We start from the raw sequence: 57,671 nt of genomic DNA, 5'->3' as shown, positions 1-57,671 counted from the left end.
ACCCGCCGCCCGTCGAACCCGCGCATCCACCGATAAAGGCAGAGCACAGCAGTAAAACAGGCAGGAATAGCGGCCAGGCGGCAAAGCTGCTGGTGGTAAACCCCGCAGTAGTCGCCATCGATACCACCTGGAAAAACGCCTGATTCAACGTCTGGATACCGCTGTCGTAAACATTATGGAACCACAGCACCAGCGTGCACACCGCCACCAGCGACATCTGAACAAAGATGAACATGCGAAATTCCGTATCGCGCCCGTACACTTTGAGGCTTCTGCCGCTCAACATGGCAAAGTGCAAGCCGTAATTACAGCCGGAAATCAGCAGAAACACCGCGATGATGGTATTGATGGTGGCGTTGTTGAAATAACCGATGCTGGCATCATGGGTCGAAAAGCCGCCGATGGCAATGGTGGAAAAGCTGTGTCCGATAGCATCAAACAGTGACATTCCCGCCAACCAGAGTGCTAGCGCACAGGCCACGGTAAGCAGCACATAGATCATCCATAACGTTTTCGCGGTCTCCGCGATACGAGGCCGCATTTTATTATCTTTCAACGGCCCCGGCATCTCAGCGCGGTAGAGCTGCATGCCCCCAACGCCGAGGATAGGCAGAATCGCTACCGCCAATACGATGATCCCCATCCCGCCGAACCACTGCAACATCTGCCGGTAAAACAGAATGGCTTTTGGCAAATAATCCAACCCGACCAGCGTGGTCGCGCCCGTGGTGGTTAAGCCGGAGAACGATTCGAAAAAGGCGTCGGTCACGCTGAGGTTTGGATGTTCAGAGAAGATAAAGGGCAATGCCCCTACGCTACCCAGTACGGTCCAAAACAGCACCACAATCAAGAAACCTTCGCGCGAGGCCAACTCATGCTTGTATTTACGATTGGGGAACCAGAGCGCGCTGCCGATAAACAGGGCCACCAGAAAGGTTTGCGTGAATGCCCGCCCTGCGCCGTCACGATAAATCAGAGCAACCAGGCCAGGGATAAACATGGTCCCAGAAAACAGAATAACCAGTAACCCTACAATGCGGGTAATGGCGCGCAGGTGCATGGAGAAACATCCTTAACGAGTCATCAAACAGCGCTGAATTATTATCATATAATGGATATTTGCAACGTTCCCCTGCTTATATCGCGCAAACGGCGCACCGTCTCGTGATAAGCACTATCAGGGATCGCCACCTGCAACGTCACTTCTGCACCATAATCGCAGTGATTCACTTCACCGCCCATTTGCCGAATCAACGCGCTAGCGGGCGCATGTAAGGTATAGTCGCATTGTAGTCGATACGCCGTGCGCAGCACTTTTTCCAGCGTTTCCACGTGCTTCAATGCTTGCTGGACACCACCGCCATACGCCTTGACCAATCCCCCGGTACCTAACGGAATGTCGCCATAGTAACGCACCGAGACAGCGGTTATCTCACCGATTCCGCTCCCCATCAACTGCGCCAGCATGGGTTTTCCCGCCGTTCCAGAGGGCTCACCATCATCCGAAAAGCCAAGCTGTTGCGAATCATCCTGAGCCCCGGCAACAAAGGCCCAGCAGTGGTGCCCGGCATCGGAATACCGCTCGCGCACCTGTTGCACATAGGCCTTGGCCGCCGCCACGCCGTCAGTCGGTGCCAACAGCGTGATAAAGCGGCTCTTCTTAATCTCTTCGCTGACGCTGACTTCACTCGCAGGAATCTTATAGCGTTGCATCAGGCGAGATTCAGATCCCGCGTCATGTTTTCAACGCGTTTCTCATGGAACACAATATTGTCTTCGATGCGAATCCCACCAAACAGTTTCAACATGTCGATCTTTTTCCAATCAATATGCTGGCTGTATTGCCCACTGCGCCACGGCGCAAGCAACGATTCGATAAAATAGAAACCCGGCTCAATGGTCAGCACCATACGGGGTTGCATAACACGCGTGCAGCGCAGGTAGGGATGGGCGTCTGGCGCTGCCAGATGCGTGCCGCGTTCGTCCTGCATGAAACCGCCCACATCGTGCACCTGCAAACCCAGCGGATGGCCCAATCCGTGTGGCAAAAAGACCCCGGTCAACCCGATCGCTACCATCGCTTCTTCACTTATCCCCTGCACCAGGTGATGACGGTGCAGCAGTTTTGCCACGCGCTGATGCATCTGGATATGGTAGTCGGTATAACGCACGCCAACTCGCATAGACTCAATCAGCGCCTGCTGCTCCTGATTCAAATCCTTGATGAGATGCGCAAACAGGTGATCGCTTTGCGCGGCGTAGGTACGGGTCAAATCGGCAACATAGCCATGATATTCCGCACCGGCGTCAATCAGGAAACTGCGGACCTCTGACGGTACCCGCTTTTCAAGCTGGGTATAGTGCAGCACCGCGGAGTGCTCATTGAGCGCGACGATATTGTCATACGGCACATCGGTATCCCGATTACCTGTCGCGGTCAAATAGGCCTGATTGATATCAAATTCGCTCATGCCGGACAGAAAAGCTTCATGCGCGGCACGGTGCCCGACCACCGCCGTTTTCTGCGCCTCACGCATACAGAACAGTTCATAGTCGGTTTTATAGGCCCGATGGTAGTGCAGATAATCGAGCACGGCTTTCGGGTTGATATGCTGCGGGGCAATACCCAGAGACAGCGCACGCGCAGGCACATAGCCAATATAAGCCACACGCTCGCGCGCCGCTGGCAGCAGCGCACCAATCTCGTCCGCGTTACGCAGCACATTCACATCGATGTCTTTGGTCCAGAAGCTCTCCGGCAAGGGCGCAACGTTATGCCAGTAATCAACCGGAGAATAGAACCACAGTCGGGGTTTGTTAACCCCATCCACCCACAGCCAACAATGGGCCACGTGGGTCACCGGAACCCAGGCTTTGAACTGGGGGTTAACCTTGAAGGGATATTCCTGATCGTCCAGAAAACGCGTCAGGGGCTCCCCGGAATGAATTAACACCGCATCAAGCTGATGCTGCGTCAGTACGTTTTGCGCGTGCTGTTGCATCGTCGCCAGATGCTGGTGGAACAAAGATGCCAGCTTTTCCATGAAGATCCTCATTAACCACAGCAATGATAGGCTCAGTGTATCACAGTGATCGCAGGAGGGTAGCGGCGAGCGCTTTGTGATCGAAATGGCAAACAATTAATCTTTTATTTGCATTTATTTAACATTTAACCACACTCCACCAATTTTATCTTACCAGATCAGTTTGCACTGGTCAAGTAAATCAGGACACTTTTTTCTCAGCCATTTGTTCATAACGCACCGGAGACAGATCCCCGTTAGCGGCATGATGCCTGTCTAGGTTGTAGTAGCGGATATATAGCCAAGCGACTTAATTTTGATTACACCATATGGACTGAGAACAAACTCTCTGTATCGCAACCCATCTCTCTTTTTTTGCTTTTTGCTTGTGCCCATTTATGCTCAATTGGGTTAAGATCTGGCGAATATGTAGGCAAATACTCCACCATATACCCTGCATCGATGATGACTTGTTGAATATTATGTTTTTTGTGAAAAGTGGCATTGTCCATCATGATTACACTGTTTTTAGGGAGTACTGGGATAAGGACTTGTGTGACCCAGGCATAGAAAACATCGCTGTTAATATTGATATCAAATAATCCGATAGCAAACAGCGTTGTGCCTAATAAAGCGCCGATAACATTTGTTCTTCCCCTAGCTCCCCAGTTCTTCAGGCCAAAACACCGTTGACCTTTTGGGGAATAGCCGTGAGTCCGTGGGGCATCGTGTGAAAAACCACTTTCATCAATAAAAACAATAGGTTTACCTTCTTTTTCATACTGTTGTTTTTTTTGTTGAAATCCCTGCCGGGCGTTTTCGTCGGCTTTCGGATGACGTAGAGTTTTTTTTATAGGTCAATCCCAGCTTTTTAAGCGCTTGCCAAATGGCCTTCTGACAAACGCCAAAACGCTCTGCACGTTCTTTTTGGTAAGCATCTGGATATTGTTCAACATCTTTTATCAACTCGGATTTATCGATCTTTCGCTGACGCGTGGTCGATGCTTTTGACTCTATTTGATTAATCCAACGCGATACAGAGGCAGGGCCAATCCGAAATTGCTTCGCTGTTTCTCGGATACTCAACCCTTCGTTTTTCCGTGTAGATATCACTTTACGTCTAAAATCAATTGAATAGCTCATTTAAATAATGTAATCAAAATTAAGTCGTTTAGCTATACGTCGCCACATCATGCTCCATGTAAGCCCGTGTTGGCTGGGGTACCAGCAGCAACCATTCATGTTTCAGACTGCCCCAGAAGCGCTCCATCACCGCATTATCCCAGCAGGCACCCACGTCTCCCATACTGCTCCTCAGCCTGTAGCTGCTCAGCAGCGCCTGAAAGCGTTGTCCCGTGTACTGCGCCCCCCTGTCCGTATGCACCACCAGGCCCGGCGGGGGAGTTCGCAGGGTATATGCCTTCATCAGGGCCCCGCAGACCAGCGATGAGGTCATCCGTCTGTCCACCTGCCAGCCCACTATCTGCCGGGAGTACAAATCCATAATAGCCGCCAGATACAGCCAGCCTTCACCGGTCTTCAGATACGTGATGTCACTCGCCCACACCTGATTTGGCCCCGGCGGGTTAAAATTCTGGTTCAGCAGGTTTGGGGCCACCTCTGCACCCGGGCGGGGTTTTGTCGTGACCTTATAAGTCCGGCGCTGTCGGCAGACCAGCCCCTCTTCCTGCATGAGTTTCCTCACCCGCCAGCGGCTGATTATGATGCCTTCTCCACGAAGCCTTTTGACCAGCGTCCGGCTTCCTGCTCCCTGCCTGCTGGCGGCGAACAGCGCCTTTAACCTGACACGGACCTCCACGTCTTTTTGCAGCGGTTCGGCGGGCTTTTTTCGCCATGCATACCAGGCAGAGGCCGTCACACGCATGACCCGACAGAGTGTACGAACGCTGAAGTCAGTGGCATTGTCGAGAATGAACCGGTATCTCACCACATATGTTTCGCGAAGAAGGCACTCGCCTTTTTTAGTATCTCCTTCTCTGTACGTAACTCTTTGTTTTCCTTTTGTAACCGTTTTAACTCTGCACGTTCATCATCGCTGAGTACGCCGTTGCTCTGCTCGCGTGCCAGCGAGACCCATGTATGCAGGGTTTTGTTGCTTATGCCCAGCGATGCTGCTGCCCTGGCTATCGTATAGCCCTGCTCTGTTACCAGGGCAACGGCTTCCTTTTTAAACTCAGGGGTAAATTGTCGTTTATGGTTCACTAAACACCTCCGTTTTGGATGTAAGTTTAGTGTCCTGATTATTCAACCACTACAGTTTTCTGGCTAACCGCGTAGTGGGAAAACTGTTGCCTCTGGTGAGAAAAGCCCTGGGGCAGGATAATGTGAAAAAAGCAGCGCCAGTGGCATACACAACGCTGAGTCAGGGATTACTAAACTAGTTGCTGAATAGAGACTTGCATTTTTTGTCAGGCTATTGAGAATAAAAAGAGGTTTAACTTAGAGAATAAAGGTTTGAAATGATCAACAAAGAGCGGTTGTTACGAGATAATCGTTTATGTAAAGCAATCATTGGATTATCAGTCGAAGAATTGAAAAATTTAGCCGCTGAATTTTCAGCTTGTTATTTGATTTATCGGAAAAAGAATCGAAAAGATCACGAGCGGCAGATGGGTGCAGGGCAGAAAGGATTTATCCCGAGAGTGTAAAAAGATCTGTATAAATGGCATTTTGAGGAAAACCTTCAGAGGACAAAAAATGCCTATCAGCAACGAACTTATTGACCAACTGCTTCAGGATTGCCACTCCCCTCAGGAGCTTCTGGGTGAATCAGGCCTACTCAAGGAGCTGACTAAAAGACTGGCGGAACGGGTTCTTCAAGCTGAGATGGAGATACACCTTGGGTATGCTAAGCATGACCCGGCTGGTAATAAGAGTCTGTAAAGAATTTCGTGTAAATGGCTCCATCGCTTAACCGGAAATCCGATCTCCATACATCAACATGAATTGGCTCATAGCCGGTTTCCAGTCTCTGATTGGTAGGGTCCATTTAGCCGAGATATTATGCAAGGCTAGATAGAATAATTTTAGCACCGAGTCATCCGTTGGAAATATTCGTCGCGTTTTCGTTATCTTGCGCAATGAAGCATTTAACGACTCTATCGCGTTGGTGGTGTAGATAACCTTGCGAATCTCCGGCGGAAAATCAAAAATGACGATGAGACGTTCCCAATTATTTCTCCACGATGGGCTGATCGTCGGGAACTGTTCATCCCATTTGGCCGCGAAGGCATCCAGGGCCTCTTCAGCGCCCTCTAGCGTTGCGGAACTATAGATAGTGCGGAGGTCAGCAGCAACGGCTTTACGCTCTTTCCAGCCGACGTAGCGCAGCGAGTTCCGCACCTGATGCACGATGCAGAGCTGTACCCGCGTATGCGGGTAAACAGCTTCAATGGCATCAGGAAAGCCCTTCAGGCCATCGCAGCAGGCGATGAAGATGTCCTGTAGCCCACGATTTTGCAGTTCTGTCATTACAGATATATAGCTAAACGACTTAATTTTGATTACATTATTTAAATGAGCTATTCAATTGATTTTAGACGTAAAGTGATATCTACACGGAAAAACGAAGGGTTGAGTATCCGAGAAACAGCGAAGCAATTTCGGATTGGCCCTGCCTCTGTATCGCGTTGGATTAATCAAATAGAGTCAAAAGCATCGACCACGCGTCAGCGAAAGATCGATAAATCCGAGTTGATAAAAGATGTTGAACAATATCCAGATGCTTACCAAAAAGAACGTGCAGAGCGTTTTGGCGTTTGTCAGAAGGCCATTTGGCAAGCGCTTAAAAAGCTGGGATTGACCTATAAAAAAAACTCTACGTCATCCGAAAGCCGACGAAAACGCCCGGCAGGGATTTCAACAAAAAAAACAACAGTATGAAAAAGAAGGTAAACCTATTGTTTTTATTGATGAAAGTGGTTTTTCACACGATGCCCCACGGACTCACGGCTATTCCCCAAAAGGTCAACGGTGTTTTGGCCTGAAGAACTGGGGAGCTAGGGGAAGAACAAATGTTATCGGCGCTTTATTAGGTACAACGCTGTTTGCTATCGGATTATTTGATATCAATATTAACAGCGATGTTTTCTATGCCTGGGTCACACAAGTCCTTATCCCAGTACTCCCTAAAAACAGTGTAATCATGATGGACAATGCCACTTTTCACAAAAAACATAATATTCAACAAGTCATCATCGATGCAGGGTATATGGTGGAGTATTTGCCTACATATTCGCCAGATCTTAACCCAATTGAGCATAAATGGGCACAAGCAAAAAGCAAAAAAAGAGAGATGGGTTGCGATACAGAGAGTTTGTTCTCAGTCCATATGGTGTAATCAAAATTAAGTCGCTTGGCTATACCGGTCTGAAGGTCTTTGGCGAAGCTGAATGGAAAGTCAGGCAGCATGGGGCTGACAGACGAAGAGTGTGGCGCAAGCTTCATCTGGCAGCAGACAGTGCGACGCATGAGATTATCTGTGCCGACTTATCGCTCAGCGGAACGACAGATGCGCAGGCACTGCCGGGCCTGATTAACCAAACCCACCGAAAAATCAGGGAAGTGTCAGCAGACGGTGCTTATGACGCCCGTTACTGCCACGATGCGTTGCTAAGAAAGAAAATCAGGCCCCTTATCCCGCCGCGAAGCGGAGCCAAATACTGGCCGGACAAGTACCATGAACGTGGCTTTGTTGAATAATTTAAGATACTGATTTATATAATCATTATAAAATTTCAACGACTAATTTTTCCTCTCGGAATGCTTTTTATTGTGCTAACTATTTGATTTGTCGTTCTAACAAAATACATTCTCTGTAAATGCATTCTAACTAAAGAAGATGTAAATCAAACGGTTAAATTATTCAACAAAGCCCATGAACGTAACCATGCGGTGGCGAATCAGCGTCTGAGCGGGAGTAATGATATGTGGAAAAAGAAAGTGGGTTATCACCGGCGTTCAGTGGCAGAAACAGCGATGTTCCGCATAAAAACTTTGCTGGGTGGCCATCTGAGCCTGCGTGACTATGAGGCTCAAGTAGGTGAAGCCATAGCGATGGTCAAAGCGCTGAACCGTATGACGTTGTTGGGTATGCCACACAGCGTCAGGATAGGATATAGCCAAGCGACATTATTTTGATAACAGCCAGCTATGCTTCTTTGCCGCATATCAGGGCATAGGATGTAATCATTTTTAAGTCGGTTGGCTATAACAGGTGTAGCAGAGGGAGTCATCCTGTCGGCTAATTCTGATTTATTCAACAAAGCCGTGAGTCGGACATTAAGAGCGCAGTAGCCTTTTTTAAGATGGCATTCTCCATTTCCAGTCGGTGGATTTTTTTCTTCATTTCTCTGAACTCAATTTGTTCAGGTGTTAATGGCAGACCAGGCGATGTTTTCCCTTGACGTTCTAAACGAAGGGCTCTTACCCACCGGCTAATCGCTGAAAGACTGACGTTCATGGCTTTCGCGGCTTCCTGGTAGGTATAATTTTGGTCAAGGACTAATTTGGCGGTTTCACATTTAAATTCAGCAGTAATTATTTTACTCATTTTGGCACCTATAAAAATTATGAGGTAAGCATATCACCTCTACTTAGGTGGCCAAATTCAGTATGCCACTACAACAGTACCTTCGAGCCGACACTGATCGGTAAGCACGAAAAGCAGCTTAACGGCTTCGATGACCGCATTATTTCTCTCTATTCCAGAGGGCTATCAACCCGTGATATTCAGGCTCACTTTAAAGAAGTCTACGGGGTCGATGTTTCCGCTGGCTTCATTTCTCAAGTGACCAATGCCGTGATGGATGACGTTAAGCGCTGGCAGCAACGGCCGCTGGATGCGTTTTATCCCATTGTTTACCTTGACTGTATTGTGGTCAAAAGCCAGGACGGCGGAGCCGTGACCAACAAGTCTGTTTACTTGGCTCTAGGCATCAACGGCCAGGGCGAAAAAGAGCTGCTGGGGCTATGGATAGCCAAAACCGAGGGGGCCAAGTTCTGGTTATCTGTAATGACAGAACTGAAAAATCGTGGGCTACAGGACATCTTCATCGCCTGCTGCGATGGCCTGAAGGGCTTTCATGATGCCATTGAAGCTGTTTACCCGCATACGCGGGTACAGCTCTGCATCGTGCATCAGGTGCGGAACTCGCTGCGCTACGTCGGCTGGAAAGAGCGTAAAGCCGTTGCTGCTGACCTCCGCACTATCTATAGTTCCGCAACGCTAGAGGGCGCTGAAGAGGCCCTGGATGCCTTCGCGGCCAAATGGGATGAACAGTTCCCGACGATCAGCCCATCGTGGAGAAATAATTGGGAACGTCTCATCGTCATTTTTGATTTTCCGCCGGAGATCCGCAAGGTTATCTACACCACCAACGCGATAGAGTCGTTAAATGCTTCATTGCGCAAGATAACGAAAACGCGACGAATATTTCCAACGGATGACTCGGTGCTAAAATTATTCTATCTAGCCTTGCATAATATCTCGGCTAAATGGACCCTACCAATCAGAGACTGGAAACCGGCTATGAGCCAATTCATGTTGATGTATGGAGATCGGATTTCCGGTTAAGCGATGGAGCCATTTACACGAAATTCTTTACAGACTCTTTATCCCAACCCCATTAGATAAACTGCTTTTTATTTTATTGTATTTAAAATGTTATCCGATCTATGATTTGCAAGGACTTCTTTTTGGTTTATATAGAACACGGGTATGTTGCTGGGTAAAAATATTATTGCCGGTTTTAGAGATGACCTTGGGGCGAGAATGTGTTTTGCCCGCTCGTCAAATTCGCTCTGCTGAGGAATTTTTTCGCGCCTTTCCTGGAGTTAAAGACGTCTTTATTGATGGGACAGAGCGACCTGTCCAAAAGCCTAAGAATCTGCGTCGGCGAAAAAAAATGTATTCGGGAAAGAAAAGACAGACCACTCGAAAAGGGCTTATTATGACTGACGAAACAAGGCAAATTGGATTTATCCCCATGAGCAAAAATGGGCGCCGTCACGATAAACGCTTACTCGATAAAGTCGATATAATTCGCCATATTCCTCCTGAGGTAACCATCTGGGCAGATACCGGTTTTCAAGGTATAGATAAACAGCATCCTAATACACAAATCCCAAAAAAAGGAACTCGAAAAAGACCTTTATCGCCTGAACAAAAACAAGAAAATAAAATAATCTCGGGCATCCGTATTACAGTTGAACACGCCATCGCGGGTATCAAGCGCCTCGGTTGCATGACCCAAATTTTACGGAATCGTAGACCCTTTATTGATGATACCTTCTTACTCCTTAGCGCCGGTCTTTGGAATTTCCATCTCAGAACAGCGTAAAATTTACTTCAATCACCGAAACACCCTTATTTCACTATTAAGCAACACGCTTATTGAACAGGTGAAGATCTCCTTAGCCTTTCTACCACTGGCAACGCCCGTGAGCGATGCCAAGGTGTTGACGGGGCGCCAAAAGCCATTGACGGAAGTCGCGATAATATTCGCTGAAATCCGCACGCGGGATGGCTTCGAGGGCGTAGGGTTCAGCTACTCCAAACGCGCGGGAGGTCAGGGGATTTATGCACACGCCAAAGAGATTGCCGATAATCTGCTCGGCGAAGACCCTAACGATATCGACAAGATTTATACCAAACTGCTGTGGGCCGGTGCTTCCGTCGGGCGCAGCGGTATGGCAGTACAAGCAATTTCCCCGATTGATATGGCGCTGTGGGACATGAAGGCCAAGCGCGCCAGATTACCACTGGCCAAGCTACTGGGTGCACACCGCGATTCGGTGCAATGCTATAACACCTCTCGTGGTTTCCTGCATACGCCGCTTGAGCAGGTGCTGAAAAACGTGGTGATTTCCCGCGAAAATGGCATTGGTGGCATTAAAATCAAAGTCGGCCAGCCGAATACCGCAGAGGATATTCGTCGCCTCACCGCCGTGCGTCAGGCGCTGGGCGATGACTTCCCGTTAATGGTCGATGCCAACCAGCAATGGGATCGTGAAACTGCAATCCGTATGGGCAGAAAAATGGAGGCGTTCAATCTGGTGTGGATTGAAGAACCGCTGGATGCCTATGATGTCGAGGGCCATGCGGCGCTGGCAACGGCGCTGGACACTCCGATTGCTACCGGCGAAATGCTGACCAAGTTTCCGAGAACACGAGCAGTTAATCCTCGGCAACGCCTGCGATTTCGTTCAACCAGATGCTCCGCGCGTTGGCGGCGTGACGCCGTTTCTGAAAATTATGGATCTGGCAGCTAAGCACGGTAAGAAACTGGCACCGCACTTCGCAATGGAAGTGCACCTGCACCTCGCCGCAGCCTACCCCATCGAACCCTGGCTGGAACACTTTGAATGGCTGAACCCGCTGTTTAACGAGCAGCTTGAACTGCGCGATGGTCGGATGTGGGTCTCTGACCGCCCGGGATTGGGCTTCACCATCAACGAGCAGGCACGGCGCTGGACGGTACAAGGCTGTGAATTTAAGTAATCGGTAGCGCATCCCGTTGCGACTGGTGCGGGTCTGCCTGGTCACAACGTAAGATGCTTTGGTGCACCTTTAGCACACGTGCTGTTTCCATCCGTTGATGAACTCCGCCGGGAACAGCACGTTTTTTAAGGCACTCAAATGAAGGAGAAGGCGTCGCTATAGAGGTGGTCAACCAATGCACCACGCTCGTTACAGAAGCGCTCGCGGGCAATTTTTGCCATTTCAAAGCGGCCGGCAATGTAGATATCGTGGCCTGATAATGTGCCGTAATCCTGCAATACCGCGCTGAGCACCGTACCCGTTCTGCCATTCCACTCTTGTTCCGGTTGCTCAACCACAGGTATAACCTGCAAATTCGTGTATTGGCTTGCCAGAGCCTGTAGCTCGGTCAAATCATACAGGTGCTTGATCTCCCGCCCACCCCAGTAGATTGCCACCTCGCGCTCAGGTTGATGCACTAGCGCCGTCAGCAAGATAGAACGCGCATAAGAGAACCCCGTGCCGCCGGCAATCAGGATCAGCGGACGATCGCTTTCTTCGCGCAGCCAGGCCTCACCGTGGGGGATATCCACCGTCAGAGCGCGCTCTTTCAGAATACGATCCATCACCGCCATCGCATACAAGTTCAGCTCTGAGGCCCCTACGTGCAGTTCGATAAACTGCTGTTCCATCGGCGTTGAGGCCATCGAGAACGGGCGCTTATCACGCTCATCCATTACCACCATCAAATACTGACCGGCACGGAAAGAGAAAGGTGCTTCCGGCAACAAACGTACCCGATAAACCGTATCCGTTATCGCCTCTACGGATGTCACTTTACAGCTCAATGTTGTCATGCATTCCCTCTAAGGGTGATAAAAGCAAAACGAATAACAGCGGTACACCCTACATCAAGCACGCGGTGGGCTGTCGTTAAAAATGGCAAGCTCATCCCATATGGCATCGATACGGGCACACACCGCGGGATCTTTCTTGATGGGATGCCCCCACTCGCGCTGTGTTTCACCGTGCCACTTATTGGTGGCATCAAGTCCCATTTTGGAGCCCAGCCCCGACACCGGCGATGCGAAATCCAGATAGTCAATTGGGGTATTTTCCATCAATACCGTATCTCGTGCCGGATCCATACGGGTGGTAATCGCCCAGATAACATCTTTCCAGTCACGCGCATTGATATCGTCATCGCAGACAATCACAAACTTGGTATACATAAACTGGCGCAGGAAAGACCATACGCCCATCATCACCCGTTTGGCATGACCCGCGTACTGTTTTTTCATGGTGACTACCGCCAGACGATAGGAACACCCTTCCGGCGGCAGGTAAAAATCGACAATTTCGGGGAATTGCTTTTGCAAAATCGGCACGAACACTTCATTTAGCGCCACCCCTAATACGGCAGGTTCATCGGGTGGGCGTCCGGTGTAGGTGGAGTGGTAAATGGCGTCCTGACGCTGCGTCACATGCGTAACGGTAAACACCGGGAAATTATCGACCTCATTGTAATAACCGGTGTGATCGCCATACGGGCCTTCCGCCGCCATTTCTCCCGGTTCAATGTACCCTTCCAGCACAATTTCCGCGCTGGCGGGCACTTCCAGATCATTGGAGAGGCATTTCACCACTTCGGTTTTATAACCGCGCAGCAGCCCGGCAAAGGCGTATTCGGAAAGCGTATCTGGCACCGGCGTTACCGCACCAAGGATAGTCGCCGGATCGGCACCGAGCGCCACAGACACCGGGAAGCGTTGACCGCGATTTTCCTGACACCACTCCTGAAAATCCAACGCGCCGCCACGATGAGATAACCACCGCATGATCAGTTTGTTTTTACCGAGCACCTGCTGGCGATAAATACCGATATTCTGACGTGCCTTGTGCGGCCCGCGCGTCACCGTTAAGCCCCAGGTGATCAAGGGCGCAGCATCTTCCGGCCAGCACTGCATCACAGGAATACGGGTCAGATCGACGTCGTCCCCTGACCAGACCTGCTCCTGACAAGGCGCCGATGAGAGCCGTTTGGTTGGCATATTGAGCACCTGACGGAATTTGGGCATGTTTTCCATCAAGTCTCGGAATCCTTTGGGCGACTCAGGCTCTTTCAAAAAGGCCAGTAGCTTGCCCACATCACGCAACGCCGTCACGCTATCCTGCCCCATGCCCATCGCCACCCGCTCCGGGGTGCCGAACAGGTTGCACAACACAGGCATGGTATAACCGGTGGGATTTTCAAACAGCAACGCCGGACCGCCCGCACGCAGCGTTCTGTCGGCAATCTCCGTCATTTCCAAATGGGTGCTGACAGGGTGGCGAATGCGTTTCAGTTCTTCCTTCTGTTCAAGAAGCGCGAGAAATTCACGTAAATCACGATATTTCATGCTGATTGTCAATGCAGTCTGTGAAAACGACATTATAAGGTTTCTTGCCAATTCTGTCGCTTCTTCATGCTGCTATTTATCCGCACAGGGTTTTGTTATGCTTCCCGGCAATGCTCATCGACTGACAGACCCTCGACACAAAACATTATGGAAGCCTGGTATTTATTGTATTGCAAACGTGGGCAGCTGCTGCGCGCCAAGGAACACCTTGAACGCCAGGCCGTTAACTGCCTGAGCCCGATGATTCAAATGGAAAAGATCGTGCGGGGAAAACGCGCGGAAGTCAGCGAGCCTCTGTTTCCCAACTACCTGTTTATTGAGTTCGATCCCGAACGCATCCATACCACCACGATTGCCGCAACACGGGGCGTCAGCCATTTTATCCGTTTCGGCGCGCTGCCTGCCATCATCCCCGTGAACGTCATTACCGAACTGGCGCAACACCAGGTGCAGATGATTCACGATCCACAAACCCCGTATCCCGGCGACACCGTGCTGATCACCGAAGGGGTGTTTACCGGACTACAGGCGATTTACAGTGAACCTGATGGTGAAGCCCGCTCCATGCTGCTGCTCAATTTTCTCAACAAGCAGGTGCCACAAAGCCTCGATAATCGTCAGTTCAAAAAGCTATAGTCAGCCGTACCTGATAAAAGAAACGCCGCCGGTGAGAACACTCACAGGCGGCGAACGGACAGGGTTGAGCGGATAGGACGATTAGCGGGAAAGCTGTTCGTCACGCAGCCATTGTGCTACCTGCTTGGCAAAATAGGTCAGCACGCCGTCTGCCCCTGCGCGCTTGAAGCACAGCAGTGATTCCATCACCAGCGGCTGCTCCTGAAGCCAGCCATTGCGAATGGCCGCCATGTGCATGGCATACTCGCCGGAGACCTGATAGGCAAAGGTCGGCACGCCAAACGTTTCTTTAACACGATGCAGCACATCCAAATAAGGCATACCGGGTTTCACCATCACCATGTCAGCGCCTTCCTGCAAATCCTGAGCGACTTCCTGCAAGGCTTCATCCCCGTTGGCCGGGTCCATCTGATAGGTTTTTTTGTTACCGCCTTTCAGATTGCTTGCCGAGCCGACCGCGTCGCGGAAAGGCCCATAGTAGCAAGAGGCATATTTTGCCGAGTACGCCATGATCTGGGTGTTCACCAAATTCTGGGTTTCCAGTTCGGTGCGAATGGCACCAATGCGCCCATCCATCATGTCACTTGGTGCAATGATTTCCGCGCCCGCTTGCGCATGACACAGTGCCTGACGCACCAGAACGGATTTGGTGATGTCATTTATCACATAGCCATCTTGGTCAATAATGCCGTCTTGCCCATGAGTGGTATAAGGATCCAGGGCAACGTCTGTCAGCAGCCCCAACTCCGGCACCGCATCTTTGAGCGTGCGGATCACACGCGGCACCAGCCCCTCGGGGTTGTAGGCCTCTTCGGCATTCAGCGACTTCTTATCCGTATCGATCACCGGAAACAGTGAGAACACCGGGATACCCAGCTTGGCCAGTTCTTCCGCCTCTTTCACCAGCAGATCCAGCGTCATGCGGTATACACCCGGCATCGAAGGCACTTCCTGACGCTGATTTTTGCCTTCCACCACAAACACGGGATAAATCAGGTCATTGACCGTCAACTGGTTTTCAGCAACGAGGCGACGGCTGAAATCATGACGGCGTAAACGGCGAAGGCGACGGCCGGGAAAAGCGCCGGGAAATACATTGCTCATAATTATTCTCCAGAATCATGGCAGCCGGAAAATCCGGCGTGCGTTTTCATCCACTTTTTGCCCCAACATGCTGGCGTCTTCATCGAGCCAGACAGCAACCTGCTGAACGATATGCGGCAAAAAGCAGGGTTCATTACGCCGGGATGCAGGTTTTGGTGATAAATCCCGGGGTAACAAATAGGGCGCGTCTGTTTCCAATAACAGACGGTCGATGGGAATCTGTTTTATAGCCAAACGACATTATTTTGATAACAGCCAGCTATGATTCTTTGCCGCATATCAGGGCATAGGATGTAATCATTTTTAAGTCGGTTGGCTATAGCAGATGGCGAAGTGCAATTCCGCGTCGCTCATCGCACACCCAGCCGGTGATGCCTATCGAAAGACCAAGACGTAAGCACTCATCCAGTTCTTATTCGCTCCCCGTGAAACAGTGCAGCACCGCTCCCGGTAACTTATCCAACCAAGGGAAAAGTAGCGCGATAAAACGCTCATGGGCATCACGGCAATGCAAGAAGACGGGTAACGCCAGCTCTGCGGCCAACGCTAACTGCGCGGAAAAGGCGTGTTCCTGCTCATCAGGCGTTGAATAATTGCGATTAAAGTCCAATCCACACTCGCCCAGTGCCACAACGGCAGGCTGTTGCGCCAACTGAGAAATCCGCTCCGCCACCGCCGTAGACCAACTGCTGGCATCATGGGGGTGCACGCCCGCCGTCGACCAGCAATAGTCTGGATATTCCTGTGCCAGCGCCAGCGCCTGCTCACTTTCATGCACGTTGGTGCCGGTTATGATCATTCCGCTCACTGCAAGCGCCTGAGCACGCTCAATCACCAGAGCACGATCGTGAGAAAATTGGCTATTGGTCAGATTGACGCCGATATCAAACATGGACATTCCTGAAGGGTAATAACATTCCCGCTGCGACGCGCGTGTCTTGAGGGGAAGCAAATGCAGGCTGGAGGAAATCCCCGCCTAAGCGGGGATAATAACAGGATTCAGGACGATGGACCTTCCTTGCTTTCTTCTGCTTCGCGCTCTTGTTCCTCATACTGACGGCGCCCCTTCCCCACGTAAAAACGTGAGCAGAACAGGCCAACTTCAAACAACAGATACATCGGAATCGCTAGCAGCGTCTGTGAAAACACGTCCGGCGGCGTCAACAACATACCGACAACGAACGCGCCGACCAGCACATAAGGCCGCTTTTTCTTCAAATCTTCCGTGTTGGTCACACCGCTCCAGCACAGCAGCACAATAGCAATAGGTACCTGGAAAGAGACACCAAAGGCCATAAACAGCGCCATCACGAAATCGAGGTAGTTATTGATGTCGGTGGCGATTTGCACACCCTGCGGTGCTGTCTTGGCAAAAAAACCAAACGCCAGTGGGAACACCACAAAGTAGGCAAATGCCATACCCGCATAGAACAGCAGGCTGCTGGAAAACAGCAATGGCATCATCAGGCGACGTTCATGCTTGTACAGCGCCGGAGCGATAAACGCCCAGACTTGATACAACACCAACGGTGCAGCGACAAACACCGACACGATCATCGTGAGTTTAATCGGCGTAAAGAACGGGGAGGCCACATCAGTGGCAATCATACTGGCCCCGGCAGGCAGTTGCTCAATAAGCGGTGCCGAGACAATCTGATAGATGTCGTTAGCAAAAAAAACCAGCACGATAAATACGCCCAGCACACAAATAATGCTGTTTAATAGGCGCTTGCGAAGCTCAATCAGGTGACTGATTAACGGTTGTGTATCTTCAACGGCCATAGACTAGCGTTCATCAGCAGAGGGTTGGTAAGGCGCGACAGCCGGGGCAGGCGCTGCGCGCTTATTAGGTACATCATCGGTCGGAGCCACGACAGCGACGGTTGGTGTATTTTCAGGCACCACCGTTGCAGAAGGCGCTTCTGGTAAGCTATTCACTGCCGCAGGCGGTGCCAGATCGACAAAGGATGAGGATGGCGCAGCGGCAGGTTGGTCGACAGAGGGTAACGCTGCTGGCGAAGAGGCCTGCTCAGCGCTGATAACCCCATCATGAGCTGCCTCAGCATCCGCCAGCGGTTTATGTGGCACCTCACCCAACTGCGCCGTAGCGCTGTCACCGGGTTTCACATAACCGCGTCGCATCTCATCCGCCGCGTCTTTGAGTTCGTCCATAGAGGCTTTCAGCTCTGGAGAAAGGTTTTTCAGGCTAGCCTGCTCCACCTTCTTCAAACTGTCCTGCAACTCTTGCAACTTCAACTCTTGGGTCAGCTCATTTTGCACCGTAGACGCCAGCGAGCGCAGCGTTCTGACCCAGCCAGCAATCGTTTTAACCGCAACGGGCAGGCGTTCAGGCCCGAGTACCACCAGGCCGATCACCATTACGAGCATCAGCTCACCAAATCCGATATCAAACACCGATTATACCTGCTCTTTGTGCTGGCTCTTCGTTTCTTCTGATTTTACGTCAGCCTGTTGTTCCGTGATGGACTTCGTCGTGAAATCGGCATCCTGCTGTGTTTTTTCATTCTGGTTTGCAGATGCGCTGTCAGCGGACGAAGGTTGGTCATCGCTGATGGCTTTTTTGAAGCCTTTGATCGATGAGCCCAAATCGGAGCCTAGCGTTCTCAGCTTGTTAGTACCAAACAGCAGCACCACGATCACCGCAATGATCAACAAGTTCCAAATACTAATACCACCCATACTAATTACCTCTTTTCTACAAAGGGGAGTTATCCATCATCTTTCACACCGCACACGGTCGCGTGTGCATTGTTGCCCGAAAACGAGCCACCGCGCGTTATTCTTGCCTAGAGAATGCATGCCCAGAGGATGCGCTCGGTTTGCGTTTCCTGCAACGCCTTTTTCCTGCGGCGGAAAGGCATATAATGTCAAAGCCGTGACTATTATATACGGCTATTAATAGCGCCTGTCATGATCTGCTTCAGCGTGTACGACGCCAACCAATGACCCAGCTCACAACACCAGCGGCCATTAACCCCGCCGGAATCACTTCCGGAAGGTCCTGGCGCCCCACCAACATGAGTAACCCAGCCAGCAGCAACGTCGCGCCAACGCCAAATAAATAACGCGACTGGCTTTGACGTACACGCTGCATACGCAGTTCATCTGTCAGTTGCGTCACGCTATGGCGTAACAGCCGATGCTGTCGCAAACCATCGTAAATCAACTCGGGAATTTCAGGCAATTTTTCCGCCCAGAACGGGGCCTTTTCTTTAAATCCGCGAATCAGGGCAGCAACCCCCATCTGATCTTTCAGCCACGACTCCAGAAAGGGCTTGGCCGTTTTCCATAAATCCAACTGCGGGTACAGTTGGCGGCCGACACCTTCAACATAGAGCAGCGTCTTTTGCAGCAAGACCAGCTGTGGCTGCACTTCCATGTTGAAACGGCGCGCGGTATTGAACAAGTTTAATAACACATGCCCAAAGGAAATCTCTGCCAGTGGCTTTTCAAAAATGGGTTCGCACACGGTACGAATCGCAAACTCAAACTCTTCAACATTGGTATCGGCAGGCACCCAGCCGGAATCCACATGCAGCTCAGCCACGCGGCGATAATCGCGATTGAAAAAGGCAATGAAGTTTTCGGCCAAATAGCGCTTATCTTCCTTATTCAGCGATCCAACGATGCCGCAATCGATACCAATGTACTGCGGATCTTCCGGGTGTTCTTCGCTGATAAAGATATTGCCCGGATGCATATCGGCATGGAAGAAGCTGTCGCGGAACACCTGAGTAAAGAACACCTGCACGCCGCGCTCTGCCAGTAGTGGCATATTGGTGCCGTTGGCTTTCAACGCCTCAACGTCTGAGACCGGAATGCCGTAGATACGCTCCATGACCAACATGTTTTCACTGCAATAATCCGAGTAAATTTCAGGAATATACAGCATCGGGCTGCCATCAAAGTTACGGCGCAATTGAATGGCATTCGCGGCTTCACGCAGCAGGTTTAATTCATCAAGCAGGGTTTTCTCGTACTCGCGCACCACTTCACGTGGACGCAGACGCCGTCCATCCGGCAACAGCATCGGCAGCCAGCCCGCCAAACGGTTCATCAGCCGCATATCCGCCCTGATGACGGGGAGGATATCAGGACGAATGACCTTGATAACCACTTCCTGGCCGTTTGCTTTGAGCCGCGCGGTATGCACCTGTGCGATAGACGCAGAGGCCAGTGGCACTATCTCAAAATCATCAAACCAGTTTTCGAGAGGAATATTCCCCATCGAGAGTTCGATCTGTTCACGGGCCAGTTTGCCGTCAAAAGGATCGACGCGATCCTGAAGGATAGCGAGTTGATCGGCAATCTCCGGTGGAAAAAGATCGCGCCGGGTAGACATCATCTGACCGAACTTGATCCACACCGGGCCCAGTTCCTGCAACGCCAAACGCAAACGTTCGCCAAGCGGTTTGTCCTTATGGCGGTTTGGCATCCAGAATAGGAATTTGCGCCAGATACGCAGCGGTAAGGTGATGCGCAAATGCGGGATCAGCTCATCGAGCCCGTAGCTCAACATGACGCGAATAATGTGGTAAAGGCGCAGCAATTCACTTGGCGTCATGCGGCAGACTCCAGCTTCGCCAGGCGTGCCGCCAGCGTATCAACGTCATCGCTCAACGCGGCCACTTCATCATACCACCAGGCGGCTTCTAAGCGCCCCGGCGCAAGCCGCCACTCTTCCGTTACGGTTTCCGTTAAATAGCGCCGCTGGCGATCGAACAAACGGGTGGCACCGCGAAATGCACCTTGTACCGTCTGGCCAATGCCTTGCGCGACAACGTCGCCCGTGTAAGGCGCAAGCCATTCTGCGGGATCGCATTCCGCCAAATCCAACAGATTGACAAAGTGTTGGACAACTTGCATATCCCCTTCAATCACCAGTTCACCGCGACGCATCAGCGATGAAAGCTGCTGGCGATCGCGCAACGTGAGCAGTGCGGGTATCTGGGTTTCTAACTGACAATCCGCCGTATCAGCCCACTGGCTTACCACATCAACACGGTGCTCACCAAAGACCAATACCAGCGGCACCGGCAGTTCCGCTAACACAATTTTGAGCGTTTTACCCTGTAGTCTCTGGCGCGCCGCTTTCAAGCTACGTTCGCGAAAAAGCAGGCTATTTAACGCCGTTTCCAGCGCGGCAGTCAGCACAGACGTTATCAGCATTAGCGTTTCCCACTATAAAACAACTTAAAATTTGAACCCACGATGTAACGCGACAATGCCTCCCGTGAGGTTGAAGTAGTTTACACTGTCAAAGCCCGCATCCACCATCATGCCCTTCAGCGTTTCCTGGTCCGGATGCATGCGTATCGATTCCGCCAAATAACGGTAGCTGCCCGGATCTTTAGTCACCATATCGCCAATGCGCGGCAAGACATGGAATGAGTAGAAATCGTAGACTTTGCTGAGCGGTTTCAACATCGGTTTGGAAAACTCCAGCACCAACAAGCGTCCACCAGGCTTCAAAACGCGGAACATGGAGCGTAGCGCTTTGTCTTTATCCGTCACATTGCGTAGACCGAAAGAAATGGTGATACAGTCAAAATAGTTATCTGGGAAGGGCAGCGCTTCCGCATTGGCCTGCACATAGCTGACGTTATCAATAATCCCCAGATTGCGGAGCTTTTCGCGTCCCACTTTCAGCATGGAAGCATTGATATCAGCCAGCACCACTTCTCCAGATTCGCCGACCAGGCGGGAGAATTTAGCGGTTAAATCCCCCGTCCCGCCCGCCAGATCCAGCACGCGCTGGTCGCGCCGGACACCGCTGCATTCAATGGTAAACCGTTTCCAGGCACGATGAATCCCGAAGGACATCAAATCGTTCATCAGGTCATATTTTCCCGCTACCGAGTGGAATACGCCTGCTACCATGGCATCTTTATCGTTTTTATCGACAGTGCGAAAACCAAAATGCGTGGTTTTCTCCGGATCGTTCGTCATGTTCTTCGCCCTACTTTTCCAAATCAGAATTGTGGTCAATTCCCTTTGCGCACTATCGGCTCAACTCACCGCTCACATTGCGCTGTCGAGCATTATGCGCAACACGAGCTTGGCGGTCTGTACGCGTTTCGCATCAACAATCTAAGAGGAACATCGAATTTTGAAACTACCCCTTAATGGGGAGAGTGTAACAGACCGGGCTTAAAAACCCACCGCTCTGATTCACTGAATAAAGTTGTAAAACGCGAACATACGTGATGCATCACCGACTATCTGACATTTCTGTATCCGTGCCTTGCACGTGTTCCCCCATCGGCGGGGTATCTGTTTGAATCGTTTCAGACAGCGTTTCCAGACCGTCAGCCTCAGCAGAAAGCACCGCTTGCTCTGCCACGTTGGGGTTTACGGTACGCTTAACCTCAACGCCAAGGGAACGGAAACCTTCTACTTGGGCTATCAGATTACCGCGCCCGGAAGCCAGTTTGTTCATGGCCTGCCGATAGCTGGCCTGTGATTTATCCAGGCTTTGCCCCAACGCCGCCATGTCTTCCACAAAGAGACGCAGTTTGTCGTACAGGCGAGAGGCACGATCGGCGATCTGCTGCGCATTGCGGCTTTGCTGTTCATAACGCCACAGATTGGTGATGGTACGTAACGCGACAAGCAGCGTGGTAGGGCTTACCAACATGATGTTGTGTTGCAGGGCTTCACTGATCAATTCAGGATGACGGTCGATAGCAACCAGAAAGGCAGGCTCGACGGGGATAAACATCAACACATAGTCCAACGAGCGCAGCCCCGGCAACTGCTGATAGTCCTTATGACTCAGCAGACGGATATGCCCGCGCACGGAGGCGATATGCTCGTTGAGTGCGCTGGCACGTTCCCCGTCGTCTTCACTGTTGAAGTAGCGCTCATAGGCCACAAGCGACATCTTGGCATCAATCACCACATCTTTGCCCTGCGGGAGGCGCACGATCACATCGGGCTGCATGCGCCCGTTTGCGCCCGTCTGGATACTGACCTGCGTTTGGTATTCATGACCTTCACGCAACCCCGAGGCCTCAAGCACGCGACCCAGCACCACTTCTCCCCAGTTACCCTGGGTTTTATTATCGCCTTTCAGAGCCTTAGTCAGGTTGAGCGCTTCTCGCGCCATTTGCACGTTAAGTTGCTGCAACTGACGAATTTCATGCGCCAGCGTGTGGCGCTCACGCGCTTCACTGCCGAACCCCTCCTGAACCTGACGACGAAAGCCGTCCAACTGTTCCCGCAGTGGCGTCAGCAGTTTATCGAGGCTCTGTTGATTTTGCTCATCCACCCGGCGGCCGCTGTGCTCAAAAATCCGGTTAGCCAGATTTTCAAACTGCGTCGTCAGGCGTTGCTCGCTGTTGATTAACAGACGCTGTTTTTCCTCAGCGGCAAGGCGCGTCTCTTCCAGACGGATGGTCACTTCACGCAGTTCAGCTTCCTGCGCACCGTTGGCTTCGCGCAGCGCACGCAGTTCCTGGTTGAGTTGGTTGCACTCCTCTTGCAGCCGGGCCATGACCAGCAGTTTTTCCTGATGAGCGGTGAGTTTACCGTGCATCAGACGCAGCTCCATATCATCCTGACGTCGACGTTGCTCGTCCTTATCACGCCCGAGTTGAAGCTCGCGTAACGCGCTTTGCGCCTGCTGTAACGCTTGTTCTTGTATACGTTGTTCCGTTTCTTGCCGGGCGCGACGCTGCTGATAACGCAGGCTGGCAACGAGCCATCCCGCCAGCACCCCCACCGCCCCGCCGCTTACGCCGTAAAAGAGGGTGATATCCACGTCGTATTCCTTTCGTTATCGCCACTGTCCGTCAAGGTAAAGTGATACTGTATGTATGTCCAGAAAGAATAGCGCAGGCCAACGTAAAGCGACATCGTTGTCGGCAGTGAAATGGTTAAAATACGAGGCGTCTTGCGTTATGGCTTTCGGTGATTGGCTGAATAAAAAAGGGCCGGCAATCCGGCCCTGATACAGGTGATAGAACGCTATCGCTATTACAGACGCCCTTTGGCATAGGTAATCGCCTGCGCCACCTGCTGTGGTGACACACCGCCTTTGGCCGCGCGTTTTTCCAGACAGGATTGCAGCGACAGGATGGGGTAAACATCATCACCAATGGTGGCGCTGAATTTCTGCAAATCTGCCAGCTGCAGTGCTTCCAGCGGCTTACCCTGCCGAATGGCTTCCACCACGGCTTCACCGACAATGTGGTGCGCTTCGCGGAACGGAACGCCTTTTGCCACCAGATAGTCTGCCAGTTCAGTCGCATTCGCGTAGCCCTGCTGCGCCGCCTCCTGGCAGCGTGGACGGCGAACCTGAATGCCTTCCAACACCAGTGCCGCCATCATCAGACAGTCATGCCAGGTATCGAGCGCGTCGAACAACCCTTCTTTGTCTTCCTGCATATCCTTGTTGTACGCCAGCGGCAAGCCTTTGAGCGTCATCATCATACCGGTCAGCGCGCCTTGCACCCGACCCGATTTACCGCGAATCAGCTCCAGCGCATCCGGGTTTTTCTTCTGCGGCATCAGGGAGGAACCGGAAGTCACTCGATCGGACAGCTCAACGACCCCGGATTCACCGCTGTTGAAGAAAATCAGATCTTCAGCAAAGCGTGACAGGTGCACCATGCCAATCGAGGCATTAGAAAGCAGTTCCAGTACGTGGTCACGATCTGACACCGTATCCAGACTGTTACGCGTTGCAGACGCAAAACCTAACCAGCCCGCCAGCTGCTCACGATCGATAGGATAGGCAGTGCCAGCCAACGCGCCGCAGCCCAATGGGCTGACATCAAGGCGTTTTAACGTATCTTCCAGGCGGCTTTCATCGCGTGCCAACATTTCATGGTAGGCCAGACACCAATGGGCAAAGGTCACCGGTTGAGCGCGCTGCAAATGGGTGTAGCCCGGCATCACCGCATCCTGATTCACTTCTGCGGTAGCAACTAACGCGGCGCGCAGTTGGCGTACCGCCAGTTGCAGTTCGCTGATTTGCGCTTTGCACCAGAGTTTAAGGTCGGTGGCGACCTGATCGTTACGGCTGCGGCCGGTGTGGAGCTTTTTGCCCAAATCGCCCACTTTGTCGATCAGCTTCTGCTCTACCCAGCTATGAATATCTTCAGCATCGCTTTGCAGAATCTGTTCTGGGTCGGCTTGCACCTCGGCCAGCAGCGCATTCAGCGCCTGCTCTAGCTGCTGCTGTTCCTGTTCGCTGAGTACATTGACCGTCACCAGCGCTTTTGACCAGCCGATAGAGCCGACGATATCTTGCTCCGCCAGACGGTAATCAAACCGCAGCGAGTCATTAAATTGTTTGAACCGCTGATCTGCCGCATGACTGAAACGACCGCCCCACAACGCCATAACCGATACTCCCAAAATGTGCTTCAATGTCTTGTAACCATGCGGGCGGGCCCGCATGCTCGCTTCCGTTGCCTTTCGACTAACGGAAATGCCTTACAGATTAACAGATTTACGCCAGAATCCGCGTGCCAATCGGCGTGCCGTTAAACAGCGCGGGCAGTTGATCTGCATGACGCCAACTGGCGATATCTACCGGGCGCCCCAGCGCGCGAGCTGCATCCAGCGCCGCGTTGACTTTAACGATCATGCCGTCGGTAATAATCCCCTGCGTAATCAACTGCTCTGCTTTCTGCGCGGTCATTTCCGCAATACGTTGTCCCTTGCCATCAAGGATACCGCTCACGTCCGACAGCAGGATCAAATCGGCACCCAGCGTCTCTGCGAGCGCGGTTGCCGCCTGATCGGCGTTAACGTTCATCAAATCGCCTTGTTCGGTGATGCCGATGGAACTGACGATTGGCAAATACCCGGCGCTTAGCAGCGCATTGGGCAGGTCGGCGGAACCCGCCTGTGCTTTGCCGACGTAGCCCAGGGATTCATCCAACTGCGTTACCGTCGTCATGCCGCCATCCGCCAGACACAGGCCCACTGCGTTGATAGCGTGTTTCTTCGCCCAGGCCAACAGCGTTTTATTGGCCGAACCCGCCAACGCACCGGTGATAATGTCGATCTGGTTCGCCGGTGTAACGCGCAGCCCGTTTTTCTTCACCACGGGTAGCGCCAGTTTTTTCATCAGGTCATCCACCAGGCAGCCGCCGCCGTGCACAATGACCAGCGGGCGCTGGTATTGCTCACGATAGGCAACCAGCGCCGTAAACAGACGCTCCAGCGCTTCTTCGCTGTCCAATAACACACCGCCCAGTTTGATAATTAACGGATTCATCGCTTTCGTGCCTCAGGATTATGTCAGAGCAAAGATTGGGTTTCAGGGAAACCAAAACGAATATTCAGGCACTGTACAGCTTGCGCCGCCGCACCTTTAAGCAGGTTGTCTTCCGTAGCGACCACAATCAGGTGCTCATCCTGTACGGAGAAACCGATATCGCAAAACGGCAAGCCGACAACCGATTTTAACGCCGGAACCCCTTTATCGTAGAGGCGCACCAGCGGTTTGTCGTGATAGGCATTGTGGTAAGCTTCCGCCACATCCTGCGCGCTGACACCCGGTTTCAGGCGGCAGGTAATGGTCGACAGAATCCCACGCGCGAAATTCCCCAGATGCGGCGTGAAGATAACCGGGATGCCCAGGTGGGTCGCAATTTCGGGTTGGTGACGGTGATTGAACACACCATAGGGCTGCAAGCTCACTTCGCAGAAGCTGCTGGTGAGCGACGCTTTACGCCCGGCTCCGCTCATACCGCTGACCGCATTGATAACCGGCCACTGGTCGTTGTTGAGCAATTGCGCATCCACCAGCGGTTTCAGTGCCAGCTGTGACGCCGTCGGGTAACAACCGGGGACAGCAATCAGCTGCGCTTGCTTAACGCGCTCCGCCTGAAACTCGGCCAGGCCATACACTGCCTGCGCCAGCCAGTCAGCGTGTTGATGCTCGAAACCGTAGTAGCGGCGATAAAATTCAGCATCCTGCACGCGAAACGCGCCGGAGAGATCGAACACCACGCAGCCTGCGGCCAGAAACACCGGCGCAAGATCGTGGCTCACTTTGTGGTCGGTCGCCAGAAACACCACATCGATGCCTTTGGCGGCTTCAGCGGCATCCGTCAACGCCTGTACCGGCAAATCGATGATGCCTTTCAGTTGAGGGTGCAGGTCAGAAATGCGTTTGCCCGCATCAACGCTCTGCGCGGATACCGCAAGTGCGGTGAGGTTCATCTGAGGATGACGATTCAGATAGAGTGCAAGTTCAGCGCCAGTATAACCGCTTGCACCAACAATCAACGTATTCAGCATGGGATCTGCATACCTTCCACTAAAATGATGTAAACAATGCATCGTTAAAAACAGTGTCGTTAAAACAGGGTATCTACAAAACACCAAACCCGCTAACGGTATTCGACCGTTGCAGGTGTAGACTATCAGGTAATGTCTCATCCACGGGTTAGAAACAGTTTCCTTTCGCTACGCGTTATTGTATTTTTATTCAAAATAAATGCATGAATATTGATACCATCCTAACATAAGGCTGTCAACAGTGAAGATGAATTTACCCCCATTTATTGAGCTGTATCGGGCGTTGATCGCGACGCCTTCCATCAGCGCGACCGATCAGGCGCTCGATCAGAGCAATGAAGCATTAATCAATCTGCTCGCCGGATGGTTTGCTGATTTGGGCTTTCACGTTGAAGTGCAGCCAGTGCCCGGTACGCGGCATAAATTCAATCTGCTGGCGCGTATCGACCAAGGTCAAGGTGGCTTGTTGTTGGCCGGGCATACCGATACCGTACCGTTTGATGATGGCCGCTGGACGCGCGATCCCTTTACCCTGACGGAACACGATAACAAGCTTTACGGGCTGGGCACTGCGGATATGAAAGGCTTCTTCGCCTTTATTCTGGATGCGCTGCGCGATATCGACCCTGCAACGCTAACCAAACCGATTTACGTGCTAGCGACGGCCGATGAAGAGACCACCATGGCCGGTGCCAAGTATTTCTCTGAATCTACGCAAATACGCCCAGACTGCGCCATCATCGGCGAACCAACCTCATTGCAACCGATTCGCGCCCACAAAGGTCATATGTCAAACGCGGTGCGGATTCAGGGACAATCCGGCCATTCCAGCGATCCTTCGCGCGGCGCAAACGCTATCGAACTGATGCACGATGCCATCTCCCACTTGATGGTGTTGCGCAATACGCTGCAAACCCGTTATCACAACGCGGCGTTCCACATCCCTTACCCGACCATGAATTTCGGCCATGTCCACGGTGGCGATGCTGCCAATCGCATCTGTGCCTGCTGTGAACTGCATATGGATATCCGCCCGCTCCCAGGATTAACGCTGAACGATTTAAACGGTCTGGTGACAGAAGCGCTGGCGCCGGTGAGCGAGCGTTGGCCGGGACGTGTAAGCGTCAGCGAGCTGCATCCGCCGATCCCCGGCTATGAGTGCCCGGTGGATCACGCCTTGGTGGGTGTGATTGAGAAATTGCTGGGTGTGCCCACGGATGTGGTGAACTATTGCACCGAAGCACCGTTTATCCAGACGCTGTGCCCGACGCTGGTACTCGGCCCCGGTTCGATTGAACAGGCCCACCAGCCAGATGAATATCTCGACACCGCATTCATCGCTCCAACACATAAATTGATCACCCAGATGGTGCAACATTTCTGCCAGTAAACGCAAAAAGAGGGGCGTAATAAGCGCCCCTAATCTGCGCACGGATGTAATTAAATTTCACCGATTGCCAATCCCACACGAAAGCAGGTACAACAACAGGGGGGTTAAACTGGCAGTGTGATAAAACAACCAATCGTTAATTGACGAATCCCGCCGGGCGTGGCTAGATGAAGGTAGCGTTTTGCGTCTTTCTATGAAACAAACTTACAAAAAATAGAGATGGGTCAGGGTAAATATGAACGAACAATATTCCGCGATGCGAAGTAATGTGAGCATGCTGGGTAAACTTCTTGGTGACACCATCAAGGATGCATTAGGAGAGAGTATTCTTGATAAGGTCGAGACGATCCGCAAGCTGTCAAAATCGTCCCGCGCAGGCAATGAAAAGCACCGTCAGGAGCTGTTGAACACGCTGCAAAATCTCTCCAATGAGGAGTTGCTCCCGGTCGCTCGCGCCTTCAGCCAATTTCTTAATCTGACCAACACCGCAGAGCAATATCACTCAATTTCGCCACACGGCGAAGCGGCCAGCAACCCGGAAATTTTATCTCAGGCGTTCGATCGTCTGAAAGCGCAGGCACACTTAAGCGAACGCGATATTCGTGACGCCGTGGAAACTCTCTCCATTGAATTGGTGCTGACCGCGCACCCGACAGAAATTACTCGTCGCACGCTGATTCATAAACTGGTTGAAGTAAACACCTGCCTGAAACAGCTCGATCACAACGATCTGGCACACTATGAGCGCAACCAGATCATCCGCCGCCTGCGTCAGTTGATCGCCCAGTCGTGGCATACGGATGAGATCCGTAAGATCCGCCCAACGCCCGTAGACGAAGCCAAATGGGGTTTCGCCGTGGTGGAAAACAGCCTGTGGGAAGGGGTTCCAGCCTTCTTGCGCGTGCTGGATGAGCAGTTGGAAAAATCGTTTGGTTTCCGCCTGCCGGTGGATTCTGTCCCCGTACGCTTCACCTCTTGGATGGGCGGCGACCGCGATGGCAACCCGAACGTGACCGCCAAAATCACCCGTCACGTCCTGCTGCTAAGCCGTTGGAAAGCCGCAGACCTGTTTTTACGTGATATTCAGGTGCTGGTCTCCGAACTTTCCATGTCGGAATGCACACCGGAGCTGCGTAAGCGCGCCGGTATCGCAGAAGGGGAAGAGGTTCAGGAACCCTACCGCGTTATTATGAAATCCCTGCGTGCGCAGCTTAACGCGACCCTGACTTACCTTGAGGGCAGCCTGAAAGGCGAGCGCACGCTGCGTCCACACGACCTGCTGGAACACAACGAACAGCTGTGGGAACCGCTGCACGCGTGCTACCAATCGCTGCATGCCTGTGGCATGGGCATTATCGCTGACGGCCAACTGCTCGATACCCTGCGCCGCGTGCGCTGTTTCGGCGTGCCGTTGGTGCGCATTGATGCGCGTCAGGAAAGCACACGTCACACCGAAGCGCTGGCGGAAATCACCCGCTACCTTGGTCTGGGCGACTACGAAAGCTGGTCTGAATCCGACAAGCAGGCGTTCCTGATTCGAGAATTAAGCTCCAAACGTCCGCTGTTGCCCCGTCAGTGGGAACCGAGCGCAGAAACCAAGGAAGTGCTGGATACCTGCCAGGTGATCGCCGAAGCGCAGCAGGGCTCTATCGCCGCGTACGTTATCTCCATGGCGCGCACGCCGTCCGACGTGCTGGCCGTGCATCTGCTGTTAAAAGAAGCGGGCTGCCCCTTTGCCTTGCCGGTCGCTCCGCTGTTTGAAACGCTGGATGACCTGAACAACGCCGACGATGTGATGAAGCAACTGCTGGGTATCGACTGGTATCGTGGCTTTATCCAAGGCAAGCAGATGGTGATGATCGGCTATTCCGACTCCGCCAAAGATGCGGGCGTGATGGCGGCATCCTGGGCGCAATACCGCGCACAGGATGCCCTGATCAAAACCTGCGAAAAAGCAGGCATTGCGCTTACGTTGTTCCACGGACGCGGTGGCTCCATCGGTCGCGGTGGCGCACCGGCTCACGCCGCCCTGCTGTCACAACCGCCGGGTAGCCTGAAAGGCGGCCTGCGCGTCACCGAACAGGGAGAAATGATCCGCTTCAAGTTCGGCTTACCGGAAGTGACCATCAGCAGTTTGTCGCTCTATACCGGTGCTATCCTTGAGGCCAACCTGCTGCCGCCGCCAGAACCGAAACCGGAATGGCACGACATCATGGATGAACTTTCTCGCGTGTCTTGCGATATGTATCGCGGTTATGTGCGTGAAAATCAGGACTTTGTGCCCTACTTCCGCGCCGCAACGCCGGAGCTGGAACTGGGTAAACTGCCGCTCGGCTCACGTCCGGCCAAACGCCGTCCTAACGGTGGTGTAGAAAGCCTGCGCGCCATTCCGTGGATTTTTGCCTGGACGCAAAACCGCCTGATGCTGCCAGCCTGGTTGGGTGCGGGCGCTGCATTGCAAAAAATCGTCGAAAACGGTCAGCAGAAAGCGCTGGAAACCATGTGCCGCGACTGGCCGTTCTTCTCCACGCGTATCGGGATGCTGGAAATGGTGTTCGCCAAAGCGGATCTGTGGCTGGCGGAATACTACGATCAGCGTCTGGTTGACGAAAAGCTGTGGCCGTTGGGCAAAGAGCTGCGCGACCAGTTGGCGGCAGATATCAACGTGGTGCTGCGGATTTCCAACGATGATCATCTGATGGCAGATTTGCCGTGGATTGCTGAGTCTATCGCGCTGCGTAACGTCTATACCGACCCGTTAAACGTGCTGCAAGCCGAGCTGTTACACCGTTCGCGTGAACAGGAGAACCCCAGCCCGGAAGTGGAACTGGCGCTGATGGTTACCATTGCCGGCGTAGCCGCCGGTATGCGTAACACAGGCTAACCGCAACGCGCTTTATCTTCCCGCCTCGCACTGAGGCGATCACCTTGCTTTACCTACCTAGTCAACCAGATACTTACGCTGCAACTGGTAGCGCGCGTCATCATCCAGCCCATAGTCCGTCGCCAGCCAACGGTTTATAGAACCATAGCGCTCTTTGATAGTTCGCAGGGCGGTCGCCAGAAAGGCTTCCTGAACCGAGAGCACAAAGGAGAATTGCGACAGCGCATTCTCATTCAGCGTATCCGCCAGCGATGTCAGCAGTTGCTCGCGAAAAGGCGCAAGGGTGATGTCCGTAACCAGATAATCTTCCATCACCGTCTTTTCATCCACACCGAGCGCAAACAGCACCAGAGCGGAGCCGATGCCGGTACGATCTTTGCCGACAGCGCAGTGCTGCACCAGCGCCCCTTCTTCTGGTCTCTGCAACAGAGCAACCAGTTGACGATAGGCGGGATTGTTGAAAGGCAAACGCCGATAGAGCTCCAGCATAAAGGCCTGTGAGTCAAACGCAGAAAGCTGATCTGACCCCAACGACTCCAGATTGGCCGTGACCTCATGGCGAATCGGGTTGGCGGGGCACGTGTGATAATGCGCGCCTTCCCACAGAATATCGGGCTTGGCCGTCACTTCATCCGGGTCACGATAGTCAACCACGTGCGATACGGGAACACCGGCCAGGTGCTCACAGTCAGCCACACTGAGTTGATCCAACGAGCCTGCACGGAACAGCTTGCGTGGGCGAATACGTTGCCCATCTGCGGTATACAACCCCCCTAAATCACGGAAATTGATGCCGCCCTCTAAAGCAACCAAAGAAGGATGGCGTGGTGCTGATATTGTCATACAACTCCTTGCAATACGTGGCGGAAAACTCAGGCACTCAATAACCGGCGTGCTGCATCCAGCACCACCGTAACGGCAGCGGTTTCCGCCAGCTTCATCGTCGCGACATCCGGCGTTTCCTGCTGGGTACGGTTGACGATCACGACTGCGACCATACCCGCCCGCAATCCCTGACTGGAACATATGGTAAGCAGCGTGGCCGATTCCATTTCATAATTCAGCACGCCCATGCTCTGCCACTCTTGCATCGAGCCTTGAAAACGCCGCACAACGCGCCCAGAGTAGGTATCGTAGCGCTCTTGCCCCGGGTAAAACGTATCCGAAGAGGCGGTCACGCCAATAAGCAGCGGGAAACCGGAGGCCTTCGCAGCATCCACCAGCGCGGCGGTGCAGGCAAAATCCGCCACTGCCGGGTACTCCAGTGGCGCAAAGTGCAGGCTGGCACCGTCCAAACGCACAGCCGCCGTCGTCACCAGCACGTCCCCCACATTCATATCAGGCTGGATAGCCGCGGTGGTGCCCACGCGCAGAAAGGTTCTGACGCCTAATTGCGCCAGCTCTTCCACCGCGATAGAGGTTGAAGGGCCGCCAATGCCCGTGGAACAGATAACCACCGGTTGCCCTGCAAGCGTAGCACGCCAGGTGGTAAATTCACGGTGTGCGGCCAGAAACACAGGGTTATCCAGCTCACGCGCAATTTTTTCGATCCGCGCCGGATCGCCGGGCACAATGGCTAACGTCGCCCCTTGCAGCCCCTGTTTGGTTAACCCCAGGTGGAACACATCAGATTCAGACATACTCGTCTCCTCATCATGGGCAAGATAGTACCGTTTATTATCCTAGCGCATCAGTACTCTAACAGCAGTGATATATCTCACTACCAAAAGAAACCAATACAGTGGTATACACTTATAAATTACGCGTTGTCACACCGATAATCCCTTTTATGCTCAAGAGGAGAAAAACCATCATGAAAGTGGCCTAACCGCTGGAACTCCGACATACCGATCGGGCGATGACCTGTGCCGTTACGCCCCATGCCGAGTCGACGATCCTCACCGACAGCCAAGGGATTATCGCGGGTGAGACCACCATTCCGTCTCAAGGCGAACAGCTTCCCGCCTACCTCGCCAAGCCGGCATCCGGTGACGGACCTTACCCCATCATTCTGGTGGTTCAGGAAATTTTTGGGGTGCATCAGCATATTCAGGATGTCTGCCGTCGGCTGGCTAAACAGGGTTATCTGGCCATCGCGCCAGAACTGTATTTCCGTCAGGGAGATCCAACATCAGTATGATGATATCCCAACGTTGCTGAGCGAATTGGTCAGCAAGGTGCCGGATGCGCAGATGCTGTTGGATCTTGATCGCGCAACCAACTGGGCCGTGCGACAGGGTGGCGATGCCAACAAAATTGGCATTACCGGTTTCTGTTGGGGCGGACGCATCAGTTGGCTGTATGCGGCGCACAATCCACAGTTGAAAGCCGCAGTTGCCTGGTACGGCAAATTTTCCGGTAACAAAACCCTGACCACACCGAAACACCCCGTGGATATCGCCGCTGACCTCAGTGCGCCCGAGCTCGGTTTGTACGGCGCAGAAGATGGCAGTATCCCGCTCGATCAGGTCGAGCTAATGCGACAGGCGCTACGCGCCGCCAACGCCACGGCTGAGATTGTGGTGTATCCCGAGGCAGGACATGCTTTCCATGCAGATTATCGCCCCAGCTATCATCAAGCGTCCGCTCAGGATGGCTGGCAGCGTATGCTGGCGTGGTTTGCGCAGTATGGTGTGAAATAAGCAAAAAAAACGCAGGGAGAAACGCCCTGCGTTTGGTACCAACCTGATGCGGTTAAACGTCGGTTGCGCGTAAGCGCTGTGCCGCTTCGACCATGTTAGCCAGTGATTGACGCGTTTCCGGCCAGCCGCGCGTTTTCAGGCCGCAGTCCGGATTGACCCACAGGCGCTCGGCGGGAATACGCTGTGATGCTTTACGCAACAGCGCTTCAATCCATTCCACGCTCGGAACGTTCGGTGAGTGGATATCGTACACGCCCGGCCCGATTTCATTCGGATACTCGAACTCCTCGAACGACTCCAGCAACTCCATGTCGGAACGCGAGGTTTCAATGGTGATCACATCCGCATCCAGTGCCGCAATGGAGTCCATGATGTCGTTAAACTCGCAGTAACACATGTGGGTGTGAATCTGGGTATCATCCCGCACCACAGCCGCATTAAGACGGAATGCCTCAACGCCCCATGCCAAATAAGCCTGCCAGTCAGAACGGCGCAGCGGCAACCCTTCGCGCAGTGCCGGTTCATCAATCTGGATAATACCGATGCCTGCACTTTCCAAATCCGCCACTTCATCACGCAGTGCCAGCGCGATCTGCTTGGCGATAGTTTCACGGCTGACATCTTCGCGTGGGAACGACCAGCACAGGATGGTCACCGGCCCGGTCAACATGCCTTTTACCGGCTTGTCGGTCAGGGATTGGGCATACTTGGCCCACTCGACCGTGATCGGTTCTGGGCGGCTGATATCACCGATGATCACGGGCGGCTTCACGCAGCGTGAACCGTAGCTCTGTACCCACCCGTTTTGAGTGAAGATAAAGCCGTCCAGGTGTTCACCAAAGTACTCGACCATGTCGTTACGTTCTGCTTCACCGTGCACCAGCACATCCAGCCCCAGACGCTCCTGCTCGACAATCGCCTGTTTGATATGCTCAGCGATGCCCGTGCGGTAGTTGTTGCCATCAAGGCGGCCTTGCTTGAAGTCCAGACGCAGACCACGAATTTCCGTGGTTTGCGGGAATGAACCAATGGTGGTCGTCGGCCAGTCGGGCAGGTTGAAACGTGCACGCTGTGCCTCGGCGCGTACCGGATAGGCGTGTTGACGCTCGCTGTCCTGCGCAGTGATCGCCGCCAGACGCTGAGTCACTGCCGCATTGTTAACGCACGAATTGGTGCTGCGCGCACGAATTGGTGCGCTGTATTCCACCAGTGCAGCCCCCTCGCAGCTGTTCAGTGCCGCCGTCAGCAGCGACAGTTCAGCACACTTCTGCAAGGCGAAGGCGAACCAGCTTTTCACTTCGTCATCCAGACGCGTTTCAACGCTCAGGTCAATCGGGCTGTGCAGCAGAGAACAGGAAGAACCAATCCACAGTTGACGCTGCCCCACCAGCGGTTGCAGGCGTTCAAACCAGGTGCTGAGATCCGCACGCCACACGTTACGGCCGTTAATCACACCCAGTGATACCAGCCAATCAGCCGGAAGTTGCGCCAGCAGCGCAGCGGCATCATCCTTGCCGTGCACCAGATCCACATGCAGCCCTTGTACCGGCAGCGCACGGAGGGTATCCAGGTTATGGCCGATACTGTCAAAATAGGTGGTCAGCAGCAGTTTGACTGAGCCCTGCAACGCATCGTAAGCCGGTTTAAAGGCATCCAGCCACTCTTGCGGCAGTTCCAGCACCAGTGCAGGTTCATCAATCTGCACCCACTCGATACCCCGTTTTGCCAGCTCGGCCAGCACCTGTTGATACACAGGCAGAATGTCTTTCAGCAGGGAGAGACGGTCGAACGCATCACCCTTCACTTTACCCAGCCACAGGTAGGTCACCGGACCCAGCAGCACAGGTTTGACCTTGTGGCCCAGCGCCAGCGCTTCGTCCACTTCGTCGAGCAGTTGCGTCCAGGTCAGGGAAAAACGCTGTCCCTGAGTGAATTCAGGCACCATGTAGTGGTAGTTGGTGTTAAACCATTTGGTCATTTCTGCGGCGGCCGCCGGTTCACCCGTCGGCGCACGGCCACGGCCAATGCGGAACAGCGTGTCGATATCAACCTTGCCATCGGCATTTTGGTGACGCGCAGGCACGTTACCCAGCAGCAGGCTGGTGGTCAGAACGTGATCGTACCAGGCAAAATCACCCACCGGCAGCAGGTCAACGCCCGCCTCTTTCTGCTGTTGCCAGTGACGTGCCCGCAGCGATTTGCCCACTTCCAGCAGTTCAGCCTGAGTAAGGTTGCCTGCACAATAGCCTTCTTGCGCTTTTTTCAGTTCACGGCGCAGTCCGACGCGCGGAAAACCCAGTGTGTGATTTAAAATTGCCATCGTTGATCCTCATTTAGCCGTCCAGATGTTTACACATCCATAATCAACAGGTACTGTATAATGCACAAGCGCAAATTATTCACTGTCATTGTGAAGGACTCTCATGATCGAACTGAAACACTTACGGACACTGCAAGCACTACGCGGCACAGGCTCGCTGGCCGCCGCCGCCGCGCAGCTTCACCAGACGCAATCGGCGCTTTCCCACCAGTTCAGTGAACTGGAGCAGCGTCTGGGTTTTCGGCTGTTTGTCCGTAAGAGCCAACCGCTGCGCTTTACCCCTCAAGGGGAAATCCTGCTGCAATTGGCCGATCAGGTATTGCCCCAGATTCAACAGGCATTGCAGGCATGCAACGAACCGCATCAGACCACACTGCGCCTGGCGATTGAGTGCCATAGCTGTATTCAGTGGCTGACGCCCGCTCTGGAGCATTTCCACAGCCAGTGGCCACAGGTGAACATGGATTTCAAATCCGGTGTCACCTTTGATCCCCAACCGGCACTGCAACAAGGAGAGCTGGACCTGGTGATGACATCGGACATATTGCCGCGCAGTGGATTGCACTATTCACCGATGTTTGATTTTGAAGTGAGATTGGTGCTGGCGCCGGACCATGCATTAGCGAATAAAGAGACTGTCTCACCGGAGGATCTCGCCAGCGAGATCCTGATGATCTATCCGGTTCAGCGCCAGCGCCTGGACATCTGGCGTCATTTCCTGCAACCGGCAGGCATCAGTCCAACGCTAAAGAGCGTGGATAACACCCTGTTGCTGATTCAGATGGTGGCGGCACGTATGGGAATTGCCGCGCTGCCACACTGGGTCGTGGAAAGTTTTGAACGTCAGGGATTGGTGGTGACCAAAACGCTGGGCGAGGGGCTGTGGAGCCGACTGTACGCTGCGGTACGCGATGGAGAGCAGCGCCAGCCGGTGCTTGAAGCCTTTATTCGTTCTGCCCGCCAGCACGCGTGTTCGCATCTGCCGTTCGTACGGGATGCTGCACGACCCAGCGCTGGTGTACCCACAAAGCCGCAAGGATAATCAGCGAACCCAGAGCGAAACGCCCCCAGTCGGGCGTCTTTTGCCAGAAGAGGAAGTTAACCAGTAATCCGGCAGGGACGTGAAAGTTGTTCATGATACTCAGCGTACCCGCATCCACCTTGGTAGCACCGTAGTTCCACATGAAATAGCCCAGGCCGGAGACAATCGCGCCCAAGAAAACCAACACGCCCCACTGTATCGGGGCAGTGGGTAGCTTGGTGAGGTTGCCAAACAGTCCCCACGCCACCAACGTCACCAATCCCGCTCCCAGATAAAACCAGGAAAACGCACTGTGCTGCGGCATTGGGTGCAGTTCCATCAGGCGTTTATAGCCCACTTGCCCTGCGGCGAAGCAAATATTGGCAGCCTGAATCAGCAGAAAACCATGCCAAAAATGCGCGCTGACGCCATGATAGTGGATGACTACGGCCCCCAACACCGCCAGCAAAGCGCTAAAGGCATAGCCCCAGCGCAAGCGCCGCCCGCTAATCACATCGTAAATCAATGTGACGTACAGCGGCGTCATCACCGAAAACAGCAACAGGGTCGGAACATCGAGATAGAGATAACTACGGAACAGCAGCAGGTACATCACGCCGAGTTGGATCACGCCAATCAGCAAATACAGTCCCAATACCTTGGCTGAATAACCACGCCAACGCAGGAACGGCAGAAAAACCACGGCGGCCAGCACTAAACGAAACATGGCAGAGAACCAGCTATCGACCTGCCCCGCCAGAAATTCGCCAATCAGGCTAAATGAAAATGCCCACAGAATGGTGGTAATGACCAGTAGTAACACGCTGACACCCTAGCAAAAAACGATAAGGGGCCATTGTACCGCATTGGCTGCATAATCCTCGATCAATGCGGTTTACATTTGGTTTACATACGAACAGTCAGATTTGCCAGCGCAACCAGGCAAAAAAGACGTTGCCGTTGTTGTAGGTACCTGGAATGTAAGTCGCCTGAAATGAAAGACGCTGATAGTTCACTGAAACCAGCGGCAATAGCACCGGGATCGGGACATAGTGCCAGTTATCCCGCATGGTGACGCCAGCGGTGAAGCCAGCACCCAATTGAAAATTCGGGTTGGTGGTTGGAGTCCAGCGTTTCTCAAAGCCGTAACCGCCGATCGGCTCCCATTTGTTAAAGGAGTCTTTGAACGCCATCAGATATAGACCATGCCAATCACCGTCGGCATCCAGCCGCGACACACCATAGCCCGCGCCCCAAGGACGTTCATTGTACTTGTCAGTTTTCTCTTTGTCGTAAGTCCAGCGGTTATGCCAGGTGATAGCCGGGATATACAGTTCCTGACTTGACGAGTTAGACCAGGTTTCTGATAGATTAAATTTGGCTTTTTGCCACCAACTGCCCTGACCACTGCTCTGCACAGTCCCCTTCGACATGTCCACTGGGGAATCCGTTGAGGCAGCGAGGGAAGGAAGTGAAAACAGAAAAGGGAAAAGGGTAAATATCACACGTCTCAGATACATCTTTGCTTCTCGTAAACCATCAATGTTGTTGCGAGACTTGAACCGTCACATGACAGGGAAAGTATGGTCTAGGGAAACAGGCCGCGGGGAGAAGCCTGTCCAAAGAGGTATTATGACGGATTGACACACCATATTGCGTGTAATTGTCGGTGAAGCGGCAATATTTGAGATATTTCTTATAAGAAAATATCCTAGATCAGCTGAATGTTCCGATAATATGCGATAGATGTAGGGACAATCATTTGAAAAATTGCCTGCGATAGGAAAACTCAAATCCCATCGCCGTATTCAAATCCCCGATTGATGCCGTTGAAGTATTGATCCATGTCCATCGAGGGTTTGTCGCTTTCCGGACGTCCTACAATGCGCGCTGGTACACCCGCCGCCGTGGTATGTGCCGGAATCGATTGCAACACCACGGAGCCCGCACCAATTTTTGCGCCGCGCCCAACTTCAATGTTACCGAGGATCTTGGCACCTGCTCCGATCATAACCCCTTCACGGATCTTGGGATGGCGATCGCCGCTGGTTTTCCCGGTCCCGCCCAAGGTGACAGATTGCAGGATAGACACGTCATTTTCCACCACCGCCGTCTCGCCGATCACAATACCGGTGGCATGATCGAGCATGATCCCACAGCCAATGGTCGCAGCCGGGTGGATATCGACGCCAAACGAGACCGAAATCTGGTTCTGAAAATAAATGGCCAGCGCTTTGCGCCCCTGATACCAGAGCCAATGACCAATACGGTAGGCCTGAAGCGCATGAAACCCTTTCAGGTAAAGCAGCGGCGTGGAGTATTTATCCACTGCCGGGTCACGCTGACATACCGCGCGAATATCGCACGCGGCCGACAGAATCATCTGCGGGTCGGCACGGTAGGCTTCTTCCACCACTTCGCGAATAGCAATCGCAGTCATAATGGAATTTGCCAACTTGTTCGCCAGCATATAACTCAATGCGCTGCCCAGATTTTCATGTTTCAGCAATGTGGCATGAAAAAAGTTGGCCAACATCGGTTCGCAATCAGCCAGCGACCGGCCTTCTGCTTTGATATTTGCCCACACCAATTCCAATTCATCAGTCGACATTGCCTTCACTCCCCTGCCGCACCGTTCATTGCGATGCGCTGACACGTTGCATTTATTGTTATCGCCCGTCACGCTCGCCAAAGACTCGCGTAGCCGCCAGCATACGATATAAAAGCCAAAAGACGCCAGAAGACCAGCGTCGCCGTTGGCCTCAAGGATAACGTTATATTATTCGCGCTCGCTTTCGTCTTTGCGCGTTCTACCAAGCAGGGTAAGCGCAGCTTCGCGCGCGGCCTTGCCACAGTATAAAACCTGCCACAGTTGTTCACTGATGGGCATTTCTACCCCATGACGCTGCGCCAACGCCAGCACCTCTTTGGTATTGCGATAACCTTCCACCACCTGACCAATCTGGTCCTGAGCGCTTTGTACATCCAGCCCCTGACCCAGCATCATGCCAAAGTGGCGGTTACGGGATTGGTTATCGGTACAGGTCAACACCAGATCGCCCAGCCCAGCCATCCCCATAAACGTGGCGGGGTCAGCCCCGAGCGCCACGCCAAGCCGCGTCATTTCCGCTAGCCCACGCGTGATTAGCGCCGTGCGCGCATTGGCACCAAAGCCAATGCCATCGGACATGCCAGCACCAATAGCAATCACATTTTTTACCGCGCCGCCAAGCTGAACGCCGATAAGATCGGGGTTACTGTAGACGCGAAAACTCTTGCCACAGTGCAGCAACGTTTGCAGATCGTCAGAAAACGTTTTGTCTGTCGCGGCCAGCGCAATAGCGGTGGGTAATCCCGCCGCGAGTTCTTTCGCGAACGTCGGGCCAGAAATCACCGCCAGAGGAATCTCTTCACCTAATGCTTCCCGCGCCACATATTGCAACAAGCGTCCGGTTTCTGCTTCCAGCCCTTTTGTCGCCCACACCAAGCGCGCATCGGCACGCAGCAGCGGTTTTAACTGACGCAGCACGTCACCAAACACATGGCTCGGAACCACCACCAAAATATCGCGACTTGCCGCCAGGGCCTGCGCTAAATCAGACTCGAGGTGCAGCGTATCGGGGAAAGGCACATCCGGCAGGAACGCCTGATTACACCGGGCGGCCTGCAACGTCTGTATGTGCGCAGGATCGTGTCCCCACAGCACCACGGAGTGACCATTGCGGGCTAACGTAATCGCCAGGGCGGTGCCGTACGAACCGGCACCGACCACTGTCATGGAAGCATTCGCTGTGCTCATCAGGCATCCAGGCGCGGTGCGCCGTTTTCACCTTCTGCGGGCTGCCCTTCCGTTTGCTGTTGCAGATAGTTCATGAACAGCGCATCGAAGTTCACCGGCGCCAGATTCAACTGCGGGAATGTACCGCGTGTCACCATGCTGGTCACACATTCACGCGCGTACGGGAACAGAATGTTCGGGCAGTAAGCGCCCAGGCAATGTGCCAGTTGCGTGCCTTCCAGACCGCCAACGGTGAAAATACCCGCTTGCTGTACTTCACACAGGAATGCGGTATTTTCGCCCAGCGTCGAGGTTACCGTTACGCGCAGCACAACTTCATACACGTCTTCCGCCAGTTGGCTGGACGCCGTATCCAGATCCAGTTTAACTTCCGGTTGCCAATCTTGTTGAAACACCTGAGGGGCGTTCGGTGCTTCAAAAGATACATCCTTGGTGTAAATACGTTGAATCTGAAAAGTCATTTCGGCGGAGTTTTGTTCGGACATGTTGGCTAATACCTTTAATGTTAACGTTTTTAATGCGCCGCATTCACCGTATGGCTGCGGACGCCAATGTGTGCATTTAAAATCGAACAATGCGCGCAGGGAACCTGCGCCTGGTTACAACCTAGCATACCTTTACGGCATGCTTTAAAGACATTCGGCTTGCGCCATCGCGCTTATTTGCCCTGCACCAGCGGAAGATTTTCACCGCTCCAGCCGGACAGGCCATCTTTCAGAACCGACACGCGTTCAAAACCGGCTTTTAATAAATGGTCGGCGGATTCGCGTGAGCTGATACCGTTCACACAAACGACAATCACAGGGCGCGCTTTGTGCTTCTCCAACTCGCCCAAACTGCCATTCTTGATGTCGTTAGGCAGCAGGTTGATGGCGTTGGCAATGTGGCCACGACGGAAATCATCACGGTTGCGCAAATCAACGATAACCGCTTCTTCTTTATTGATAAGTTGAATGGCTTCGCCACGCGCGATTTCTTTCACCTTGGAAAGCTTATTTTTCACGGTCATTACAATAACGGCAACCAACAGTGCAACCCAGCCGATACTCATAATCGGATGCATGCTTACGAACGACATAATCTCTTGCATGGGGGGTAACAGCTCCCGAATCAGTTAATCAACAAAAATCAAGGTTTCTGAGTATACCTATGCGGTACAGCAATTACAGCCTGTAACAACCAGTAAGCCGCTAAACTGTAACTCTATCTGTGGCATGAATCAGAAAAATCGTAGCGACCGCCGCTAACGGTTGTGCCATTTTATGCATAATACACCCTTTTTATCTATGCTTGATGCAGTTCATCCTGTGTAAACCTTACCCAAGATGCGCACCTCTGCAATATGTTCGTTCATTACCGGAAAGATAAAAGCGCGGTAGGATGACTGGTCAGGGGCTGCCCATCGTGAAATAATCCCACGTTATGAATAAGAAAGCGTCAGTGGTCTCGCACCGAGTACCATGCAAAGTGCCAGCTCAGGATTCGCGCTCAGGCAAATCGCCGCTGCATGCGCTGCTCGCGCTATATATCAGCGCGGTTTGCGTTGGGGCTTTTGCGTGGCCGACGCCCGGGCTCGGTGCCGATAATCAGCAACAGCTCAAGACGCTGCAACAGGATATCGCGGAGAAGGAAAAACGCGTTCAAGAGCAGAAACAGCAGCGCAGTAGGCTGCTCAGCCAGTTGCAACAGCAAGAACAATCCATTGCCCGGGCCAGTCGTCAACTGCGTGACACCACGGGAACGCTTGCCACACTGAGCGAAGAGCTTAAAGCGCTGGCGACCTCCATCACCAAACTCGAAAGCCAAAGCAAGCAGCAAGAAGCGTTGTTGGCACGCCAATTAGACGCCGCTTTTCGTCAGGGTCAACACAACGGCTTGCAACTGATTCTCAGCGGCGAAGAGAGCCAGCGCAGCGAGCGCATTTTGGCCTACTTTGGTTACCTGAATGAAGCGCGCCAGCAAAACATTGCTGAGTTGCAACACACCCGCACCGAGCTCGCCGCACAGAAACGGCAGGTAGAGCAGAAACAAGCCACGCAGAAAACGCTGCTCGCCGAGCAGCAAACGCAGCAAAAGGCGTTAGAGCAAGCGCGGGGCGAACGTAAACAAACCCTCTCCACGCTGGAAAGTTCGCTGGAAAAAGATCAGCAGCAACTGACAGAATTACGACAGAATGAAGCACGCCTGCGTGACCAGATTGCCCGCGCTGAACGCGAAGCCAAAGCGCGAGCCGAACGCGAAGCGCGCGAGGCGGCCAAGGTGCGTGAGCGTGAAGAGCAGGCCAAACGCAGCGGCAGCCGTTACCAACCATCAGAAAGTGAGCGTTCACTTATGGCGCGTACTGGTGGGTTGGGCCAACCCGCAGGTCAGGCTATTTGGCCAGTGAGAGGACGGGTTGAACACCGCTTTGGCGAGCCCTTGCAAGGCGAATTGCGCTGGAAAGGGTTGGTGATCGCCGCACCAGAGGGCACCGATGTCAAAGCCATTGCCGATGGCACGGTGCTGATGGCGGATTGGCTGCAAGGCTATGGACTTGTTGTGGTGTTGCAGCACGGCAAGGGAGACATGAGCCTCTATGGCTATAACCAGAGCGCATTGGTGTCGGTTGGCGCACAGGTGAAAGCCGGACAACCGATCGCACTGGTAGGCACCAGCGGCGGTCAAAGCCAGCCAGCACTCTATTTTGAAATCCGCCGTCAAGGTCAGGCAGTAAACCCACAGCCTTGGTTAGGGAAATAACAGGGAAACCATTTTGCTGATACCGATGTTACGAAAAGTACGCCGTCCGCTTCTCTTCACCTTGTTATTGGCATGTAGTTCATGGGCGATGGAGGGAAAGCTGTCGATCGTGATTGATGATTTCGGCTATCGGCCCCACAACGAAAATCAGATACTGGCGATGCCAACGGCCATCTCCATTGCGGTGTTGCCTAACGCGCCCTATGCCCGTGATATGGCGTTAAAGGCCCACCAGCAAGGGCGCGAGGTATTGATCCACCTGCCGATGGCACCGATGGGAAAGCAGCCTCTCGAGAAAGACACGCTGCGCCCGGAGATGGGCAGTGAAGAGATCGAACGTATTATCCGCCAGGCGGTAAATAACGTCCCTTACGCGGTCGGGTTAAACAACCATATGGGCAGCGCCATGACCTCCAGCCTGCCAGGCATGCAAAAGGTGATGCAAGCGCTCAACGCTTATCAGCTCTACTTTCTCGACAGCATGACCATCGGCAGCAGCCAATCCATTCCGGCTGCGGCGGGCACCCATGTTAAGGTGATCAAGCGTAAGGTCTTTTTAGACGATACTCAGAATGAGGCGGATATCCGCACCCAGTTCAATCGAGCGGTGCAACTGGCGCGCCGCACTGGCTCCGCTATCGCCATCGGTCACCCGCACCCCGCGACGATCAAAGTACTGCAACAGATGTTGCCCACGCTGGATGCTGATATCGTTCTGGTGCGCCCCAGTCAGTTATTGAATGAGCCGGTTCACTACCAGACGCTGCCTTATGAACCTCGTCCTGCACAACCGGCACGTAAACCGTTCCGCAAACCGCTGTTGTGTACCATCAAGCAGCCACTACCACCGGTGGGTAACGAGGTCTTCTTTAAACTGATTGGGGAAAGCTTACGTGACAGTGCGCCCGTGCATTTTATTGAGCAGCGCTGGCGCACCTGGGTGACATCCGGGGAAAAATAAATGTGTAGCGCGCCCTGGCCTCAGGGCGCGCAATGATGCCGTTAATCCCAGTGCAAAATCACCTTACCAGATTGCCCAGAGCGCATCACATCAAAACCCTGCTGAAAGTCATCTATTGGGAAGTGATGAGTGATAATCGTGATCAGAAGTGAGATAAACAACTAAGAGAATCTGAGATAAATGGGATTTAGTGGAACCACTGGGGATTTATCGGGACAGATTACTGTAATTACCTTTCGAGTCTGTAAAGAATTTCGTGTAAATGGCTCCATCGCTTAACCGGAAATCCGATCTCCATACATCAACATGAATTGGCTCATAGCCGGTTTCCAGTCTCTGATTGGTAGGGTCCATTTAGCCGAGATATTATGCAAGGCTAGATAGAATAATTTTAGCACCGAGTCATCCGTTGGAAATATTCGTCGCGTTTTCGTTATCTTGCGCAATGAAGCATTTAACGACTCTATCGCGTTGGTGGTGTAGATAACCTTGCGGATCTCCGGCGGAAAATCAAAAATGACGATGAGACGTTCCCAATTATTTCTCCACGATGGGCTGATCGTCGGGAACTGTTCATCCCATTTGGCCGCGAAGGCATCCAGGGCCTCTTCAGCGCCCTCTAGCGTTGCGGAACTATAGATAGTGCGGAGGTCAGCAGCAACGGCTTTACGCTCTTTCCAGCCGACGTAGCGCAGCGAGTTCCGCACCTGATGCACGATGCAGAGCTGTACCCGCGTATGCGGGTAAACAGCTTCAATGGCATCAGGAAAGCCCTTCAGGCCATCGCAGCAGGCGATGAAGATGTCCTGTAGCCCACGATTTTTCAGTTCTGTCATTACAGATAACCAGAACTTGGCCCCCTCGGTTTTGGCTATCCATAGCCCCAGCAGCTCTTTTTCGCCCTGGCCGTTGATGCCTAGAGCCAAGTAAACAGACTTGTTGGTCACGGCTCCGCCGTCCTGGCTTTTGACCACAATACAGTCAAGGTAAACAATGGGATAAAACGCATCCAGCGGCCGTTGCTGCCAGCGCTTAACGTCATCCATCACGGCATTGGTCACTTGAGAAATGAAGCCAGCGGAAACATCGACCCCGTAGACTTCTTTAAAGTGAGCCTGAATATCACGGGTTGATAGCCCTCTGGAATAGAGAGAAATAATGCGGTCATCGAAGCCGTTAAGCTGCTTTTCGTGCTTACCGATCAGTGTCGGCTCGAAGGTACTGTTGCGGTCGCGCGGAATATCGAGCTCGAGCGCCCCATTTTGGCTACGTACGCTCTTGGATGTCTTGCCATTGACGGAGTTGCCTGAATTATTACCAGCCGGGTCATGCTTAGCATACCCAAGGTGTATTTCCATCTCAGCTTGAAGAACCCGTTCCGCCAGTCTTTTAGTCAGCTCCTTGAGTAGGCCTGATTCACCCAGAAGCTCCTGAGGGGAGTGGCAATCCTGAAGCAGTTGGTCAATAAGTTCGTTGCTGATAGGCATTTTTTGTCCTCTGAAGGTTTTCCTCAAAATGCCATTTACACAGATCTTTTTACACTCTCATCGGGAGCGATGAGAGTGCTCTGATCCGGCGATCCCCTGAAAGTTCGATTTATTCAACAAAGCCTCTTTGTTACAGTACCGCTTCTGTTGTCAGTGGGGCTCGCTCTGCCCGTAAACAGGTAAAATCTGCCTGAATTACGGCAGGTAAAGGAAATTGCCGTCGACTCTGTCTATACGCCAACGATTTCTGGCTGCCCTTTATGCATGCGTTACCCATACAGCAGTTTGCAACCTTGACAGTTTGTATAGTTTTTTCAGTGCGTTGACGCACATGATCTCTAAAACCAGAGCAGGAGAATTAAAGTGAAAGTAATCACAATGGCAACCGCAAGCCTGTTAATGCTCATGAGCAGTGCTCACGCTGAAGGGCTGACGATCTCAGCGGATAGTAAAAAATTAACCGTCAGCTTCGGTCAACCCACCATTAAGCAGGTGCTACATTACCGTAAAATGTACGACAAAAAACCTTTCCCCGATGCCGAGATTTATTATTACGATAACGGTGTCTATAAAATCATTTCACAGGGCGAAAACCACTACGGTGTTTACTCCATGCAGGGCAAGTTCGATGATGAAACCTTCACAGTGCGTTTCATTTCGCTACCTTCCATCGACTGGGGCAATAAAACAGCCTTTCATCAGTTAACCTTCGTTCGGGGAGAAAAGCAAAACGTGTTTATTCAAAACGCGATTGTTGATACTGGCGAAGCCATTGCGCAGCAGAACGGTACTTATACCCAGGAAAAAAACACTGTGATAAACCCGGTGTCCACCAACTGGAAAAATAATTAATCCTCATGTGACTGTCTGTCTGCCACCGCATTTCAACCAATGGAGATGGGCAGTCACTATCGTATTAAAATAGCCCAACAAACGGTCGTTTTATGGAGCCTTAACTGTGACGCCAACGATCGGCCTGCAACCCGCAGGGCAGGATTGCATTTTCTCATTCCACTTATCATTTTACATCTATACTCAAATCTGGTGACTTACTGGAAGACATATCATGCTGATTGGGTACGCACGGGTTTCCACTGACGATCAGCACCTCGACCTGCAACGTGATGCCCTGACACAGGCCGGGTGTGGACGTATTTTTGAAGACCGGGTCAGTTGTGCGCAGGCGGAACGCGAAGGGCTGGCGAACCTGATAACCTCATTCCGTCCCGGGGATACCGTCGTTATCTGGCGGCTGGATAGCCTGGGACGCTCACTGAAAAATCTGCTGCAGCTGGTTGAACAGCTGGACGGGCTGTGCGTTGGACTGCGCAGTTTGCAGGAAAGCATTGATACCACCTGATCCGGCCCAGAGATCGTGGACACGCTGTTAAGTGAGTAAAATTGCTGACAGAGGTGGAAAATGACTCAATCGAACGGTCATAAAATGAGCAACAATCGCTATCCGGACGAGTTTCGGGAGAATGCTCTGCTACTTGCTCAGCGGATTGGCGTAGCCAAAGCAGCCAGTGAGTTGAATCTTCACGAATCGCAGCTTTATGCCTGGCGTAAAAAACAGCAAATGGCGCTATCCTGCTCCGAACGTGAACAGCAGCAATGGCTTTGTTGAATAATTTAACCGTTTGATTTACATCTTCTTTAGTTAGAATGCATTTACAGAGAATGTATTTTGTTAGAACGACAAATCAAATAGTTAGCACAATAAAAAGCATTCCGAGAGGAAAAATTAGTCGTTGAAATTTTATAATGCTTATATAAATCAGTATCTTAAATTATTCAACAAAGCCAGCAGCAATCTGTTGGAATTGTCAGGCTTAAACGTCAACTGGCTGATCAGGCTGAGGAGTTAGCCATCCTCCAAAAGGCCGCGACTTACTTCGCCAGACGCCTGAAGTGAGGTACGTCTTTATGCAACAATATCAGGCTGAGTTTCGGGTTAAGTCTATGGCGCGTGTTCTGGTCGTCAGCCGCAGCGGATTTTATGCCTGGAGCCGACGATGTGGGCAGAAAACGGTTTCACAGCAGCGACGGGAGCTTTGCGATACCCGGGTAGCCAGCGCCTTTACGGAACAGAAAGGACGCAACGGTGCCCGCAGGCTGCGCCTGGACCTGCAGGATGCCGGTTATCATTACAATCGCAAAACCATCGCTGCCAGCCTGCGCCGGCAGGGGCTGAAGGCGAAAGCGGCAAAAAAATTCAGGGTGACAACAGATTCGAAGCATAATCGTCCGGTGGCGCCGAATCTGCTACAGCAGGATTTCACAGCATCAGCCCCGAACCAGAAATGGGTCGGTGACATCACTTACTTATGGACGGAAGCGGGCTGGGTTTATCTGGCTGTAATAATTGATTTATTTTCACGAGCCGTTGTGGGATGGTCAATGTCGGTAAGTATGAAGTCGGGCCTGGTCTGCGATGCCCTGCAGATGGCCATGAGCCGACGGGGTTCCCCAGAGGGAGTCATCGTCCACTCGGATCGTGGCAGTCAGTACTGTTCTGATGATTATCAGAAGTTAATTAAAATCAGTAAATTAACATGTAGCATGAGTGGGAAAGGCAACTGTTATGATAACGCGTGTGCTGAAAGTTTTTTTCACAGCCTGAAGGTGGAGCTGATCCACGGCGAACACTTTCCTGACCGGGAAACCATGAAATCTGAGGTGTTTAACTACATTGAGGTGGATTACAATCAGAAACGGCGACATAGCACGCTGGGCTATGTCAGCCCGATGGTATTTGAACGATAAGTCCTCTCTTAAGGGCGTGTCCACCAAGTCTGGGCCAGATCATTCCCTCTGAATGTCCACCCGCTGATTACGCGTAACTTCGGCTGGATTGCTTTTGAGCAGCCCCTCAGCAATCGCTTCACGAAACAGGTCAAGTAGCAATGCTCTGATGCGGTTCGCCATTGTCACTTTTCCTGCTTTTTGTAGTGGTTGAATAATCAGGACACTAAACTTACATCCAAAACGGAGGTGTTTAGTGAACCATAAACGACAATTTACCCATGAGTTTAAAAAGGAAGCCGTTGCCCTGGTATAGCCAACCGCCCCATTCCCAGTCGAAATGCAACAAAGTGACCCACTGGCCAGAGTCGGATAAAATCACCGTTCTGGCCCTACTGGAGATCCCGTTGCATGCAGGGAAAACATCTGACTCACAAAGAACGGTTCTACATCGAAAAGCGGCGTGGTGATGGGGTTAACCAGGCCACCATCGCCCGGGAACTGGAGCTTCCTCGTTCTACCATCAGCAGGGAACTCAGACGCAATACCGACGCCGCTTTCAACGGGGTCTATTCCTGCAGAAGGGCCGAAACGTTGGCCAGAGGGCGGCGGCAGAAAACACGGCCGGACAGCGTGATTAACCAGCTTGAACCGCACATTCAGGACTTTATCAGAACGGCGCTGTCTACCCACACCTCACCTGAGGTCATCAGTGGGCGCCTGGTCCTGGAATTTGGCCTGTCCGTCAGCAAGAACTCGCTCTATCGCTATATCCAGCAGGAGCGCCGGGCCGGCGGTGAGCTGTATCAGCAGCTCCCTCATCGGGGTAAACGGTATAACTATCAGACCGATGAGAACAAACGCGGTCCTATTCCCAACCGTGTTGGCATTGAGCAGCGGCCGGCCGTTGCTGACCTCAAGCAGGAACCCGGGCATTTCGAGATTGACACCATCTTTGGCAAAGATCAGAAATCATTCCTGCTGACGGTGGTCGATAAAGCCGTCAAGCTGGTCATCATTCGCAAACTGCCCAACAAGCGAGCAGAGACAGTGGTAGCGGCCTTCAGGGACATCGTTGCCAATACCTTCTGCGAGTTTAAAACCCTGACTGCTGACAACGGTTCTGAATTTTCCCAGCACGGGGAAATTACAAAAGTCACGGGGGCACCGGTCTACTTTGCCCGGCCATATCATTCCTGGGAACGCGGGTTGAATGAGCATACCAACGGGCTGATACGGCGTTTTTACCCGAAGGGAACGGACTTCAATTATGTCACCCATCGCAAGGTTGCAGCACTCGAACACCTGCTCAATACGCGAGGCCGAAAATCGCTGGGTTATCGTTCTCCAAATGAGGTATTTTTAACGCACTTACAGGCGGCATAATGCCCTACCGTTTTGTTGCGTTTCGACTGGGAATGGGCCGGAAGGTAATGCCAGGAGCATTGAGGCTCTGACCCGGGTATCACCGGTGGCCTGGCAACACATTTTGCTGAACGGACATTATACCTTCCAGAGAAGCGATGAGATTATTGACCTGGATACGCTGGTTGCCGGGCTGAAGCTGGGGTAACGGAAATTTCGGCGTTTCCGGCTTAGAACCCCCAATAGCGATAACTGCTTCGGTGAACATTAAAAATACGACACAACGATTTCACTGGATAAAGCGCTCTTAGCTTTTCAACTACCGAGAATTTTTCAGTGAGTCGGACATTAAGAGCGCAGTAGCCTTTTTTAAGATGGCATTCTCCATTTCCAGTCGGTGGATTTTTTTCTTCATTTCTCTGAACTCAATTTGTTCAGGTGTTAATGGCAGACCAGGCGATGTTTTCCCTTGACGTTCTAAACGAAGGGCTCTTACCCACCGGCTAATCGCTGAAAGACTGACGTTCATGGCTTTCGCGGCTTCCTGGTAGGTATAATTTTGGTCAAGGACTAATTTGGCGGTTTCACATTTAAATTCAGCAGTAATTATTTTACTCATTTTGGCACCTATAAAAATTATGAGGTAAGCATATCACCTCTACTTAGGTGGCCAAATTCAGTATGCCACTACAACCTGTACGAAACCGAAGCGGAGATGCTCTCCGATGACCCGCACGGATGATACCGGCATACAGCCCCGCCCCATGAAGACGCTGTTTCAGCGCAACAGGGCATGGGCTGACATCATGGAGGCATACCCGCTCCGGCCTGTAGAGATTGAGGTTGTATAGCCAACCGACTTAAAAATGATTACATCCTATGCCCTGATATGCGGCAAAGAAGCATAGCTGGCTGTTATCAAAATAATGTCGCTTGGCTATATCGTTGGTAATATCGGGATGTTTTTTTGAGCGCCAGCCGCACATTTGAGCGCACGGATATTGCTGCCATCCAGCGCAATGGCTGACCAGTCAACAAGTCCATGAGCATCAAGAAATGAAAGTAACCTATTAAAAATAATGTTAATAACTCCAGACTTTGACCATCTATTGAAACGGTTATAAACGGTTTTCCATGGTCCGTAACGTTCAGGTAAATCACGCCATGGGGCACCTGAACACAGTATCCAGAACATGCCGTTGACGATTTTGCGATGTTCTGCCCATGGCCGGCCTGCCTTCGGAGATGTCAAAACGGTTGGTAACAAGGGCTCAATGATTGCCCATGCTTCATCAGAAAGATCGTAGCGAGCCATAATCCAAAGTGTCTTAGAAACAGATGGATACTATAGCTCAAGCAATTAAGGGACACAGCGTAGGTGCCATCTTTACTATTGGCAAAAAACGGATGTGGAAGCCTTTTATCAGGCAAGCCAGCCAGAGCAGCGCCGATATTGTCTATCTGGGTGAAACGGTGTGCAGCAAGCGGCGCGCCATCAAAGTGGGTAACTGGCTCGATCTGGCGAAGCAACTCGCCGCCAGCGGCAAGCAAATTGTGTTATCTACGTTGGAATTGATTCAGGCCCCCTCAGAACTCAGCGAATTGAAACGCTATGTGGAAAACGGTGAATTCTTGCTGGAAGCCAACGATCTCGGCGCGGTGAACATGGCCGCAGACCGGCATTTACCCTTTGTCGCGGGCCATGCGCTTAACTGCTACAACGCCCACACGCTGCGTCTGTTACATAAGCAAGGGATGATGCGCTGGTGCATGCCGGTAGAACTCTCCCGCGACTTGCTAAGCGACCTGCTCGACCAATGCGATGCCCTCGGTTTTCGCCATCAGTTCGAGGTAGAAGTGCTGGGCTACGGGCATTTACCGCTGGCGTATTCGGCGCGCTGTTTCACCGCTCGCTCAGAAAACCGCGCCAAGGATGAATGTGAAACCTGCTGCATCAAGTACCCGCAGCGGCGCGCCATGCTGTCGTAGGAAAATCAGCAGGTGTTTGTGCTCAACGGTATCCAGACCATGAGTGGTTATTGCTACAACCTCGGCAACGAACTGGCATCGATGCAAGGCTTGGTAGATATCGTTCGCTTGTCGCCGCAGTCACTGGATACGCTGACCCTGATCGATAGCTTCCGCGCCAATGAGCAGGGCCAGGCACCGCTGCCCCTGACGCAAGATGCCGATTGTAACGGCTACTGGCGACGCGTCGCCGGTCTGGAATTGGTATCCTGACAGACGTCGGGCGGTGATCCGCCCGATCGCCCGTTTTGAATATAAAAATGTGCGAACGTGCGCAATACTGTGAAAAAAACACAGTGAGCCTGCCGCAATGTCAACCGATACCCAAACAACACTGTTTTCTCACGATATCCCGTTTTCCGTTCTGTATTTAGCGCCGATCCCACAAGGCGCCACGCCCAGAGACGCCTTTCATCACTCGCTCGATCTGGCGCAGCACGCGGAAAAATGGGTCTACCACCGTTATTGGTTAGCCGAGCACCACAACATGACCGGTATCGCCAGCGCCGCAACCTCGGTGCTGATCGGTTATAGCCAACCGACTTAAAAATGATTACATCCTATGCCCTGATATGCGGCAAAGAAGCATAGCTGGCTGTTATCAAAATAATGTCGCTTGGCTATATCTTGCTTCTGGCACAGAACGCATCCTGCTAGGGTCCGGTGGCGTCATGCTGCCAAACCACTCCTACTGGTGATCGCCGAGCAGTTCGGCACGCTGGAATCACTCTACCCTGGGCGTATCGATTTAGGCTTGGGACGCTCGCCGGGCACCGATCAACGCACCATGATGGCCCTGCGTCGCCACCAGAATGCGGAAATCGACGATTTCCCCCGCGACGTACAGGAATTACAGCGCTATTTTGCTGATGCTCAACCAGACCAGGCGGTGCGCGCCGTGCCGGGCCAGGGCTTGCAAGTACCGCTTTGGCTGTTGGGCTCCAGCCTCTACAGCGCACAATTAGCGGCAGCATTGGGGTTACCGTTTGCCTTCGCCGCGCATTTCGCCCCGGATATGTTGCTTCAGGCGATGACGTTGTATCGGGAGAAATTCAAACCCTCTAGCACACTGAACAAGCCCTATGCCATGGTGTGCGTGAACGTGATTGCGGCTGAAACTGAACGCGATGCGCGTTTCTTGTTCACCTCGGTGCAACAGCAGTTTCTGAATTTGCATCGTGGGCAACCCGGACCGCTGCCTGAGCCGTTGCAAAATATGGATTTACTCTGGTCTCCGGCCGAACAGTTTGGCGTGGATCAAGCGCTACGTTTGGCGATCGTCGGTGACAACAGTAAAGTGCAACATGGTTTGCGCAGCTTGCTGCGAGAGACTAAATCAGACGAGATATAGCCAACCGACTTAAAAATGATTACATCCTATGCCCTGATATGCGGCAAAGAAGCATAGCTGGCTGTTATCAAAATAATGTCGCTTGGCTATAATGATCAACGGACAGATCTTTGATCATCAAGCACGAAGAGACTCTTTCGAGCGGATCATGCAGATACGTCAGTCGGTGATCGGCTAACGTCATGTCATCTGGTAGAGAGGGAATCCCCTCTCTACCACAGCGACAGCCTAAAGGTTATTTTTCGCCTGCGGTGTAAGGCAAGCTGTCAAAGGTGCGAAGTGCCTTCTTACCGTAGGGATCGCCGATCAAACGTTTTGATTCTCGAAACGCAGGGCTGACCAGGCTTTTTTCCGGTTCCTGAATATCGTAGCTCAGTCCCGCCAACGTTGACCAGGTATGTAGTAGATGCGCATTGCTGTATTTCCGGTCTACGTAAGGGGCATAGTCGATCGGGTGATCTTTCTGCCACTGTGGCGAGTTCCAGAGAATGAACGGCACGGTGTACATGGTACGCGTCGGTGCAGATTCATCGCGCCCGAGCACGTTGTGCGGCGGCGTCTCGTAAACGTCTTCACCGTGATCCGAGAAGTAAAGCAGGAAGCCATTCGGCCGCGTTTTTTCAAAGGTGCGGATCAGCGTTTCGACCACGTAATCGTTGTACAGCTCGGCATTGTCGTAATCGTTGTAGACTTCGACATCGCTGTCGCTCACGCCGTCAGGAATGCCTTCTCGCCCGACAAATTTCGTTGCCTCTTCCGGATAACGAAATTTGTATTTCATGTGAGTGCCTAACAGGTGCACCACAATGAATTTCTTCTCAGCGGGATCGGCCAATACCTTTTCAAACGGGGCGAACACCACGTCATCGTACTGACGCGCGCTTTGCGTGCGCTGATTGTTCATATAGAACTGTTCGTCCGTCTGCTGGGAGAACACGGTCAGCAAGGTATTCCGTTTAGTCATGGTCTGCTGATTGGTGATCCAGAACGTTTTATATCCGGCCTGTTTCATCATGTTCATCAGCGAGGGCTTGGTCAGATAGAGATCCGGCTGCAACTCATCGGCAAACGTCAGCGCCTGCTGCAAGATTTCAATGGTGTACGGACGTGAGGTCACGACATCGTTGAACACCACCAGATTGGGATCGCTTTTACGCAGCGCGTCCAGACGGGGCGTGGTCTCACGACCATAGCCATACAGGCTCATACGACTACTGGTGGTTGACTCACCGATCACCAGCACCAGCGTGCGCGGCGTATCGCCGTTCGCGTCTTTCAGATTTGCCAGCGGAGGTAAGGCCGCATTCTGCTTGAGCATTTCTGTCATTCTTGCCAACTGCTGGCGGTACTCAACGTAACCCGCAATATACTGCCACGGCGCAGTGGTGGACATACGGCTTGCCAGATAACCGCTGGCCTCTTCCAGTGTTTCGCCCTCGTTATGCATTTTTTTATAAAGGGGTACACCAAACAGCACCACGGCAATTAAGGTACATACCGTCACTTTATATTTAAACGGCAGGTAAACTGGTCGCACTTTACGCCACAGGAACCCAACTATCGCCGTATAAAAAAGCAATATAGCCAAAACTTTCAGACTGAAATATTGACTTACATATTCACCGGTTTCTTTGCTATTAGACTCGAACATCACAAACATAACGCTTTGTGAAAACTCTTGTTTATATATCGAGTAATAACCCAAGGCGATCAGAGAGGTAGTCCATAACAGAATACCCAGTACGCTGCTAATGATTTTGGTTCTGGCAGGGAAAACAAAAACCGGGATCAGCCATAGCAAGCTGTAAAGTAACGAATCGCGTAATCCTGTAGTGCCGCTATGACCGGTCAGAACAATGACAAGCTGGAGTGCGCAGGAGAAAAACCAAAAATAGAGCAAAAGCCACCCGAGCGAGCGCCAACTAAAGCGTTCCTTAACAAAGCGTTCAGACATATTTAATTCCACACAACGTTGTTATTTTTTATGCAGCGCCAAATAGCACTACTTTAATGAGGTCTCTTTTTTTAGTACCTATCTTCCGGCACCGTAATAACCACGCCGAAGAGGTGGACTATCCCTTTAAAACCTTAAAACAAAATTAAGTTCAGCCGGTGAGTCAAAAAAAAACAAGGGTAAAAGTTATGTAAGGGACTATTTTAGGTTTTGAAGCGAAGTGTTGAACTTCGCCCCAAAGATAAGCCAATACGTCAGCTACCCACTGTTATTTTTATTGACCAACGTCCGCAGGACGGCGACGCGGAGCGCGTTGCCCTTCACTGCGTTGACCATCAAGGTTGAAATTGCGTTCGCGACGTTCGCCCTGACCTTCACGACGAGCATCACCCTGCCCACCGAATGAACGACGGCCACCGTCACGACGATCGCCAGCACCAGAACGCAGTGCGCCACGGCTGTCACTGCGTTCACGACGTTCGAACGGCTGTGCATCACCGATCAGTTGCATGTTCATCGGCTTGTTCAGGATGCGCGTGCGGGTAAAGTGTGTCAGCAGATCGCCCGGCATTCCCTTCGGCAATTCGATGGTGGAGTGCGATGCGAACAGCTTGATGTTACCGATGTAGCGGCTGCTGATATCCCCTTCGTTGGCAATAGCGCCAACGATATGGCGAACTTCAACACCGTCATCACGACCCACTTCGATGCGATACAGTTGCATCTCACCCACATCACGGCGCTCACGACGCTGCGGACGTTCACCGTCATTACTCGGGCGACGATCGCCACGGTCATTACGCTCATCACGATCGCGGAATTCACGGCGCGGACGACGCTCAATCGCCGGTTCCGGCGGCAGGATCAGCGGACGCTCACCTTGCGCCATTTTCAACAATGCCGCTGCCAGCGTTTCGATATCCAGCTCTTCAGCCGGTTGCAGTTTAGCCAGCAACGCGCGGTACATATCCAGATCGCTGCTTTCGAGCTGTGACTGCACTTTGGCGGCAAACTTCGCCAGACGGCGCTCGCCTAACAGTTCAACGTTCGGCAAATCGACTTCAGGGATTGTCAGCTTCATGGTGCGTTCAACGTTGCGCAGCAGGCGACGTTCACGGTTTTCCACAAACAGTAATGCACGACCAGCACGACCGGCGCGGCCAGTACGGCCAATACGGTGCACGTAGGATTCTGCATCCATCGGAATATCGTAGTTCACCACCAGGCTGATACGTTCCACATCCAGACCGCGCGCCGCAACGTCAGTGGCGATCAGAATATCCAGACGGCCATCTTTCAAGCGCTCCAGCGTCTGCTCACGCAGTGCCTGGTTCATGTCACCGTTCAGTGCCGCGCTGTTGTAACCGCTACGCTCCAGCGCTTCAGCCACTTCCAGCGTTGCGTTCTTGGTACGCACGAAAATAATGGCGGCGTCAAAATCTTCCGCTTCCAGGAAACGCACCAGCGCTTCGTTCTTACGCATGCCGTGCACAGTCCAGTAGCTCTGGCTGATATCCGGACGCGTCGTCACGCTTGATTGAATGCGCACTTCCTGCGGATCTTTCATAAAGCGGCGCGTAATACGGCGAATCGCTTCCGGCATGGTTGCTGAGAACAACGCCGTTTGGTGCTGAGCCGGGATCTGGGCCATGATGTTTTCAACATCGTCAATGAAGCCCATACGCAACATTTCGTCAGCTTCATCTAGCACCAGACCACTCAGGTTGGAGAGATCGAGCGTACCGCGTTTCAGGTGATCCAGCAGGCGTCCCGGTGTACCAACAACAATTTGCGCACCCTGGCGCAGCGCACGCAACTGAACGTCGTAGCGCTGGCCGCCATAGAGCGCTACCACACTCACACCGTGCATGTGTTTAGAGAAATCATTACAGGCTTCAGCCACCTGCACCGCCAACTCACGGGTCGGTGCCAGCACCAGCATTTGCGGCGCTTTCAGTTCAGGCTTGATATTGTGCAGCAGCGGTAATGAAAACGCCGCCGTCTTGCCGCTACCGGTCTGGGCCATACCCAGCACGTCGCGGC

General features: G+C 52.5%; 47 protein-coding genes and 15 pseudogenes (2 of these 62 cut by a window edge). 23 read left to right on the top strand and 39 right to left on the bottom strand.

The window, feature by feature from the left end; all coding sequences use genetic code 11:
- From trkH to ACQGXV_RS14645, 8 genes are all read right to left on the bottom strand, one after another.
- Positions 1–1,060 carry the 5' portion of a Trk system potassium transporter TrkH gene (gene trkH / locus ACQGXV_RS14680; protein ID WP_440866756.1) on the bottom strand. 392 nt of this gene lie to the left of the window's left edge, so only the first 1,060 of its 1,452 coding nucleotides appear in the window; the start codon lies at positions 1,058–1,060; its stop codon lies beyond the left edge, outside the window.
- A 44-nt stretch (positions 1,061–1,104) separates the two neighbouring features.
- Positions 1,105–1,713, bottom strand: a complete 609-nt coding sequence (locus ACQGXV_RS14675) for an IMPACT family protein (RefSeq protein WP_440866755.1) — start codon at positions 1,711–1,713, stop codon at positions 1,105–1,107.
- Positions 1,713–3,044, bottom strand: coding sequence for a Xaa-Pro dipeptidase (gene pepQ, locus ACQGXV_RS14670; protein ID WP_440866754.1), 1,332 nt, complete (start codon positions 3,042–3,044; stop codon positions 1,713–1,715). Before pepQ ends, ACQGXV_RS14675 begins: the two co-directional genes overlap by 1 nt.
- Before the next feature lie 181 nt (positions 3,045–3,225).
- Complete coding sequence (locus ACQGXV_RS14665) at positions 3,226–3,318, bottom strand: hypothetical protein (RefSeq protein WP_440867432.1); 93 nt, start codon at positions 3,316–3,318, stop codon at positions 3,226–3,228.
- A 25-nt stretch (positions 3,319–3,343) separates the two neighbouring features.
- On the bottom strand, positions 3,344–3,877 hold the full coding sequence (locus ACQGXV_RS14660; protein ID WP_440862665.1) for an IS630 family transposase: 534 nt from the start codon (positions 3,875–3,877) through the stop codon (positions 3,344–3,346).
- Positions 3,801–4,166, bottom strand: coding sequence for an IS630 transposase-related protein (locus ACQGXV_RS14655; protein ID WP_440862584.1), 366 nt, complete (start codon positions 4,164–4,166; stop codon positions 3,801–3,803). Before ACQGXV_RS14655 ends, ACQGXV_RS14660 begins: the two co-directional genes overlap by 77 nt.
- A 28-nt stretch (positions 4,167–4,194) precedes the next feature.
- Entirely contained in the window at positions 4,195–4,971 is a 777-nt protein-coding gene (locus tag ACQGXV_RS14650; protein ID WP_440866753.1) for an IS3 family transposase, read from the bottom strand.
- A complete protein-coding gene (locus ACQGXV_RS14645) occupies positions 4,968–5,246 on the bottom strand; it encodes a transposase (protein ID WP_440863524.1) in 279 nt (92 codons plus the stop codon). Before ACQGXV_RS14645 ends, ACQGXV_RS14650 begins: the two co-directional genes overlap by 4 nt.
- A gap of 257 nt (positions 5,247–5,503) precedes the next feature.
- On the opposite strand from ACQGXV_RS14645, the gene ACQGXV_RS14640 reads away from it, so the two are divergent.
- Both ACQGXV_RS14640 and ACQGXV_RS14635 read left to right on the top strand, forming a co-directional pair.
- Positions 5,504–5,692, top strand: coding sequence for a hypothetical protein (locus ACQGXV_RS14640; RefSeq protein ID WP_440864326.1), 189 nt, complete (start codon positions 5,504–5,506; stop codon positions 5,690–5,692).
- Between the two features lie 49 nt (positions 5,693–5,741).
- Positions 5,742–5,912: pseudogene (locus tag ACQGXV_RS14635) on the top strand (IS256 family transposase); the annotation flags it as partial.
- A 42-nt stretch (positions 5,913–5,954) separates the two neighbouring features.
- Here the strand turns inward: ACQGXV_RS14635 and ACQGXV_RS14630 are convergent.
- Positions 5,955–6,527 (bottom strand): annotated as a pseudogene (locus ACQGXV_RS14630) (IS256 family transposase); the annotation flags it as partial.
- A 33-nt stretch (positions 6,528–6,560) separates the two neighbouring features.
- Between ACQGXV_RS14630 and ACQGXV_RS14625 the strand changes: the two are divergent.
- From ACQGXV_RS14625 to ACQGXV_RS14610, 4 genes and pseudogenes are all read left to right on the top strand, one after another.
- The gene (locus tag ACQGXV_RS14625; RefSeq protein ID WP_440862584.1) at positions 6,561–6,926 is read left to right on the top strand and encodes an IS630 transposase-related protein; all 366 of its coding nucleotides are present in this window, start codon (positions 6,561–6,563) and stop codon (positions 6,924–6,926) included.
- Positions 6,850–7,383 (top strand): IS630 family transposase, encoded by a 534-nt coding sequence (locus ACQGXV_RS14620; RefSeq protein ID WP_440862665.1) that lies wholly within the window; start codon positions 6,850–6,852, stop codon positions 7,381–7,383. Before ACQGXV_RS14625 ends, ACQGXV_RS14620 begins: the two co-directional genes overlap by 77 nt.
- Positions 7,384–7,406: 23 nt before the next feature.
- A pseudogene (locus ACQGXV_RS14615) lies at positions 7,407–7,730 on the top strand (transposase); the annotation flags it as partial.
- A gap of 189 nt (positions 7,731–7,919) precedes the next feature.
- Positions 7,920–8,183, top strand: a pseudogene (locus tag ACQGXV_RS14610) (IS5/IS1182 family transposase); the annotation flags it as partial.
- A gap of 131 nt (positions 8,184–8,314) precedes the next feature.
- Here the strand turns inward: ACQGXV_RS14610 and ACQGXV_RS14605 are convergent.
- Positions 8,315–8,595: pseudogene (locus ACQGXV_RS14605) on the bottom strand (transposase); the annotation flags it as partial.
- A 72-nt stretch (positions 8,596–8,667) separates the two neighbouring features.
- Here ACQGXV_RS14605 and ACQGXV_RS14600 point away from each other — a divergent pair.
- The 3 genes and pseudogenes from ACQGXV_RS14600 to ACQGXV_RS14590 form a co-directional block, all read left to right on the top strand.
- Positions 8,668–9,618, top strand: a pseudogene (locus ACQGXV_RS14600) (IS256 family transposase); the annotation flags it as partial.
- Positions 9,596–10,384, top strand: a complete 789-nt coding sequence (locus ACQGXV_RS14595) for a transposase family protein (protein WP_440866752.1) — start codon at positions 9,596–9,598, stop codon at positions 10,382–10,384. The pseudogene ACQGXV_RS14600 and the gene ACQGXV_RS14595, both read left to right, overlap by 23 nt.
- A gap of 52 nt (positions 10,385–10,436) precedes the next feature.
- A pseudogene (locus ACQGXV_RS14590) lies at positions 10,437–11,544 on the top strand (L-talarate/galactarate dehydratase); the annotation flags it as partial.
- A 134-nt stretch (positions 11,545–11,678) separates the two neighbouring features.
- Here ACQGXV_RS14590 and fre read toward each other — a convergent pair.
- Both fre and ubiD read right to left on the bottom strand, forming a co-directional pair.
- Complete coding sequence (gene fre / locus ACQGXV_RS14585; protein WP_440866751.1) at positions 11,679–12,380, bottom strand: NAD(P)H-flavin reductase; 702 nt, start codon at positions 12,378–12,380, stop codon at positions 11,679–11,681.
- A 54-nt stretch (positions 12,381–12,434) separates the two neighbouring features.
- On the bottom strand, positions 12,435–13,922 hold the full coding sequence (gene ubiD, locus ACQGXV_RS14580; protein ID WP_440867431.1) for a 4-hydroxy-3-polyprenylbenzoate decarboxylase: 1,488 nt from the start codon (positions 13,920–13,922) through the stop codon (positions 12,435–12,437).
- Between the two features lie 147 nt (positions 13,923–14,069).
- Here ubiD and rfaH point away from each other — a divergent pair, with 147 nt between their 5' ends.
- Positions 14,070–14,558, top strand: coding sequence for a transcription/translation regulatory transformer protein RfaH (gene rfaH, locus ACQGXV_RS14575; protein WP_440866750.1), 489 nt, complete (start codon positions 14,070–14,072; stop codon positions 14,556–14,558).
- An 81-nt stretch (positions 14,559–14,639) separates the two neighbouring features.
- Here rfaH and hemB read toward each other — a convergent pair whose 3' ends face one another.
- From hemB to argC, 12 genes and pseudogenes are all read right to left on the bottom strand, one after another.
- On the bottom strand, positions 14,640–15,662 hold the full coding sequence (gene hemB / locus ACQGXV_RS14570; RefSeq protein WP_440866749.1) for a porphobilinogen synthase: 1,023 nt from the start codon (positions 15,660–15,662) through the stop codon (positions 14,640–14,642).
- Positions 15,663–15,677: 15 nt separating this feature from the next.
- Positions 15,678–16,554, bottom strand: a pseudogene (locus tag ACQGXV_RS14565) (TatD family hydrolase).
- A gap of 107 nt (positions 16,555–16,661) precedes the next feature.
- Entirely contained in the window at positions 16,662–17,444 is a 783-nt protein-coding gene (gene tatC / locus ACQGXV_RS14560) for a Sec-independent protein translocase subunit TatC (RefSeq protein WP_440866748.1), read from the bottom strand.
- Between the two features lie 3 nt (positions 17,445–17,447).
- Positions 17,448–18,077, bottom strand: coding sequence for a Sec-independent protein translocase protein TatB (gene tatB, locus ACQGXV_RS14555; protein WP_440866747.1), 630 nt, complete (start codon positions 18,075–18,077; stop codon positions 17,448–17,450).
- 3 nt (positions 18,078–18,080) lie between these two features.
- Complete coding sequence (gene tatA / locus ACQGXV_RS14550; protein WP_440866746.1) at positions 18,081–18,362, bottom strand: Sec-independent protein translocase subunit TatA; 282 nt, start codon at positions 18,360–18,362, stop codon at positions 18,081–18,083.
- A 241-nt stretch (positions 18,363–18,603) separates the two neighbouring features.
- Positions 18,604–20,247, bottom strand: a complete 1,644-nt coding sequence (gene ubiB / locus ACQGXV_RS14545) for a ubiquinone biosynthesis regulatory protein kinase UbiB (protein WP_440866745.1) — start codon at positions 20,245–20,247, stop codon at positions 18,604–18,606.
- Positions 20,244–20,852 carry a ubiquinone biosynthesis protein UbiJ gene (ubiJ, locus tag ACQGXV_RS14540; protein ID WP_440866744.1) on the bottom strand — a complete coding sequence of 203 codons (609 nt, stop codon included), beginning with the start codon at positions 20,850–20,852 and terminating at the stop codon, positions 20,244–20,246. The genes ubiB and ubiJ overlap by 4 nt, the downstream gene beginning before the upstream one ends.
- A gap of 24 nt (positions 20,853–20,876) precedes the next feature.
- Entirely contained in the window at positions 20,877–21,632 is a 756-nt protein-coding gene (gene ubiE, locus ACQGXV_RS14535; RefSeq protein WP_440867430.1) for a bifunctional demethylmenaquinone methyltransferase/2-methoxy-6-polyprenyl-1,4-benzoquinol methylase UbiE, read from the bottom strand.
- A gap of 262 nt (positions 21,633–21,894) precedes the next feature.
- Complete coding sequence (gene rmuC / locus ACQGXV_RS14530; protein ID WP_440866743.1) at positions 21,895–23,445, bottom strand: DNA recombination protein RmuC; 1,551 nt, start codon at positions 23,443–23,445, stop codon at positions 21,895–21,897.
- Between the two features lie 215 nt (positions 23,446–23,660).
- Positions 23,661–25,031, bottom strand: coding sequence for an argininosuccinate lyase (gene argH / locus ACQGXV_RS14525; RefSeq protein ID WP_440866742.1), 1,371 nt, complete (start codon positions 25,029–25,031; stop codon positions 23,661–23,663).
- 109 nt (positions 25,032–25,140) lie between these two features.
- Complete coding sequence (gene argB, locus ACQGXV_RS14520; RefSeq protein WP_440866741.1) at positions 25,141–25,914, bottom strand: acetylglutamate kinase; 774 nt, start codon at positions 25,912–25,914, stop codon at positions 25,141–25,143.
- Between the two features lie 23 nt (positions 25,915–25,937).
- On the bottom strand, positions 25,938–26,942 hold the full coding sequence (gene argC, locus ACQGXV_RS14515; protein ID WP_440866740.1) for an N-acetyl-gamma-glutamyl-phosphate reductase: 1,005 nt from the start codon (positions 26,940–26,942) through the stop codon (positions 25,938–25,940).
- Between the two features lie 241 nt (positions 26,943–27,183).
- On the opposite strand from argC, the gene argE reads away from it, so the two are divergent.
- Complete coding sequence (argE, locus tag ACQGXV_RS14510; protein WP_440866739.1) at positions 27,184–28,332, top strand: acetylornithine deacetylase; 1,149 nt, start codon at positions 27,184–27,186, stop codon at positions 28,330–28,332.
- Positions 28,333–28,567: 235 nt separating this feature from the next.
- Positions 28,568–31,216, top strand: a complete 2,649-nt coding sequence (ppc, locus tag ACQGXV_RS14505) for a phosphoenolpyruvate carboxylase (RefSeq protein WP_440866738.1) — start codon at positions 28,568–28,570, stop codon at positions 31,214–31,216.
- Between the two features lie 57 nt (positions 31,217–31,273).
- On the opposite strand, the gene ACQGXV_RS14500 is transcribed toward ppc, so the two are convergent.
- Together ACQGXV_RS14500 and udp are read right to left on the bottom strand one after the other, a co-directional pair.
- Positions 31,274–32,059, bottom strand: coding sequence for a tyrosine-protein phosphatase (locus tag ACQGXV_RS14500; RefSeq protein WP_440866737.1), 786 nt, complete (start codon positions 32,057–32,059; stop codon positions 31,274–31,276).
- 29 nt (positions 32,060–32,088) lie between these two features.
- On the bottom strand, positions 32,089–32,856 hold the full coding sequence (gene udp / locus ACQGXV_RS14495) for a uridine phosphorylase (protein ID WP_440866736.1): 768 nt from the start codon (positions 32,854–32,856) through the stop codon (positions 32,089–32,091).
- A gap of 218 nt (positions 32,857–33,074) precedes the next feature.
- Here udp and ACQGXV_RS14490 point away from each other — a divergent pair.
- Positions 33,075–33,858, top strand: a pseudogene (locus tag ACQGXV_RS14490) (dienelactone hydrolase family protein).
- Positions 33,859–33,910: 52 nt separating this feature from the next.
- Here the strand turns inward: ACQGXV_RS14490 and metE are convergent.
- Entirely contained in the window at positions 33,911–36,178 is a 2,268-nt protein-coding gene (gene metE, locus ACQGXV_RS14485) for a 5-methyltetrahydropteroyltriglutamate--homocysteine S-methyltransferase (protein WP_440866735.1), read from the bottom strand.
- Positions 36,179–36,281: 103 nt separating this feature from the next.
- Between metE and metR the strand changes: the two genes are divergently transcribed.
- The gene (gene metR, locus ACQGXV_RS14480) at positions 36,282–37,220 is read left to right on the top strand and encodes an HTH-type transcriptional regulator MetR (protein ID WP_440866734.1); all 939 of its coding nucleotides are present in this window, start codon (positions 36,282–36,284) and stop codon (positions 37,218–37,220) included.
- On the opposite strand, the gene ACQGXV_RS14475 is transcribed toward metR, so the two are convergent.
- From ACQGXV_RS14475 to ACQGXV_RS14450, 6 genes are all read right to left on the bottom strand, one after another.
- Positions 37,123–38,022 carry a carboxylate/amino acid/amine transporter gene (locus tag ACQGXV_RS14475; RefSeq protein WP_440866733.1) on the bottom strand — a complete coding sequence of 300 codons (900 nt, stop codon included), beginning with the start codon at positions 38,020–38,022 and terminating at the stop codon, positions 37,123–37,125. The genes metR and ACQGXV_RS14475 overlap by 98 nt on opposite strands.
- Before the next feature lie 97 nt (positions 38,023–38,119).
- Entirely contained in the window at positions 38,120–38,719 is a 600-nt protein-coding gene (pagP, locus tag ACQGXV_RS14470; RefSeq protein ID WP_440866732.1) for a lipid IV(A) palmitoyltransferase PagP, read from the bottom strand.
- 269 nt (positions 38,720–38,988) lie between these two features.
- A complete protein-coding gene (cysE, locus tag ACQGXV_RS14465) occupies positions 38,989–39,810 on the bottom strand; it encodes a serine O-acetyltransferase (RefSeq protein ID WP_440866731.1) in 822 nt (273 codons plus the stop codon).
- A gap of 168 nt (positions 39,811–39,978) precedes the next feature.
- A complete protein-coding gene (gpsA, locus tag ACQGXV_RS14460) occupies positions 39,979–40,998 on the bottom strand; it encodes an NAD(P)H-dependent glycerol-3-phosphate dehydrogenase (protein ID WP_440866730.1) in 1,020 nt (339 codons plus the stop codon).
- The gene (gene secB / locus ACQGXV_RS14455) at positions 40,998–41,483 is read right to left on the bottom strand and encodes a protein-export chaperone SecB (protein ID WP_195316073.1); all 486 of its coding nucleotides are present in this window, start codon (positions 41,481–41,483) and stop codon (positions 40,998–41,000) included. The genes gpsA and secB overlap by 1 nt, the downstream gene beginning before the upstream one ends.
- Before the next feature lie 173 nt (positions 41,484–41,656).
- The gene (locus ACQGXV_RS14450; RefSeq protein ID WP_440866729.1) at positions 41,657–42,088 is read right to left on the bottom strand and encodes a rhodanese-like domain-containing protein; all 432 of its coding nucleotides are present in this window, start codon (positions 42,086–42,088) and stop codon (positions 41,657–41,659) included.
- A 332-nt stretch (positions 42,089–42,420) separates the two neighbouring features.
- Here ACQGXV_RS14450 and envC point away from each other — a divergent pair, with 332 nt between their 5' ends.
- Positions 42,421–43,737, top strand: coding sequence for a murein hydrolase activator EnvC (gene envC, locus ACQGXV_RS14445; RefSeq protein WP_440866728.1), 1,317 nt, complete (start codon positions 42,421–42,423; stop codon positions 43,735–43,737).
- A 25-nt stretch (positions 43,738–43,762) separates the two neighbouring features.
- Positions 43,763–44,698 carry a divergent polysaccharide deacetylase family protein gene (locus ACQGXV_RS14440; protein ID WP_440867429.1) on the top strand — a complete coding sequence of 312 codons (936 nt, stop codon included), beginning with the start codon at positions 43,763–43,765 and terminating at the stop codon, positions 44,696–44,698.
- A gap of 41 nt (positions 44,699–44,739) precedes the next feature.
- On the opposite strand, the pseudogene ACQGXV_RS14435 reads toward ACQGXV_RS14440, so the two are convergent.
- A pseudogene (locus ACQGXV_RS14435) lies at positions 44,740–44,844 on the bottom strand (hypothetical protein); the annotation flags it as partial.
- Positions 44,845–44,973: 129 nt separating this feature from the next.
- Entirely contained in the window at positions 44,974–46,185 is a 1,212-nt protein-coding gene (locus ACQGXV_RS14430; protein WP_440866727.1) for an IS256 family transposase, read from the bottom strand.
- 378 nt (positions 46,186–46,563) lie between these two features.
- Here ACQGXV_RS14430 and ACQGXV_RS14425 point away from each other — a divergent pair, with 378 nt between their 5' ends.
- From ACQGXV_RS14425 to ACQGXV_RS14405, 5 genes and pseudogenes are all read left to right on the top strand, one after another.
- Positions 46,564–47,037: a hypothetical protein gene (locus tag ACQGXV_RS14425; RefSeq protein WP_440866726.1), complete on the top strand. Its 474-nt coding sequence runs from the start codon at positions 46,564–46,566 to the stop codon at positions 47,035–47,037.
- A gap of 214 nt (positions 47,038–47,251) precedes the next feature.
- A complete protein-coding gene (locus ACQGXV_RS14420; RefSeq protein ID WP_440866725.1) occupies positions 47,252–47,545 on the top strand; it encodes a recombinase family protein in 294 nt (97 codons plus the stop codon).
- Positions 47,546–47,629: 84 nt separating this feature from the next.
- A complete protein-coding gene (locus ACQGXV_RS14415; RefSeq protein WP_440866724.1) occupies positions 47,630–47,812 on the top strand; it encodes a transposase in 183 nt (60 codons plus the stop codon).
- Between the two features lie 198 nt (positions 47,813–48,010).
- A pseudogene (locus tag ACQGXV_RS14410) lies at positions 48,011–48,951 on the top strand (IS3 family transposase); the annotation flags it as partial.
- Positions 48,952–49,341: 390 nt separating this feature from the next.
- On the top strand, positions 49,342–50,316 hold the full coding sequence (locus ACQGXV_RS14405) for an IS30 family transposase (RefSeq protein WP_440862690.1): 975 nt from the start codon (positions 49,342–49,344) through the stop codon (positions 50,314–50,316).
- A gap of 218 nt (positions 50,317–50,534) precedes the next feature.
- On the opposite strand, the pseudogene ACQGXV_RS14400 reads toward ACQGXV_RS14405, so the two are convergent.
- A pseudogene (locus tag ACQGXV_RS14400) lies at positions 50,535–50,914 on the bottom strand (transposase); the annotation flags it as partial.
- A gap of 322 nt (positions 50,915–51,236) precedes the next feature.
- Positions 51,237–51,610 (bottom strand): annotated as a pseudogene (locus tag ACQGXV_RS14395) (IS5 family transposase); the annotation flags it as partial.
- A gap of 94 nt (positions 51,611–51,704) precedes the next feature.
- Between ACQGXV_RS14395 and ACQGXV_RS14390 the strand changes: the two are divergent.
- Both ACQGXV_RS14390 and ACQGXV_RS14385 read left to right on the top strand, forming a co-directional pair.
- Positions 51,705–52,536, top strand: a pseudogene (locus tag ACQGXV_RS14390) (U32 family peptidase).
- A 121-nt stretch (positions 52,537–52,657) separates the two neighbouring features.
- Positions 52,658–53,852: pseudogene (locus ACQGXV_RS14385) on the top strand (MsnO8 family LLM class oxidoreductase).
- Between the two features lie 57 nt (positions 53,853–53,909).
- Here ACQGXV_RS14385 and cptA read toward each other — a convergent pair.
- Together cptA and ACQGXV_RS14375 are read right to left on the bottom strand one after the other, a co-directional pair.
- A complete protein-coding gene (cptA, locus tag ACQGXV_RS14380) occupies positions 53,910–55,628 on the bottom strand; it encodes a phosphoethanolamine transferase CptA (protein ID WP_440867428.1) in 1,719 nt (572 codons plus the stop codon).
- 274 nt (positions 55,629–55,902) lie between these two features.
- Positions 55,903–57,671 carry the 3' portion of a DEAD/DEAH family ATP-dependent RNA helicase gene (locus ACQGXV_RS14375; protein ID WP_440866723.1) on the bottom strand. 127 nt of this gene lie beyond the right edge of the window, so only the last 1,769 of its 1,896 coding nucleotides appear in the window; the start codon falls outside the window, past its right edge; its stop codon occupies positions 55,903–55,905.

This window comes from Symbiopectobacterium purcellii, from assembly GCF_052050035.1.
In the GTDB taxonomy this organism is placed as follows: Bacteria; Pseudomonadota; Gammaproteobacteria; order Enterobacterales; family Enterobacteriaceae; genus Symbiopectobacterium; species Symbiopectobacterium purcellii_A.
Note: the sequence above shows the minus strand (reverse complement) of the source record. Positions and strands in the feature narration are given on the sequence as shown.

Coding starts and splice junctions, on each gene's coding strand:
- envC (WP_440866728.1), top strand. CDS start 42,421: ATGAATAAGAAAGCGTCAGTGGTCTCGCACCGAGTACCATGCAAAGTG.
- ACQGXV_RS14415 (WP_440866724.1), top strand. CDS start 47,630: ATGAGCAACAATCGCTATCCGGACGAGTTTCGGGAGAATGCTCTGCTA.
- metE (WP_440866735.1), bottom strand. CDS start 36,178: ATGGCAATTTTAAATCACACACTGGGTTTTCCGCGCGTCGGACTGCGC.
- ACQGXV_RS14655 (WP_440862584.1), bottom strand. CDS start 4,166: ATGAGCTATTCAATTGATTTTAGACGTAAAGTGATATCTACACGGAAA.
- tatC (WP_440866748.1), bottom strand. CDS start 17,444: ATGGCCGTTGAAGATACACAACCGTTAATCAGTCACCTGATTGAGCTT.
- ACQGXV_RS14675 (WP_440866755.1), bottom strand. CDS start 1,713: ATGCAACGCTATAAGATTCCTGCGAGTGAAGTCAGCGTCAGCGAAGAG.
- pagP (WP_440866732.1), bottom strand. CDS start 38,719: ATGTATCTGAGACGTGTGATATTTACCCTTTTCCCTTTTCTGTTTTCA.
- ACQGXV_RS14405 (WP_440862690.1), top strand. CDS start 49,342: ATGCAGGGAAAACATCTGACTCACAAAGAACGGTTCTACATCGAAAAG.
- pepQ (WP_440866754.1), bottom strand. CDS start 3,044: ATGGAAAAGCTGGCATCTTTGTTCCACCAGCATCTGGCGACGATGCAA.
- argB (WP_440866741.1), bottom strand. CDS start 25,914: ATGAATCCGTTAATTATCAAACTGGGCGGTGTGTTATTGGACAGCGAA.
- ACQGXV_RS14640 (WP_440864326.1), top strand. CDS start 5,504: ATGATCAACAAAGAGCGGTTGTTACGAGATAATCGTTTATGTAAAGCA.
- metR (WP_440866734.1), top strand. CDS start 36,282: ATGATCGAACTGAAACACTTACGGACACTGCAAGCACTACGCGGCACA.
- ubiE (WP_440867430.1), bottom strand. CDS start 21,632: ATGACGAACGATCCGGAGAAAACCACGCATTTTGGTTTTCGCACTGTC.
- fre (WP_440866751.1), bottom strand. CDS start 12,380: ATGACAACATTGAGCTGTAAAGTGACATCCGTAGAGGCGATAACGGAT.
- rfaH (WP_440866750.1), top strand. CDS start 14,070: ATGGAAGCCTGGTATTTATTGTATTGCAAACGTGGGCAGCTGCTGCGC.
- gpsA (WP_440866730.1), bottom strand. CDS start 40,998: ATGAGCACAGCGAATGCTTCCATGACAGTGGTCGGTGCCGGTTCGTAC.
- ACQGXV_RS14500 (WP_440866737.1), bottom strand. CDS start 32,059: ATGACAATATCAGCACCACGCCATCCTTCTTTGGTTGCTTTAGAGGGC.
- ACQGXV_RS14625 (WP_440862584.1), top strand. CDS start 6,561: ATGAGCTATTCAATTGATTTTAGACGTAAAGTGATATCTACACGGAAA.
- ppc (WP_440866738.1), top strand. CDS start 28,568: ATGAACGAACAATATTCCGCGATGCGAAGTAATGTGAGCATGCTGGGT.
- cptA (WP_440867428.1), bottom strand. CDS start 55,628: ATGTCTGAACGCTTTGTTAAGGAACGCTTTAGTTGGCGCTCGCTCGGG.
- ubiD (WP_440867431.1), bottom strand. CDS start 13,922: ATGAAATATCGTGATTTACGTGAATTTCTCGCGCTTCTTGAACAGAAG.
- ACQGXV_RS14430 (WP_440866727.1), bottom strand. CDS start 46,185: ATGCCTATCAGCAACGAACTTATTGACCAACTGCTTCAGGATTGCCAC.
- ACQGXV_RS14595 (WP_440866752.1), top strand. CDS start 9,596: ATGGAGATCGGATTTCCGGTTAAGCGATGGAGCCATTTACACGAAATT.
- ACQGXV_RS14440 (WP_440867429.1), top strand. CDS start 43,763: ATGTTACGAAAAGTACGCCGTCCGCTTCTCTTCACCTTGTTATTGGCA.
- ACQGXV_RS14420 (WP_440866725.1), top strand. CDS start 47,252: ATGCTGATTGGGTACGCACGGGTTTCCACTGACGATCAGCACCTCGAC.
- cysE (WP_440866731.1), bottom strand. CDS start 39,810: ATGTCGACTGATGAATTGGAATTGGTGTGGGCAAATATCAAAGCAGAA.
- secB (WP_195316073.1), bottom strand. CDS start 41,483: ATGTCCGAACAAAACTCCGCCGAAATGACTTTTCAGATTCAACGTATT.
- tatA (WP_440866746.1), bottom strand. CDS start 18,362: ATGGGTGGTATTAGTATTTGGAACTTGTTGATCATTGCGGTGATCGTG.
- udp (WP_440866736.1), bottom strand. CDS start 32,856: ATGTCTGAATCTGATGTGTTCCACCTGGGGTTAACCAAACAGGGGCTG.
- ACQGXV_RS14450 (WP_440866729.1), bottom strand. CDS start 42,088: ATGCAAGAGATTATGTCGTTCGTAAGCATGCATCCGATTATGAGTATC.
- ubiB (WP_440866745.1), bottom strand. CDS start 20,247: ATGACGCCAAGTGAATTGCTGCGCCTTTACCACATTATTCGCGTCATG.
- ubiJ (WP_440866744.1), bottom strand. CDS start 20,852: ATGCTGATAACGTCTGTGCTGACTGCCGCGCTGGAAACGGCGTTAAAT.
- hemB (WP_440866749.1), bottom strand. CDS start 15,662: ATGAGCAATGTATTTCCCGGCGCTTTTCCCGGCCGTCGCCTTCGCCGT.
- ACQGXV_RS14425 (WP_440866726.1), top strand. CDS start 46,564: ATGGCAACCGCAAGCCTGTTAATGCTCATGAGCAGTGCTCACGCTGAA.
- argH (WP_440866742.1), bottom strand. CDS start 25,031: ATGGCGTTGTGGGGCGGTCGTTTCAGTCATGCGGCAGATCAGCGGTTC.
- argC (WP_440866740.1), bottom strand. CDS start 26,942: ATGCTGAATACGTTGATTGTTGGTGCAAGCGGTTATACTGGCGCTGAA.